The sequence below is a fragment of the Bradyrhizobium sp. 159 genome (genome assembly GCF_023073795.1).
GTDB lineage: Bacteria > Pseudomonadota > Alphaproteobacteria > Rhizobiales > Xanthobacteraceae > Bradyrhizobium.
This window is the reverse complement of the sequence record NZ_JADPKE010000039.1, coordinates 56963-97403: the sequence shown is the minus strand read 5'-3', so window position 1 is coordinate 97403 and position 40441 is coordinate 56963. Positions and strand designations below refer to the sequence as shown.

Here is a 40441-nt window from a genome sequence, read left to right as displayed (position 1 = left end):
CGACCAGATCGGCGAGGTGCTGCGCCTGCCCGAGGACGGCAAGGAAGACAACCCCGTCAACCTCGACCCCCGCATGGCCAAGCTCGCCGGCGGCGTCCACCGCCTCGACGGCCAGCTCATGGTCGTCCTCGACGTCGATCGCGTCCTCGAGCTCGAAACCAAAGTGCAAATGGCTGCGTGAGCCAACCGAAACATCGAAGCCGGAGAACCGAAATGAAGACGTGTTTGGTGGTCGATGATTCCAGTGTCGTGCGCAAGATCGCGCGCCGGATCCTGGAAGGTCTCGAGTTCGAGGTCACCGAGGCCGAGGACGGGTCGAAGGCGCTCGAAATCTGCCAGCGCAAGCTGCCCGATGCGGTGCTGCTCGACTGGAACATGCCTGTGATGGACGGCTTCGAGTTCATGGGCCACATGCGTCGCCTGCCCGGCGGCGACCAGCCCAAGGTGGTGTTCTGCACCACCGAGAACAACGTGGCTCATATCGCCCAGGCGCTCAGCGGCGGCGCCAACGAGTACATCATGAAGCCCTTCGACAAGGACATTATCGCCGATAAATTCGCTGAAGTTGGTTTGATCCCGGTCGGGCAAGCCATGGTCTGAGTATGTCTGGCCCGCGTGTTTTGGCCAGAGTGTCCCGTGTACAGTTTCGAAGAGGCCATCAGTGACGCCGACCGAGTATGAGTATCTGCGCAAGTTCCTAAAGGATAATTCCGGTCTCGACCTATCCGCAGACAAGCAATATCTGATCGAAAGCCGCCTGCTGCCGCTCGCCCGCAAGGCCGGGTTCTCCGGCATCGCCGAGCTTGTGCAGAAGCTGCAAGCCGGCTCGCGCCCGCTGATCACCGACGTGGTCCAAGCCATGACCACCAACGAGACCTTCTTCTTTCGCGACAAGGTGCCGTTCGATCATTTCCGCGACACGATCATGCCCGAGGTCATCAAGGCGCGCGCCGGCCGCCGCAGCGTGCGCATCTGGTGCGCCGCCGGCTCGACCGGGCAGGAGCCCTATTCGCTGGCGATGTGCCTCAAGGAGATGGGCGCGGCCCTCGCCGGCTGGCGCATCGAGATCATCGCGACGGATCTGTCGCAGGAGGTGCTGGAAAAGGCCAAGGCCGGGGTCTACAGCCAGTTCGAGGTGCAGCGTGGCCTGCCGATCCAGATGCTGGTCAAATATTTCAAGCAGACCGGCGAGACCTGGCAGATCAATCCCGAATTGCGGGCGATGATCCAGCATCGGCAGCTCAACTTGCTGCACGATTTTGCCCAGCTCGGCACCTTCGACGTAATCTTCTGCCGCAACGTGCTGATCTATTTCGACCAGGACACCAAGATCAACATCTTCAACCGTCTGGCGCGCCAGATCGAGCCCGATGGCTTCCTGGTGCTGGGTGCAGCCGAGACCGTGGTCGGACTGACCGACACGTTCAGGCCGATTGCGGAACGGCGCGGCCTCTACAAGCCGAACGATCCGCGCACGGCGGCAGCCAAGCCGGCTCTGGCCGGCGCGGCCCCCCGCCTCGCGGTGATGGCAGGACGCTAAGCATGGCCGAGGATGGAAAAGGTGCGGAGCGCGTGACGTTCAGCCGTGGCTATGACGTCTGCATCATGGCGATCGACGGTACCTGGCGGCGCGACTGCAAGCTCAACGCGATCTCCGATACCGACGCCATCCTCACGGTGGAAGGCTCGATCCAGGGGCTGAACTTGAAAGAGTTCTTCCTGCTGCTGTCGTCAACTGGCCTCGCCTACCGCCGCTGCGAGCTGGTGCGCGTCAACGGCGCCGAGATGGACATCCAGTTCCTGCGTGGCAAGAACCGGAAGAAGCGCGGCGCGGCCGGCGGCCATGACGCCGCGGCCTGATCAGGGCGTGGCTGCCGCCGCGCTTTCCGCCACGTTGCTTTACATTTGCTGAAACATCCGAACCAATTTGCCGAAGCAGCTTTACGTCGTCTAAGCGCGAGCCGTGTAGCCATTGCTGGTCTCAATCTCAGGATACGGCAATGCCCAGAAGCTCTCTCTCTCCGATCCCGTCAAACCTGCCCGACGTCGCCGAGCGGCGTGCGCTTCAGCTCCTGGTGGTCGATGACGACGCCACGCAGCGCAGCCTGATCACGGTCGCCGCCAAGCAGGCCGGCCACGAAGTCACCGTGGCGCCGTCGGTGGCGGAAGCGATCAAGAAGCTCCGCGCCGCGCGCTTCGACTGCGTGACGCTCGATCTCGTGCTGGAAGATGGCGACGGAATCGACGTGCTGCGCGAGATGAAAGAGGCGAAATTCGCCGGCGCTGTGATCGTGATCAGCGGTATGGACGGCAAGCGCCGCAGTGCCGCCCGCAGCTTCGCCCGTTCCGTCGGGATCGAGCTCCAGAGCCTGCCGAAGCCGCTGGATCTCGCGGCCCTGCGCATCAGCCTGGCTAATCTCAGCAAGACCGCGATGGGCTTGCCCGCAATCCACACTTGGGGTGGTGTCGCCACCGAGGCGATCGTGGAACGGCACCGCGCCTGAAGCATGATCCGGACCCGAAGGGCCGCGTTAGCGCAAAGTGCGAAGCGGTTTTCCGAAAAGATCATGCTCAAACAACAGCCTAAAGCGCGATGACGATTGATCCTGATCTCGTCGCGCTTTAGCTGCGGAGCTGCCATGCGATCGGATGCGGCTGCTGCGCCGCCGCGCTGATCGCGATGCTACGCGTCGCTGGATTCCGATAGGCATTGCAGGGCGTGGCGAAGCCCCGCCCGGCAGGCGCCGAGGGCGGCGCTCGCGGTGGCGTATGGGGGCGTGACGTCGTCGAGGATGAAGACGTCCGCGGAACTTTCCGGATCATCGCCGTGTTCTTGATCCATGGCTGCGGCGATCCGGCGCATGCTGGTCTCGATCTGCGCGATCAGCAAGCGAAGGTCAGCCGCAATCAGCTCACGGCTCTCGACTTCGGGCGTTGCGACCAACGGCGGCGTATCGGCCAAATTTAGCATGGATATTCTCCGTCCCCTGCAATTAGGCGCCATGCCGCTACTTGTGCGTTAAGTCCGTGTCCCGTACAAATACGGGTGGGCCGAATCCGCGCCGAACGCCATAACGGTTGGCGCGGACGCGAGTCCTTCATGCCAACCGGATGTGGCACATGGCCGAACAAAGCTCTCGCGGTGAAATCTTCGTGGTCGACGACGACCCTGCCGTTCGCGACACCTTGTCGATGGTGTTGAAGGCGGCGGGCTATGAGGTGATCTGTTTTGCGGACGGCGCAGCGCTGCTCTCCGTCGCGCGAAACCGCACACCGGCTGCGATCCTGCTCGACGTGCATATTCCCGGAAAGTCGGGCCTCGACATTCTCAAGGAATTGCACGGCGAGGACTATCCGGCGCCGATCTTCATGATCTCCGGGCAGGGCGACATCGCGATGGCGGTGGGCGCGATCAAGAGCGGTGCGCTCGACTTCATCGAGAAGCCATTCCGCGGCAGCGAGATTGTCGGCCGACTCGACGAGGCGATCGGCGCCTATGCACGACGGCAGGCGGAGAACGCGTCGCCGAAATTCGGTTCGCTGCATTTCCCCGGACGCGAGCCGTTGACGCGCAGGGAGCGCGAGGTGCTCGAGCAGTTCGCCTCCGGTGCATCCAACAAGGAAGCCGGCCGTACGCTCGGCATCAGCCCGCGTACCATCGAGGACCACCGCGCCAACATCATGAAGAAACTCGGCGCGCGCAATGCCGCCGACCTGATCCGCATCGTGATGACCGCAGCCCAGCGCGCGTCGTAGGACGAGATCTCTCTTTCGTGCCCCGGACCCAGCGCGTCACGCAGTGATGCGCTGCCGAGCCGGTGTCCATCTTTTCAACTGATCGCAAGAAGTTCTGGGTTCCGACTGTGCGGCGCAGCGTTCTACGTTGCGCACTTGTCCGGGACACGCGAACATGCCTCACTCGCTCAATGCCTTTCGGATGATCCGCGCCAGATCGGACTTGCGATAAGGCTTGGCCAGCAGCAGCACGCCCGCATCCAGCCGGCCATGATGGATGATCGCATTCTCGGTATAGCCGGACGTGTAGACTACCCTGAGATCGGGGCGGGTCTTCTGGAGCTCGTCGGCGAGCTGACGTCCGTTCATCTTGCCGGGCATGATGACGTCGGTGAACAGGAGGTCGAACGGCTTGCCTGCGGCGACGATCGCGAGCGCCTCGGCCGCGTTCGCGGCCTGCAAGGTGACGTATCCCAGCGAATGCAGCTGAGCCAATACGTAGTCACGGACCAGCCGGTCGTCCTCGACCACAAGGATGGTCTCGTGCCCGCCCTCGATTGGCGCCGCCGTCACACCCTCGCCGACCGCCGTCGGTGTCTTGCCCGGCGGCAGGTACATCTTGATCGTGGTGCCGTGGCCTTCCTCGCTGTAGATCTTGATGTGCCCAGCGGACTGCTTGATGAAGCCGTAAACCATTGAGAGTCCGAGTCCGGTGCCCTTGCCCGGGCCCTTCGAGGTGAAGAAGGGATCGAACACCCTGGGCAGCAAGTTCGCAGGGATTCCGGTGCCGGTGTCGCTCACGGCAATCAGCGCGTAGTGCCCCGGCGGTACGTCGTTGGCGCTGGCATAGACCTCGTCGAGATAGGCGGCGCCCGTCTCCAGGATCAGCTTGCCGCCGCCTGGCATGGCATCGCGGGCATTGAGCGCGAGGTTGAGGATGGCAGTGGTGAGTTGGTTGGGATCGACGATCGCGACGCAGCTCTCGTCCTCGAATGCCGATTCGATCTGGATCTGCTCGCCCAGCGTCGGGCGCAGCAGTTTCGCGGTGTCCACGATCAGCGAGTTGATGTCGACCTCGCGCGGCTGGAGCGGCTGCTTGCGCGCGAAGGCGAGCAGGTGCTGGGTCAGATCGGCGCCGCGCGCGGCCGCCTCGTCGATCATCTTGGTGATGGCCGCGAGTTGCGGCTCCTTCTCGACCGCCTCCGCCAGGATCTCGATGGTTCCGGTGATGACGGTGAGGATGTTGTTGAAGTCGTGCGCCACGCCGCCGGTAAGCTGGCCTACGGCCTCCATCTTCTCGGCATGACGGATGCGCTCCTCGGCGGCGATCTTGTCGGTGAGGTCGCGGTAGAAGACGTTGAACAGCAGGCCCTCGCGGCGCTTCAGCGCGGTGACGCTGAGCTCGGCCCTGAACTCCTTGCCGTCGCGGCGGCGGCACATTAGCTCGCGGCGCCGATTCAACGTCCTGTCGCCCTCGTTTTCCAGGAAGTGCTTCAGGCCGGTCCAGACCCTTTCGCGTTCGCTTTCGGCGACGATCAGATCGATCGTGTTCTTGCCGAGCACCTCGTCGCGGCGCCAGCCGAACAGCCGTTCGGCTTGCGAATTCCAGTTCAGGATGCTGCCGGTCTCGTCGGTCTGCACGAACGCATCGAGCGAGGTCTCGACGATGTTGCGGGCGAGACGTTCGCTCTCGCGCAGCGATTCCTGCGCGAGCCGCGCCTCCGTCATGTCGCGTCCGACGAAGAAGAAGCGCTGCGCCTGCTCGGACCAGTTGCCGAGCCAGGACAGCCAGACCTCGTGTCCGTTCTTGTGGAAGCAGCGCGTATCAGCGAGCTTCGGCCGCTCACCGCGCCGCATCACGCGCATGTTCTGGCGAGACTGCTCCAGATGGTCGGGATGAACGAAGTCGGCGCCGTTGCGGCCGATCATCTCCTCCGGCGGGTAGCCGAGAATGGCCTCGCTGCTCGGGCTGATCTGCGCGATGTGGCCGTGCGCGTCCATCACCATGATCAGGTCCTGCGACGTCTCGAAGATCTGCCGCCGCTCCTCGAGCTGCTGCTGCAGCGCCCGTTCGGCCCGCCGCGCCTCGGTGAGGCTGCGCGCAGATCCGGAGGCACCGACGATCTCGCCCGACGGTCCCCTGATCGGCGAGAGGCTGAGCGAGATCTCGACCGGAGTGCCGTCCTTGCGCAAGCGCACCGTCTCGAACCGTTCTATTGGTTCGCCTCGGGCGATCCGCTGCAAATAGAGCTTGCCCTGCTCGCGGCGATCGGCAGGTACGATGATCGCGGTGGATTTCCCGATCGCCTCGTCCGCCGAATAGCCGTAGAGGCGTTCGGCAGCCGGATTCCAGCCCGTGATGATCGCATCGAGCGTCTGCATCACGATCGCATCGTCGGATGATTCCACTGCGGCGCTGAACAAGCGCTCGCGCGCCGCATGATGGCTTCGGGCTGCCTCGGTGCGGCGATGCTCCTCGATCTCGCGTTGGAGCGCGGCCGTTTTCGCCCGGGTCTCCTCAACCATCTGGGCAAAGGCCCGTGCCAGCACGCCGGTCTCGCCGCTGGCATCGACCGGTATGTCCGCGGGACGCCCGTCGCCGATGGCTTCCACGGCCGCGGTCAGGCGCCCGATCGGGCGCGTCAGCGAGCGCGCCAGGAGCACCGCGAGTAAAGCTGCAGCGAGCACGGCAAGCCCGCCGACGAGCAAGGACGTTCTTTGAATGGCTGCCGGCACGAGGCCGAACACCGGCGGGGGAATCGTCTCGATGATCGCAACCCATTCCTTGCCCACGAGCAGCGCCGGCGCGATGGCAGCCCCGCTCGGGCGGCCCGATCCGTCGGTCATGAGCCGCGTGGATCCTTCCAGCGTCCCGGCCAAGGCTGCAAAATATGGAAAATCCTTGCGCCAGTCGTTGGGACGATCATGCAATGCGCCGAATTCCCGCGTGCGATCGGGATGGACGAGATAGTCGCCGCGCGAATTCACGACGTAGATCTCTCCTCCTGAGGCAGCCGTCGCTCGGACGCGCTCGAGGGCCGGACGCATGTCGATATTGGCAATGATGATGCCGAACGGCCTGCCGTCCGACGTGAACAGGGGTGTGGCGACGCGCAACGTCGGAACGTGGGAGGCGGTGGTTCCCCCCTGGCGCGTGGCGAGATTGATCGGGGAAACATAGATTTCACCCGCCGCCAGTCGAATCGTCTCCTGGAAGTAGGTTCGTTCGCCCTTGCGCTCCAATTCGTCGGTGGGGACGATCCGCGCCTTTCCATTCGGGCCGGAGCGATCGACGCGGACCAGCTCGCGCTGGTCGTCGTCCAGACCGATGATGCGAAACTGGCCGTAGCTGGGCTTGGCGTCGATCTCGGCGGCGAGCCGCGCGGCGATGCGCTCGCGCCAGGTTTGTTCCGAAACTCCGTCGGATGGGTCGATGCCTCCACCAATGCGAGCGCGGATCAGGCCGTTGATGGCTGCGGCCGAGCGGTAGCCGAGCAGGTCGCCGCGCGCGCCGGCAACGTAGGATTCGAGATTGGTTGCCAGCAGCCGTGACTGGGCTTCGACGCGTTCCAGCACCCGCGGAATGACGGCTTGGGTGGTGTTGCGATAGCCCAACCATCCGACTGCGGCCACGGTCACCGCCACCAGCAGGATCATCGCGATGGCAAGCCGCGTTGCGAGCGTCATGGGGATATTCACACCGCTTCCCGAATGGCCGCGCCTGTTCCGGCCTGTAACGGAATGAAGCTCCTTGTCATCGCTGGCCGGTGCTGACATCCGGATTCCCCAGCGATGCCGCCTGTGCCGTGCCTAGGCAACCATCGACCGCCGCGAGCAGCGCGCCTGGTCGGAACGGCTTTTGCAGGCTTGCCTCTGCGCCGAGCTTGGTTGCCATCTTCAGGAAATCCGGCTCCGCATAGGCGTCCGGCGCGGCCGAACGGCCCGAAATGACGATGATCGGGATGGCCGGTGCCAGCACCCGGATGTGGCGCATCGTTTCCAGCCCGTCCATGCCGGGCATGAAAATGTCGAGAAACAACAGGTCGAACCGGCTAGCCTCGAACAGCGCTAGTCCCTTGCGGCCATCGCCGGCGACGGTGACGTGATGACCGGCCCTCTCCAGGAGCAGCCGGATCGTGATCTGCACGGCCGCGTCGTCATCCACGATCAGGATGTTGGCCACGTCTGAAATCCTCCGGACCGGATGGAACATTCCCAGCGGCCCAAATCAAATCATCAAACACGAAATTGTTGCGCGGATTCTGCCCAGCCTGCAAGCGCTTCGCGAGCGACACCATTCCGTTCGAGGCCAACCGATCCCGCCAACTATATGCATGCTCTCGTGCATAAGGGGCCCGGGACTCCTAGTCGGTCAGATACTCGGGATAGCGGCTTCGAATCTTGTCCAGCTCGCTCAGCGTGCCCGACAGATGCATGCGCAAATGCTGTTGCGCGGCCTCGGCGTCTCCAGCCTCGATCGCGCGCGTGATCAGTCTGTGGTGACGGACGATGTTCTGGGCCTTGCCAGGCGAGGGCAAATGCAGCCGTCGCAGTCGATCGATATGTCCGCTGCGGCTGCGCACCAGCGTCCAGAGCTCCTGCTTGCCGGCGGCCGCATAGAGCTGCGCGTGAAAATCATTGTCGCCGGCAATGAAGCTCTCGAAGTCGCCGGCCTTGGCGAATTGCTGCTGCAGCGCGATCGCGTGGTCGAGGCGGATGACGAGAGCCGCGTCATGCCTTTCCGCGAGCAGACGGACGATTTCGAGCTCCAGCGCCTGGCGCAGGAAATGCGCCTGCTCGGCGCGACCGACATCGACCCGGCTGACCACGGTCGCGTGCTGCGGAAACACGTCGACGAGCCCTTCTTCCTCCAGCCGCATTAGGGCGTCGCGGATCGGCGTCGAGCTGACGCCGAATTGCGCTGCGAGATCGGTGCGCGACAGCGGCGCGCCTGGCGGCAGCTCGAGCGCGAGAATCGCGTTGCGCAGCCGCTCGAACACCTGCGGCGCGGCCTGCCGGGCCCGGTCGAGCCGCGCGCCGGAGCGGGCGGCGGCACGGGGTGCGGGATGGGTTGATTCCATGGCGACGGCTCCGGCGGGCTTGCCATTGATGCACTAATGCATTAGTGCATCAATGGCATCGCACGTCAATGGCGGCCGGAAGAAACGAACAACAATGATGAAGCAATTGCAGAGTGGGTTTGCAGCCATCGCCCTGATCGCCGCGATCACCCTGGCGGGCTCGCCGGCCAAGGCTCAGCAGAAGTCCGAAATCGCGCTGTCGCGTCAGCCCGGCATCTTCTACATGCCGAGCCACATCATGGAGAAGCTGAAGCTGATCGAGAAGCACGCGGCTTCCCTCGGCGTATCCGGTGTCACCACCAAATGGATCACCTTCTCCGGCGGCGGGGCGCAGACCGACGCGCTGCTCGCCGGCGGCGTCGACATCCTCAACACCGGCACCGGCAATCTGCTGCTGCTGTGGGATCGCACCCGCAGCGGCGTGAAGGGCATCGTCGCCACCTCCGCGCAGCCGATGACGCTGATCAGCCGCGACGCCAACATTAAGTCGATCAAGGATTTCGGCCCGGGCGACAAGATCGCGGTGCCGACCGTGAAGGTTTCGACCCAGGCGATCGTGCTTCAGATCGCGGCCGCCGAGGCTTTTGGTGCCGACCAATGGTCGAAGTTGGATGCCAGCACCGTGCAGCTCGGTCACCCCGACGCCTATGCGGCGCTGTCCAACCCCAAGCATGAGGTGCACAACCACTTCTCGATCCCGCCCTTCACCTTCCTGGAGCTGAAGAACGTGCCGGGTACGCATGTGGTGCTGTCGTCGCCCGACGTGATGGGCGGCCCGCTCAGCCAGGCCCAATTCTTCACCACGACGAAGTTTGCCGACGCCAATCCAAAAATCATCCAGGCCGTGCGCGACGCCACCAAGGAAGCGCAGGATCTGATCCGCAGCGATACCAAGCAGGCGGTCGAGATCTACAAGGAGATCACCGGCGACAAGACATCGGTGGAAGAGCTGCTCGATCTCCTGAAGGAGCCCGGCATGATGGAGTGGAATCTCGAGCCGCAGGGCACGATGAAATTCGCCGCCCATCTCTACAAGACCGGAACGCTGAAGAATCAGCCCAAGGCCTGGACGGATTACTATCTTCCCGTCGCCCACGATCTGAAGGGCAACTGATGGCACTGCTCGACGTCAGCGGCGTGACGCTGCGCTACAAGACCTCCAGTGCCGTCGTCACCGCCACGGAAAAAGTGAGCTTCACCGTCGATCGGTCCGATCGCTTCGTGTTGCTCGGTCCCTCCGGCTGCGGCAAGTCGACCCTGCTCAAGGCCGTCGGCGGCTACATGATTCCGGGCGAAGGCCGCATGACCATCAACGGCCGCGAGATCGTTGGTCCCGGCGCCGACCGCATGATGATCTTCCAGGAGTTCGACCAGCTCCTGCCCTGGAAGACCGTGCTCGCCAATGTGATGTTCCCGCTGCTCACTGCGAGAAAGCTGTCGCGCAAGGACGCCGAGGCGAAAGCGCGAGCCTATATCGAAAAGGTCGGCCTCACCCGCGTTGTCGATGCCTATCCGCACACGCTCTCCGGCGGCATGAAACAGCGCGTCGCGATCGCGCGCGGCATGGCGATGGAGCCGGACATCCTGCTGATGGACGAGCCGTTCGCCGCGCTCGACGCGCTGACGCGCCGGACCTGCCAAGACGAGCTGCTCCAGCTCTGGAGCGAAACCAAGTTCACCGTGCTGTTCGTGACCCACTCGATCGCGGAGGCGATCCGCATCGGTAACCGCATCCTCTTGCTGTCGCCGCATCCCGGCCGCGTCAAGGCCGAGGTGGTCGATGTCGACAAGGTCTCCAATGGCGACGGCAGCGCCGGCCGGCTCGAGAAGGAGATCCACGATCTCCTGTTCGCCTCCGAAGCCGTGGCGCATTGAGGGAGTCTCTGATGGGTGAAGCGAGAATCCTGCTGCGCGACGCTTCGGCTGCCGCATCTACCGGCGCCGGCGACGTCGAGCGCAAGCTCAGCGTGCCTGAGCTGCTGTGGAACGACGGTTTCGTCCGCAAGACCGTTATTATCCTGTTCCTCGCGGCGGTCTGGGAGGCCTACGGCGTCACCCTCGACAATCCCCTGCTGTTTCCGACGTTGCACGACGCCTTCGTCACGCTGTTCGAGCGCGTCAAGGACGGCACCATTCCGATGCGGGCCTGGACCTCGCTGAAGGTGCTGTTCATGGGCTACTCGGCCGGCATCGTGCTGGCGGCGATCTTCACCGTGCTCGCCATCTCCACCCGCATCGGCACCGACTTCCTCGAGACCGTGACGGCGATGTTCAACCCGTTGCCGGCAATCGCGCTGCTGCCACTGGCGCTGATCTGGTTCGGCCTCGGCAACGGCAGTCTCGTCTTCGTGCTGATCCATTCGGTGCTGTGGCCGGTCGCGCTCAACACCCATTCCGGCTTCAAGAGCGTGTCCAACACGCTGCGCATGGTCGGCCGCAATTACGGCCTGCGCGGTCTGCCTTACGTCGCCAAGATCCTCATACCCGCGGCCTTCGGCTCGATCCTCACCGGCCTCAAGATCGGCTGGGCGTTTGCCTGGCGCACGCTGATCGCGGCCGAGCTGGTGTTCGGCGTGTCCTCGGGCCAGGGCGGCCTCGGCTGGTTCATCTTCGAGAACCGCAATCTGCTCGACATTCCTGCCGTCTTCGCAGGCCCCTTGACCGTGATCATCATCGGGCTCTTTGTCGAGAACCTGATCTTCCGCGCCATCGAGCGGAACACCGTCCAGAAATGGGGCACCCAATCATGACCAAGAACAACAAGAAAACGCCCGACCAGCTCCGCAGCGCGCGCTGGTTCGCGCCCGACGATCTCCGCTCGTTCGGCCACCGCTCTCGCACCATGCAGATGGGCTACGCGCCGGAAGAGTGGAAGGACCGGCCGATCATCGCGATCCTCAATACCTGGTCGGATGCGCAGCCCTGCCACATGCACTTCAAGTCGCGCGTCGACGACGTCAAGCGCGGCATCCTGATGGCCGGCGGCCTGCCGCTGGAGCTGCCGGCACTGTCGCTGTCGGAATCGCTGCTCAAGCCCACCACCATGCTCTACCGCAATCTGCTGGCGATGGACGCCGAGGAATTGCTGCGCAGCCATCCCGTCGACGGCGTGGTGCTGATGGGCGGCTGCGACAAGACGACGCCGGCGCTGCTGCTAGGGGCAACCTCGATGAACATCCCGGCGATCTATCTGCCGGCCGGTCCCATGCTGCGCGGAAATTGGAAGGGCAAGACGCTCGGCTCGGGCTCAGACGGCTGGAAATATTGGGACGAGCGCCGCGCCGGAAAAATCTCCGACAAGGACTGGCTCGACATCGAGGCCGGCATTGCCCGCAGCTACGGCACATGCATGACCATGGGCACGGCCTCGACCATGACGGCGATCGCGGAAGCGATCGGCATGACGCTGCCCGGCGCGTCCTCGATTCCGGCCGCCGATGCCAACCACATCCGCATGGCCTCCGAATGCGGCCGCCGCATCGTCGAGATGGTGTGGGAGGATCTGACGCCGAAGACGATCCAGACACGCCAGGCGTTCGAGAACGCGCTTGCGGTCGCGATGGCGATGGGGTGCTCGACCAATGCCATCATCCATCTGATCGCTCAGGCCCGCCGCGCCGGCCAAGACATCAGCCTTGACGATTTCGAGATCGCGAGCCGCAAGGTACCTGTGATCGCTAACGTGCGGCCGAGCGGCGATACGTACCTGATGGAGGATTTCTTCTATGCCGGCGGCCTGCCGGCGCTGATGGGCCAGATCAAGCCGCATCTGCATCTCGACTGCGTTACGGTCACCGGCAAGACGCTGGGCGAGAACATCGAGGGCGCCGAGGTCCACAATGCCGATGTGATCCGCTCGGTCGACAATCCCATCTACAAGGAAGGCGCGCTCGCCGTGCTCAAGGGCAATCTCGCGCCCGACGGCTGCGTCATCAAGCCCTCCGCCTGCGCGCCGCGCTTCCTCAAGCACACCGGACCTGCGCTGGTGTTTGACGATTATCCCGCGATGAAGAAGGCGGTCGACGATCCCAATCTCGACGTCACCGAGGATCACATCCTGATCTTGCGCAATGCCGGGCCGCAGGGCGGACCGGGCATGCCGGAATGGGGCATGCTGCCGATCCCGACAAAACTCGTGAAGCAGGGCGTGCGCGACATGGTGCGCATCTCGGATGCACGCATGAGCGGCACCAGCTATGGCGCCTGCATCCTGCACGTTTCGCCTGAGTCCTATATCGGCGGCCCGCTGGCGCTGGTCCGGAACGGCGATCGCATCACGCTCGACGTTGCCGCGCGCACCATCAATCTCGATGTCTCCGAAGCCGAGCTGGAAAAGCGCCGCGCCGCCTGGAAACAGCCCGAGCCCCGCTTCGAGCGCGGCTATGGCTGGATGTTCACAAAACACATCAAGCAGGCCAATGACGGCTGCGACTTCGACTTCCTCGAGACAGATTTCGGCGCGCCGGTCGGCGAGCCTTCGATTTTCTAGTTTCACCGTCGTTCCAGGGCGATGCGAAGCATCGAACCCGGAACCTCGAGATTCCGGGCTCGCTTCGCGCCCCGGAATGACGAACGAGAGAAAGCACGCCATGACCAAACTTTCCGAAGCCACCCGCAATAAGCTCAAATCCGTCTCCACCGCCACGGTCGCCACCGCGCTGTTCAAACGCGGCCTGCGCATCCAGATGATCCAGGATGTGCATCCCCTCAGTCCCGACCAGCCGACCATGGTTGGCGAGGCCTTCACGCTGCGCTACATGCCGGCGCGCGAGGATCTCAACACCATCGACGTCTTCAAGGACCGCTCCCATCCGCAACGCAAGGCGGTCGAGGATTGTCCGCCCGGGGCGGTGCTGGTGATGGACAGCCGCAAGGACGCGCGCGCGGCTTCGGCAGGAGCGATCCTGGTGACTCGCTTGATGAAGCGCGGCGTCGCCGGTGTCGTCACCGATGGCGGCTTTCGCGATTCCGCCGAGATCGCGAAACTCGGCTTCCCCGCGTTTCATCACCGCCCCTCGGCGCCGACCAATCTGACACTGCATCAGGCAATCGAGATCAACGTGCCGATCGGCTGCGGCGATGCGCCGGTGTTCCCCGGCGACGTCATTCTCGGCGATTCCGACGGTGTCATCGTCATCCCCGCGCATCTCGCCGACGAGATCGCCAACGAGACGTTTGAGATGACGGCATTCGAGGACTTCGTCACTGAGGAAGTCGGCAAAGGCCGCAGTATTTTTGGTCTTTACCCCGCGACCGACCCGCAGACGCTGACTGATTTCGCGGAGTGGCGGACGAAGAACGGGCGCTAATTTCTTCGCTTGTTCCCGTTGCGCTGGCAATGGCACATAGGAGCGATTTCGTCTGTGGCCATCCTTCGAGACGCCCGCCGTTGGCGGGCCCTCAGGATGAGGAAGCGAGTGTGCGGCGGCAGTTCAACGAGTACCAACGCTGCCTAGCCTCATCCTGAGGAGACCGCGAAGCGGGCGCCTCGAAGGACGAGGCGCGCGCTCAGGTCGCGCTAAACGCCATATGGTTGCCGGAAAGGGGGAGAGGCAGAAGATCACGCTTCCGCCATCCCCGCCGCCCACAGTGCGAATGCGTAGACGATCGCGACTTCATCGAGCCGGTCGAAGCGGCCCGAGGCGCCGCCATGGCCGGCCCCCATGTTGGTACGCAGCAACACCGGGCCGCCGCCGGTCATGGTCGCGCGCAGGCGCGCGATCCATTTCGCAGGCTCCCAATAAGTGACGCGCGGATCGGTCAATCCGCCCATCGCCAGGATCGCCGGATAGTCCTTCGCCGCGATATTGTCATAAGGCGAGTAGGACAGGATGGTGCGAAAATCCTTCTCGCTTTCGATCGGGTTGCCCCATTCCGGCCATTCCGGCGGCGTCAGCGGCAGCGTGTCGTCGAGCATGGTGTTGAGCACGTCGACGAACGGCACTTCGGCAACGATGCCGGCGAACAGTTCGCCGGCGCGATTGGCAACCGCGCCCATCAGCATGCCGCCAGCCGAGCCACCATGGCCGATAATGCGTTTGGCGCTGGTGTATTTCGCATCAATCAGCGCCCGGGCGCTGGCGGCAAAATCGTCGAACGAATTCGTCTTCTTCTCGCGCTTGCCGTCGAGATACCAGCCCCAGCCCTTGTCGGCGCCGCCGCGGATATGGGCGATGGCATAGACGAAGCCGCGGTCGACCAGCGACAGCCGGTTGGCGCTGAAAGAGGCCGGCATCGCCATGCCGTAGGAGCCGTAACCATAGAGCAGCAGCGGCGCCGAGCCGTCCAGCGTGAACCCACGACGATGCAGGATCGACACCGGCACCTCGGCGCCGTCATGCGCCTTCGCCATGATGCGCGTAGTGACGTAGTCGGCGGCATCATGGCCGGACGGAATCTCCTGACGCTTGCGCAAGGTGCGGGTGCGCTTGACCATGTCGTAATCATAGACCTCCGACGGCGTCGTCATCGACGAATAGGCGAAACGCAGATTTGTCGTCTCGAATTCGTAGGAGCCCATCGTGTCCAGCGAATAGGCGGCTTCGTCGAAGGCGATGGCGTGCTCCTCGTTCGAGGCGAGATCGCGGATCACGATCGCCGGCAGCGCATTGGCGCGCTCGAGCCGTACCAGATGTCCGGCATAGAGATCGAGGTCGATGATGTAGATGCCGGGACGATACGGGATCAGGTCGCGCCAGGTCTTGCGCTCGGGCGCGCCGAGCGGCGCCGTGACGATCTTGAAGTCGATGGCGTCGTCGGCATTGGTGAGAATGAAGAGCTCGTCGCCGCGATCGGCCAGCGAATATTGCACGCTCTCTTCGCGCGCTGCGACCAGGCGCGGCGGCGCCTCGGGATTTGCGAGGTCGATCAGCCGTTGCTCGGAGGTCTCGTGGTCGCCGCCGGCGATCACGCAGAAGCGGCCGCTGGTGCTCTCGTGCAGGTGGGTGAACCAGCCGGCATCCTGCTCCTCATAGACGAGTGTGTCGTCGGCCTGCTTGGTGCCGAGCCTGTGCCGCCACACCTGCATCGGCCGATGATTGTCGTCGAGCTTCACATAGAAGAAGCTCTTGCAATCTTTGCTCCAGACGATGCCGCCGTCGGTCTCCTCGACGATATCGTCAAGGTCCTTAGCCGTAGCCCAATCACGCACGCGGATCGAAAAATATTCGGAGCCCTTGGTGTCGGCGCTCCAGGCCTGGAGCTTGTGGTCGTGCGAGTGCCGGCTGCCGCCGAATTTGAAGTATTTGTGGTCCTTGGCGAGTGCGTCGCCGTCGAGCACGATCTGACCTTCGCCGCCGTCGCGCGGCATGCGGCCGAACAGCTCGTGCTGCCCGCCCTCGCGAAACCGGCGGAAATAGGCGAAGGGACCGTCGGGCGAGGGCACGCTGGAATCGTCCTCCTTGATCCGCCCCCGCATCTCGCGCACCAGCGTCTTCTGGAGAGTGGCGGTGTGGCCAAGCAGGCTCTCGGTGTAGACGTTCTCCTCATCCAGATATTTGCGGATGTCGGGATCGAGCACGCTGGGATCGCGCAAAACCTCCTGCCACTTCTCGTCCTTCAGCCAGGCATAGTCGTCGGTCACGGTGATGCCGTGCCGCGTGAAGGAATGCGGCCGGCGCGGGGCGACGGGCGGCTGGGAAGGTGTTTTGGCCTGTGTCACTCGATCCTCGTTCATGTCTCGTCGGAACCCAGATCGTCATGCGCGGGCTTGACCCACGCATCCATCAAGAACGAAGTTCGGAGTGATGGATTGCCGGGTCAAGCCCGGCAATGACGGCCATGGGCGGCGGCAGGTCGCGCATCATATGGCGACGGGACCGCGAATTGCTAGCGCAGCTAGCGGCAAGGACCGTGCCAGCTCACCGGGTTGTTGACCTCGCCCTGGTATGCTTTACGGCCCATATCCCCGCCGCCGGTGCAGCCTGATGCTGTTCAATTCCTATCCGTTCATCCTGCTGTTCCTGCCGCCCGTGTTGGCTGGCTACTTCTGGCTCGGGCGGCGCAGCAATCTGGCGCCGGTGATCTGGCTGGCGGCGGCCTCGCTCGCTTTTTACGCCATCGGCAGCTGGCAATTCCTGGCCCTGTTGCTGATCTCGATCGCCTTCAACTATGGCGTCGGCCATCTCCTCATCGTGGCGAAGCTCACGTCGCCGCACCGAAAGGCGGCGCTCGCTCTTGGTGTCATCGGCGATCTCCTCGTGCTCGGCATCTTCAAATATGCCGGCTTCGTCACCGAGAACATCAATGCTCTGGTCGGCACGCATTCGCGGTCCACATCCTGCTGCCGGTCGGCATCTCCTTCTACACGTTCACCCAGATTGCGTTCCTGGTGGACGCTTATCGCGGGCAGGTCGCGGCCTATGCGCTGCCGCACTACGCGCTGTTCGTGACCTATTTCCCGCATCTGATCGCAGGACCGATTCTCCATCACAAGGACATGATCCCGCAATTCGAACGGAAGGAGAGCAAGCTTCCGGATGCGCATCTGATCCTGTGCGGGGTCATCATCTTCGCCATCGGCCTGTTCAAGAAGACGTGTCTTGCCGACGGCATCCAGCCACTGGTTGCGCTCGCCTTCGAGACGCGCTCGCCGAGCTTTGACCAGGCCTGGTGTGGTGCGCTCGCCTACACGCTCCAGCTTTATTTCGACTTCTCCGGCTATTCCGACATGGCGATCGGGATTTCGCTGATGTTCGGCATCTTCCTGCCGGTGAACTTCAACTCGCCCTACAAGGCCGTCAGCATCGTCGAGTTCTGGCGGCGCTGGCACATGACGCTGTCGCAGTTCTTGCGCGACTATCTCTACATCCCGCTTGGCGGCAATCGCAGGGGCCGTATGCTGCGCTACGTCAATCTGATGCTCACGATGCTGCTCGGTGGGCTCTGGCACGGCGCGGCCTGGACGTTCGTGGTGTGGGGTGCGCTGCACGGCGCCTATCTCTGCATCAATCATGCCTTCAACGCGCTGGTGCCGGACGTTCCATCGCTTCTTGCGAGGCCGGTCCGCATCGCTGGCGCAGTGCTGACCTTCCTCGCCGTCGTCGTCGCCTGGGTGTTCTTCCGCGCCGAGAGCGTTGCCTGGGCGTTGCGGGTGCTCCACGCGATGGCTGATCTCTCGAACATCGTCTTCGGCCGCGAGGAGATCGCAGCGCTGGTGCAGGTCACGATTTACGCCGCACTGGTGTGGCTGGCGCCGAACACGCAAGGCATCATGGGATACGATCACGCCAGCCGCAGGGTCGGCGAGCACTTGCGGGCAGGGCGGATGCGGCCGCTGGTGCTCTATGGGGCATCGCTGGTGCTCGCGTTCGGCATTCTGGGTATCCAGAGCCACAGCGAATTCATCTATTTCCGGTTCTGATGCGCACGCCGTTCACACACCTAAGGCGTCTTCTGCTCGCGAGCATTGCGTGCGTTCTGGGCGCGGCGGCACTCAACTACGTCGTCGATCCCCTGCAACTGTTCCGCCCTTCGTACCTCGTCGCAGCCTTCTATTCCGAGGACACGCGCGTGCAGAATGCCGGGCTGATCCGCAGCCAGTCGTTCGACACCGCCTTCATGGGCACCTCACTCGCGATCCATTTCCGCCAGAGCGAGATCGATCGTGCGCTCGGCGTCCGTTCGCTCAAGCTGGCGATGACCGGCTCCAATTCGCGCCAGCAGGCTTTTGTGCTGGAACAGGCCATCGAGCGCGGCGCAAAGCGGGTGATCTGGGCGATGGACGACTTCATCTTTATCGATGCCGCCGACATCGAGGCCGATCCCTATCTGTCCGTCGATCTCTATCGCAGGACGGCCAGGGGGATCGGGTCTTATCTTTTCAGCGCTGCGATGGTGAAGGAATCCGGGTTCGCATTGCTGCGATCGGTCCCGCCATTGCGAGAGCCGCTGACCCGGGCGGCGCCCTATCTCCCCCTTAGGTTTGCGCTGTCCGACGTCGATGACATCTACGCGCTGCCGCGGGATTTTGACGTCGCGAGCGGCTACAATGCGCAGCGGACGCTTGCCGCCTTCGCCTACATCACCGCTCCCGCGCGCAGCCGTTTCCTCGGTGAAGGCTATGGTTACGATGCCATGGTGCGGCATTTCGAGTGCGATGCGGTCGGCCTGATCACGCGCCATCCGGACGTGACCTTCGACATCTACTTCCCGCCCTATTCGATCCTGCAATTCGTCGCGATGCGCGATGCATCCCCCGAGACGCTGAAGATCGTCACCGATCTCACCGCACGCAATGCGCAAGTCCTGACGCAGCTTCCCAACGTGCGCCTGCACGATTTCCGCGCGATCAAGGAGGTGACGCACGATCTCCGCAATTACAGCGACGTCATCCACCATTCGCCGGTGATTGATGCGAAGGTGCTGAAGTGGCTGGCGAGTGGGGAGTACGTGGTTGATCCCAGCAAGCCGACTGCATCGCTGGATGAGCTGAAAGCGCAGGTCGAGGCGTATCGCGTCGAGCGCTGATCTTCCCCTCTCCCCTTGTGGGCGAGGATGGCTCACGCCGCGTCGCGGCGAGACGGGTAAGGGGTTTTTACCCTCGAGTCCGTCTGCCGGTACTGCTCGCGGAGACAACCCCTCATCCGGCGCTACGCGCGGCACCTTCTCCCACAAGGGGAGAAGGACAAAGCGCGCCTACACCGCCACTTCCTCGCCGAGATACGCGACGGCCGCTTCCAGCCCGCCCTTGCCGTGCGGGATCTTCAGCGCATTGAGCCCGATCTCGATCACACCCAACGTGCCGAGCAGCATCGGCGCATTCACATGGCCCATATGGGCGATGCGGAAGGCTTGCCCCGAGAGATCGCCGATGCCGGTGCCGAGCACGACGCCGCACTTCTCCTTGCAATAGCGTTGCAGCACGGCCGGATCATGGCCGTTGCTCATGGTCACCGTGGTCACGGTGTTGGAGCGCTCGCTGGCTTCCGCCACGTTGAAGCCGAGCACCTGGCCTTCCGACCATACGTTGACCGCGCGGCGCGCGGCTTCGCCGAGCAGGCTGTGGCGGCGGAACGCGTTCTCCAGTCCTTCCTCGTGCAGGAGATCGATCGCCTGGCGCAGCGCGAACAGCAGATGCACCGGCGCGGTGCCGGCATATTTGCGATAGTGCTCGGTGCCCTCGCGCTCGCTCCAGCTCCAATAGGGCGTCGCCATGTTGGCTGTTTTGTGCACCTCGCGCGCACGCGAATTAGCGGCGACGAAGCCAAGGCCCGGCGGCGTCATCAGACCCTTCTGCGAGCCGGACATGGCGACGTCGATGCCCCATTTGTCCATCTCGAACGGCATGCAGCCGAGCGAGGCGACAGTGTCGACCATGTACAGCGCGGGATGCCCGCTGGCCTTGATCGCCTTGCCGATCGCCTCGATGTCGTTCTGCACGCCAGAGGCCGTGTCGACCTGGACGACGACGACCGCCTTGATGGTGTGCTCCTTGTCGCGGCGCAGGCGCTCCTCGACCTCGTGCGGCCGCACCGCGCGGCGCCAGTCGCCCTTGAGCACCTCGACCTCGGCGCCCATCAGCGCCGCCGCATTGCCCCAGCCGATCGCAAAACGCCCGCTCTCCAGCACCAGCACCTTGTCGCCGCGCGACAGCACGTTGCTGAGCGCCGCTTCCCAGGCGCCGTGGCCGTTGGCGATGTAGATGTAGGACTTGCCCTCGGTCGAAAACAGCTTCGAGATGTCACTGAGCAGGCCCTCGGTCAGGTCGGTCATCTGTTTGGAGTAGATGTCGATCGCCGGACGGTGCATCGCCTGCAGCACCTCGTCGGGCATCGTGGTGGGCCCGGGGATGGCCAGAAATTCCCGGCCCGCGCGAACGGTCATTGCTGTTGGTCCTTGTTTTTGGAGGACAAGCTGGTGGGTCGCTGAATCACACTTTTACGCGGCGGCGCGCCCATAGAAAAGCACGTTAAACGCAGGGCTGTAGCGCTTATCTCCTGGTCTCGCGGCAGCCCGCGGCTTCCGCCTCTTCCACCGAGCAGAACCAGCGGGTGCCCTTGCTGATCTTCATCCTGATCTGGGTGTACCAGCGGCTGCTCGGCTGGTGGTAGATGCATTCGCCGGCGCTGTTGACGTTGCCCTTGATGGTGCAATCAGGCGAAGGCGCGACCGGTCCCGAGGCCGAGGCGAGCAGCACCGCATGGGCGCCGTCGGGCGGCTTGGTGGCGCCCAGGATGGCCGTCTTCTTGTTGCGGACGCGCCAGTCCCAGGGCGCGATGAAGGCGCCCTGCCACATCCCGGCCTTGGCCTCCCGTGCAGCGGCTTCGTCCGCGTCGTAATCATGGGACATGCGGGTGTAGGCCAGCGCCCAGCCGCTGCGCACCAGCCATTTCTGGATGTCCTCGCCGCCGACCTCGCAGCGCGCCACGGTGCGGCCGCGCCGGTCGATGGCGCGGGTGTGGCACACCCAGCTCTTGCCCTCGGTATGTTTGGCGAGCTCGTCACGTGCGGCGACGCCGCAGGTCCAGCGCTCGGTCTTGGTGTTGAGGCAGAGCTGGTCGAGCGCGGGGGCGTCGATGCCGCCGAGCCGCACCCGCGTGTTGCCGATCACCACCGTATCGCCGGCGCGCACTTTTGCCATGCCGGTGATGTCGGCGGCCTGCGCCAGCGAGGGCAAGGATAAGCCGAGCAAGAACAGCGCAATCAGGACTTTTCGCAACATGCCGGTCCGCGTGTGATGAAAATCTCGATAGACCCCGCGATTGTGGTCAGCTTTGGGCCACTCGGCCAGCGCCTGCCTAACAGATGGGCTTTCAACTTCCCGTCATTGTGGCGGCTCACCACTCTCGTGTCCCGGACGCGCTGCAGCGTGAAACGCTGCTGCGCAGAGCCGGGACCCAGAAAATCACGGACATAATTCTTGGTGACATGGGCCCCGGCTCTGCAGCGCACCGCTGAAGAAGCGCTGCGCTGCGTCCGGGGCACGAGACCAGCTCACCCCCGCCCCACCATCGCTCGCCGGGCCACCGCCAGCCCCATCAGCACGAAGGCCGACGTCACCTCCGGCCCGCCGACCAGAATTCGCGTCGGTGTCTTCATCTTGTTCCATTCATAGGCACGGAACGGGCCACGGCGTCCGCCTTCGCCGAGGCTCGCGACGATCACGTTCAGCGCCGGCGCGAAGGCGCGCGGGTCGGCGCCGAGATGGCCGAGCGCGATCAGCGCCAGTGCGGCGTCGAACGCGTTCATCTCGGCGGCCATCAACTCGCCTTTGACGTAGGACAGCACGCGGTGGCGGATGAAATCGAAATCGCCGTGAGGATCGATCGCGGCCTGCGCCGCCAGTGGCAGCGCCAGGAACGCTGCGTAACAACGGCCGAAATAGGCACTGTAGAGCTCCGGCAGATAATAAACGTGCGAGCGCGGATTGGCGAAAGCGCCGCTGGCCGCCAATCGCTTCTGAAAACCGATGATGCGATGCACGGTGGCGAGCCGCGATGGCGTCTCAAGAATCTTCCAGCGCGCCAGGTTGCGGAAGCTGACCTCGAGAACGTCGAGATTGAGCGTCGGATCGAGATCGTTGCCGTAAGGACGCTCGCCCGCGAGATTGTCGATCCAGGTCGCAACGCCACCCTCGTAGTCGATATGGTCGTTCAGCGGCACCGTCACGCGCGGCGCGTTGACGCCGGCGCGGACCTGGTAGCCGGCGTAGAAATCCAAGAGCGGCTGGTCGATGATCGGATCGGTGCAGCCGGCCTGCGTCGCTGCCGAGATCGAGCAGGCCGTGGTGTCGCAATCCGGCACGTAGATTCCGAAGCCGAGATCCTGCTTGATCTGGGCGAAGAAGCGGGAGAAGCGCGGATGCGGTGCCGGCGCGAGCGCCGTGATGACATTGAACCGCGCGCCGTCGATGCCCTCGACCTCCTCGCGGCTGATATTGATGCAGAAATCCACCATATTGGCGATCGCGCGCTCTGCCGCGACCTTGTCGGCGGGTGAGGCCAGTCCGGTCTCGACATAGCTCAGCAGCGCCTCGATGAAGAACGCATCGTAATAGGCCGAGCGGTGGCGGATCTGCACCGGCTCCCACATCGGCTCGGCAACCCCTCGCCAGGGCGGATGGACCACGGCGCGCGCCGGCGAACGCGCGATGAAGACGCGGGCGAGGTTGAACAGCAGCGAGGAGTTCTTGTAGCCGCGCGCGTTGAGGCCCGTGAGCGCCATGATCAGCTCGCGTCCGCGACAATCGGGATCACCGATCAGGTTGAAGGCGGCGTAGGTCGGCAGGAAACCGTTCTTGCGGTACGAGCCGAGCAGGTGCTGTGCGCAGTCGCGGATCACGCCGTCGATCTGCGATTGTTGCGGCGCCTTGCCGACGAACATGGCCGGCGGCGGCCTGGGATGGTCGAGCGCGATGCTGTCGACGAGATCGGCCACGGGCTGGCCGACGGCCGCCCAGTCGGGCTCGGCCTCGTCGCGGGCATGGGCGAGCGCTTGGCGCAGCGCCGTCAGCCTCGCTTCGTCGCGCAGCTCGGGCAGTCCGGCCCGTCGCAGCAGCATCCGTAGCGCGGGATTGCCGAGCGCAGTCTTGTAGAATTTGGCCAGATGCGGATCGCCGCTGGCCTGAGCCGCCAGCACGGGATCGCACACCTCGTAAAGCGAGGGGCCGTCCTTCCGCGCCGTCAGCGCCCGGCAGGCGGCGCCGGCAAAATATTGAAAGCTCATGAAATACCTGGTCGCGGGGCATGGGCCGGGGGCCGGCCGGCACGCTCCCAGCCGCGCGCCACCCCCTGCAAGTCGTTGAAAAAGCTACCCGGATTCGCAGGAAATACAAATGTGATGGGAGTCACAGAAAAAGCCGGGACGAAGGCTGCCTGATGCCGCCCCGGAAGGCTACGGGGAGCAAAAAATGGATAAATCCAGGTCGGAGGATTACTAACATCTTCAGCGACTTAGCTCGAATTTTGAGCAATCTATTGCCCGGGAGCCTATATGCGGTTAAAGGTTTGTTTGGTGCGGCGCCGCAAATTGCGCGCAATTCGGGGGCACATCCCCGGCCGATCCCTCAAACCTAAAGACGCTATCGCGCTACTCAAACAGTGTGCGCGCGCTTGGCTGGTCTTTGGCACAGGAACGAACCGAGATGAATGTAAGGCAGCTCGACCTCTCCAGACGCACGATTGCCGTCGCCGCCGCCCTCATCGGCACGGTGTCGCTCGTGATCGGCGCCCATGCTGCTCTCAACATGCGGGCGATCGATGCCGCCAAAGCCGTCTCGACCGACCAGATCACGGGCTCGATCGGCCAGGCCACGCATCTGGCGCTGGTCATCGGCAATGGACATTATCCTGACGCCAACGCGCCGCTGACGCAGTCGATCAACGACGCCCGCGCGCTCTCGTCGTCCCTGCGCAAGAACGGCTTTGACGTCGACATGGTGGAAGACGCAACCAAGGACGACATGGTCCGCGCCGTCAACCGCCTGAAGTCCCGGATCAATCGCGACAGCGTCGTCATGCTGTTCTTCGGCGGCTACGGCGTGCAGGCCGGCCGCGAGAGCTACATGCTGCCGATCGATGCCGTGATCTGGAAGGAAAGCGACGTCCGTCGCCATGGCGTCTCCATCGACGGCGTGCTCGAGATGATGAAGGAGCAGGGCGCCAAGGCCAAGCTCGTCGTCGTCGACGCCTCTCGCCGTAACCCTTACGAGCGCCGCTTCCGTTCCTACAGCCACGGCCTCGCGCCGATCAGCGCGGCCGACAACGCCTTGATCCTCTCCTCGGCCTCGCCCGGCAAGGTCGTCGACGACGGCAAGGGCGAGCACAGCGTGCTCGTCAGCGAGCTTCTCAACAACCTCAATGCGCAAGGTAGCAGCGCCGAAAGCGTCTTCAACAAGACCCGCGTCGCCATCTCCCGCGCCAGCGAAGGCGACCAGGTCCCGAGCATCTCGTCGTCATTGCTCGAGGACGTTCGTTTCGGCGAAGCCGGCGGCTAGTTTTTCTTACCCTCCCCTGGAGGGGGAGGGTCGACCGCGCGCAGCGCGAGCGGGTGGGGTGATCTCTCCCCACGAACAGTGCCCGTGCCGAGAGATCACCCCACCCCGCTTCGCATTTCGCTACGCTGCATGCGAAGCGACCTCCCCCTCTAGGGGAGGGTGAAGCATCGCGCTTCTTCAATCTCTACTTCGCCGCTTCGGCGCTCGCCATCACCGGGCGCACCGGATCGCCCTCGCGCAGCAGCGCGCCGGCGCGGGCGACGACGACGTCGCCATCGTTGAGTCCGTCGCGGACCTCGATATTGCCGCCCGCCATCAATCCGATCTCGACGCGCTTGGTCTCGACGCGATTGCGGCGGATCACCTGCACCACGGTGCCGGCCGAGGAATATTGCACGGCCGTCAGCGGCACCGCGACGTTGCAGCTCTGCCCGGTCTTGATCAGCGCGCGGCCGCTCGCATTCAGCAACAGGCGCTTCTGCGAGGAGATGCCGATATAGACCATGCCCTGCTGGATGTTCGGCTCAACGGTCGGTCCGATGCGGCGAATCTTGCCATCGATGTCGCCGGCGCCGGCAATGCGCACGGTGGCCTGCTGGTTGACGGCGAGCTTGCGCATGTCGGTGGTCGCGACCATGCCGACCAGATCGTATTCGCTGCGCGCCACGATCGTGAACAGGGCCTCGCCTTTGGCCGAGGCGAAATTGCCGATCTGCGCGGTCGACGTGGCGATCACGCCCGCCACCGGCGCGGTGACCTGAAGCGTGCCGCCTTCCGGCAGCGCCAGCCGCGCCAGCACCTGGCCGGCGGTGGTGGTCTGGCCGGCTTCCGCCAGCACCTCGGTCACTTTCAGGCCCGGACGTTCGGGCCGCACCGACGTTTCCTCGCGCGCAATGATCGTGCCGGTGGCTTCGACGATGTCGGAGAAGCAGGATTTCGCGACCTTCAGCACCGTGACTGCTGGCCCCTTGGGGGCATCGTCCTCGGCGGCTCCGGCCGGATATTGGCCGAGAGCGAACACTCCGGCGATGGCTGCGGGAAACAGGCTTCGGGCAACGGCACGGGGCAAATGACGCATCGAAAATTCCATGGGGTTCAAGCCCTTCAATCGATAGCAGATGGCAACGGGCCGGACTACGGCAGCGTTGTCCCACGGCGGGACGCCACGCCTGCGCGGGCCGCCGCGGCAAGTCCTTGATTAGTCGCGGGATTGGCGATCAGGTTCGCTCCCGCCGGATGGGGCAGGTCGCAGTGCAGGACCGGCCGTCAGCTCCGGCGATCGCCGACCGTCATGCCGGTGGAGCGGTCGAGCAGATGATCGTCGCCAAGCCGATACTGCACGTTCAAGCCGGTCCGGGGGCACTTGAAGACGATCTGACGGTCCATGCCCGGTGATATGAGGCAGGCTGCGCGAAACTACCGATGTTAGCGCAGGCCGGCCGCGCCTCCCTCACGGCAGGCTCAGAAACTCCACCCAGTTCGGCTTCTTGCCGGTGGGATAGGATTTCAGCTTGGCGAGCGCGCCGCTGCTCTGGTCGATCGCATAGACCGTCATGCCGTCGGAGAGTTCGCCGACCGCGGCGAGATAGCGCCCCGAGGGATCGACGTTGAAGCCGCGCGGCTGCTTCTCGGTCGGCACGCTGCCGATCGTGGTCAGCTTGCCGCTTGTTGCATCGACCTTGTAGGCGGTGAGCGTGTTCGTGGTGCGCTCTGAGGCGTAGAGGAAGCGCCCGTCCGGCGTGATGTGGATGTCGGCAGCCCAAGGCTTTCCGTTGAAGCCCTCGGGCAGCGCGGTGGTGCGCTGGGTCTCGGTCCAGGCGCCGTTCTTGGCCTCATAACTGAACGCCGCGACGTCGCCGTTCAGCTCGTGAATGAGATAGACGAACTTGCCGTTGGGGTGGAACACGAAGTGCCGCGGTCCCGATTTTTCCGGCACCTTGTGGGCAGGTGGATCGCTCGGCGTCAGCGTGCCGGTCGTGGCGTCGAACGCAAAGCTCAGCACCTGATCGGAGCCGAGATTGGTCGCGAACACGAAGCGATTGTCGGGCGAGGGCAGGAAGGCATGCGCGTTCAGCCCGGTCGGGATTATCTGCTTCGGCTCGCCGGCGACGCCGTTTGCGCCAAGCGGATTGAGCGCGACCTTGTTGCCGCCATAGGAGGCGCTGAACAGGAATTTGCCGCTGCGATCGACGGCGATATGGGCCATGCTGTCGGCGAGCGGCCCGTTGCCCACATGACTGAGGCGGCCCGTCTTGGGATCGATCGCGAAGCTCACCGCAAGGTATGGCTGCGAGCGGATTCCGGCGATCAGCACGCGCTTGTCAGGCGTGATCGCCAGCGGCGTCGAGGAGCCCGGCTTTTCGATGCCGGTAAAAGCGGCCGTCTGCACCGGCGTCATCTCGCCGCTCTCGGCCATCTTGAACACGCTGACGTCGTTGCTGTCGGCGTCGCCGACATAGGCGAAGGTCTCGGCCATGCCGGCACGGACTCCAGGAATGAGGGCGAGAAAGGCGAGGGTGGTGGCGATCGCAGCGCGCGGCAGGCGCCGCGCGATACGTCGGGTCGGTCTCAACATGGTCTCCTCCTCAAAGCCGGTGCGGCATTGTCGTTTTGCCGTTGAGGATAGCGGGAGGCGCGCCGTCACACCAAATTCCAGTTGGGATTGATCGATGCCGAAATTGTATCGGTGGCTCAGGATGGCTACCGCACCGCCGCCGTCACGCTGCGGGAGGGCAAATGCGGGCCGGGCGGGCGATTCGGCGGCCCGAGCACGGTCCATACGGTGACCGCAAGCAGCCCGCAGGTCAGGATGGTCCAGGCGATCAGTCGTCTCCGCATCAGCCCTAATCCATCGGTCGAAATCGCGATGCCCCCGGGGCAACGATCGTGCACCGCAAACCGCGGCGATCCTATGACCTCGTTCACAGGCGAACCAATGCCGCCCCAGCGCATTGAAGCATTATGCCCCGTGAAAACGATCTCGAAGGCGAGCCCGACATGGGCGGCAAGCATGGCGGCCAGAAAGGCCAGCCCAAGCTGCCGCCGCGTCCGCTTGAGGGCGAGCGCGACGAGGACGTCGTGGCAAAGCGCCACACCGGTCAAACCGGTCGCAGCTCCCCGCCGACCAAACAAAAATAGCGCCGCATGCGCACCGGGAACGGCAGCCTCGCCTTGCCGTTATCCTGATCCCCGGGCGGAGGAGATCGAAACGGAGGCTGGCACGTGTTTTGGATCTATTGGGACACCGCCTGGTCGCTGATCATCAGCGGCATCATGTTCGCCACCATCGTCGCCCATCCCGACGCCGAGATCGCCGAAGTCCGTGCCGCAAAAGGCCTGATGTGAGCTTTCGTCCCTCCGCGACGTCATCCTGCATGCTGCGCGAAAAAGCCCGATGAGATCGGGATGTGATCGTCACTGCGCGTCCATTCATCTTCGAGCATGATGCTGACACCGGCGCACACTCGCTTTCGGAACACGCTTCGTCATTCTCGCTCCCTGATCGAGTCCAGCTTCAAATCAATCGTCGGCACTTGTACGGACCGGTGCGTTCTATGGCTGCGCGGACATCGCGGATGGAGCGGCCGTAATGAGCGCGCCGCTAAGCCGCCGCGGCCTGTGCCGACAAGAGCTGCTTCAGTTTCGCCGCCGGCACGGCCGGGCTGAACAGCCAGCCCTGCATCTGGCTGCATCCGAGCTGACGCAGCACCTCGCGCTGGGCCTCGGTCTCGACGCCTTCGGCCGTCGTCGCCATGTGCCGCGCGGCGGCCATGTGCACCACCGCCTGCACGATCGGGGAGGAATCATCAGGCTCGCCGATGTCGCTGATGAAGCTGCGGTCGATCTTGATCTTGTCGAACGGGAAGCGGTGCAGATAGCTCAGTGACGAATAGCCGGTGCCGAAATCGTCGAGCGCGATGCGCACGCCGAGCTCGCGCAGCTGCTGGAGGATCGTCAGCGCCTCCTCGTCGTCGCGGATCAGCACGGTCTCGGTGATCTCAAGCTCGAGCCGTCCCGGTGCCAGCCCCGATTCCGCGAGCGCCGCGGCGATCTTGAGCGCCAGCGTCCGCGATCGGAACTGCACCGGCGAGACATTCACCGCGATGTGGATCTGGCCGGGCCAGCTCGCGGCCTCGGTACAGGCCTGCTTCAGCACCCATTCGCCGATCTCGCTGATCAGGCCGGTGTCTTCGGCGACCGGGATGAAGTCCGCCGGCGAAACCATGCCGCGCTCGGGATGGCGCCAGCGCAGCAGCGCCTCGCAGCCGGTGACGACATTGGCCGCGAGGTCGACCAGCGGCTGGTAGTGCACCTCGAACTCGCCGCGCGCAAGCGCCTGGCGCAGATCGAGCTCGAGCTGCCGGCGCTGCCGCGCCTTGGCGTCGTATTCGGGCGAGAAGATGCGAAAGGTGCGGCGCCCTTCCGACTTCGCCGCATACATCGCAAGATCGGCGCGCTTGAGCAGGTCGTCGATATTGTCGCCGTGATCGGGCGCGATCGCGATGCCGATGCTGGCGTCGGTCGGGATTTCCTGGCCCTTGCAATTGACGGGCGCTCGCAGCGCATTCAAGATCGTTTCCGCCAACGCGGCCAGCTGAGCCTGATCGTTGGTGCCGGCCTTGATGATCGCGAATTCGTCGCCGCCGAGCCGTGCGACCATGTCGTTGCCGCTGACGCAGGCGCGCAGGCGGCTTGCGACCTGGCGCAGCAGCTCGTCGCCGACCTCATGTCCCAGCGAATCGTTGACGCCCTTGAACTCGTCGACATCGATATAGAGGATCGCGAACGGCTTGCCCTGGCCGAGCTCGGCGACGCGGCGCTCCAGATGGCCGCGCATCAGCACGCGGTTGGGCAGGTCGGTCAGCGCGTCGTAATGCGCCATATGCGCAATGCGCTCGTCGGCGCGGATGCGCTCGGTGACGTCGTCATGGGTCGCGAGCCAGCCGCCGGCCGCGCCCGGCTGGTTCTTGATCTCGATCAGGCGGCCGTCGGCGGTCTCGACGATGGCGCTCTGGGTGCGCCCGATATGGCTCAGGATATCGTCGCAATAGGACTCAACGTCGCCGTGGAACGAGCCGGTGTGGTGGCGATGCCGGATCACGTCGCGGAAATGGACGCCTGGCTTCACCACGTCGGCGGATAGCGCGTACATTTCGATATAGCGCCGGTTGCAGACGATCAGCCGCTCGTCCTGATCGAACATCAACAGGCCCTGCGTCATGGTGTTCATCGCGGTGTCGAGTCGTTGCTTCTCCAGCGAGAGCCGGTGCGTCACCTGGCGGAAGATCAGATAGAGCGTCAGCACGAGCAGGCCGATCGACAGCACGGCCACCATGACGAAGAATTTCGTCTGCGTGCGCCAGGTGGCCAGCGTTGCATCCAGCGACTTGGTCGCGACCACGACCAGCGGCTCACCGGTGAGGAGGCGCGCGGCGACGATGCGGTCCTTGCCGTCGATCGGGCTTGCGAGCTGGGTGGTGACGAAGGTGCGCTCGAACACCGCCATCTGCTCGGGCGTGCCCTTGCGGAAGTTCTGCCCGATCATGTCATCGACATGCGGGATGCGTGCGAGCAGCTGGCCGTTCTGGTGGTGCATCGCAATCGAGGATTCCTCGCCGAGCCCGGTCGAGGCGAAGAAGGATTCGAGCTGCTCCGGCGCGATCGCGCGCGAGACCAGCCCAAGGAATTCGCCGTGCGGGCCGGAGACGCGCCGCGCGAACACGATCGCCGGCCCGTTGCCGAGCCGGCCCCGTACGATCTCGATCTCTTCCTGCGCGGCCGGATCGTTCTTGAGGCGATTGAAATAGCCGCGGTCGGCCACCGAAATCGCGGCAACCGGCCAGCGCCGCGATGAATTGATCAGCACACCCTCGGAATCGAACACATTGGCGCCGGCGACGTCAGACCAGCCGCTGGCCTTTGCGCGCAGCACCTCGTGCACGGCGAGCGTGCCCATCTCGCTGCGAAAGACCTCAGCGGATTCGATGCCATGACTTTCGAGCTCGGCGATGATGCTCTTCTGGAGCACCGCAAAGTCCTCGAACTCACGGTCGAAATGCCGGGCGAGCATGCGGACGGAGTTTTGCAGGCTCTCGCGGCCGCTCTCGATTGCATTCTGCCGAAAGCGGTCGACGGTGAGCGCGGTGCCGACGGCGGTCGCGGCCATCAGCACGAAGCCGCCGACGATCAGCCATGTCAGCGGTGCCCCGCGCCAACGGCGCAGCAACGCGCGCATCCGCGCGGTCGATCCAATCGATGTGCCCATCCAGCCCTCCCGTGGAACGCAAGATGCAGCAAAACCGCCAAGACCCCGTTACCAGCGAGGGTTAGGGAAGGATGAATTGGAACGCGCGGGCTGGCGCGGTTCATCCGGGGCGCGCCTGAACGGAGGCTTGTCATCCCAAGCTTGCTGCCGCAGCCAAATCGGCGCAATTTGCCGCGTCCGCTGATTTGCGACCCAGGTTCTGACTAAGGTTCATTTTCGATGATCACCGCATCCAAGGCCTTCATTGCATTCTGTCTGCTCGCGGTGGGCGGTACCGCGGTGGTGATCGGCCCCACCGACCTGCGTCGCCTGCTGCTGACGGGCGAGGCGAAGACCGAAGTCGCCGCCAAGCCGGAGGCAAAGGTCGAACCCAGACCGGAACTCAAACAGGATCCCAAGTCGGAAGAGCCGAAGCTTGCCGCCAGCGCGCCGGCCGCAACCGTCTCGCCGGTGCCCGAGCCGAAGGTGGGTGCGTTGGCCGAGACGCAGAAACAGGTCGCGGCGCTGGCCGATCTCGCGCCGGTCAAGCCGCCGGCGGCTGCGACCGATGCGGGCCCCCGTTTCGACGTTGCGCGGATCGACGATCATGGCGAAGCCGCGGTGATCGCCGGCCGGGCCACACCGGGTGCGAAGGTCGAGCTCTTGCGCGACGGCAAGCCGCTCGATTCGGTCGTGGCCGATGCGTCGGGGCAGTTCGTGATGACCCCGCCGCAGCTTCCTGCCGGTTCCTATGAGCTGACCCTGCGGGCGAAATCGACCGACGGGACCGTCACGCAATCCGCCCGCTCCATGCCGGTGACGATCGCCGAAGCCGCGCCGCCGCCCGCGCGCCCGGTACCGGCCGCGCGGCAGGAAGCGAAGCAAGAAGCGAAACAAGCGCCGAACCAGGCCGAGAAACCCGACGACAGGCCTGAAGTCGTGGCCTCCTTGCCCTCGGCGGCGCCACGCCTGGCCTCGGCACCCGACGGGCCCGCGGCTCGGCCCAGATTGACTGGCGCGCCGAAGCCGAAGGTCATGGCCCGCGCACCGGCGGCGACCGCAGTGGCATCGGCTTCGCCGGCGGACGCACTCAATGGTGCACCGGCGGAAGCGGGTGGCAGCCGCGTGATCTCCCGCGGCGATAGCCTGTGGGCGCTCAGCCGGCTTGCCTATGGTGACGGCGCCCGCTACGCCGTGATCTTCAACGCCAACCGCAGCAAGATCCATAATCCCAATTTGATCTATCCCGGCCAGACCGTCGTGATGCCGCCAAAGGCGCAGTGAGGCGGTTTTTCTTCTTTCTCTCTTCTCTGCGGCCATCTTTCGAGACGCCCCCTCAGGCGGGCCCTCAGGATGAGGACGATGAGCGCGGCAGCAGTTTCAACAGGCACCGATGCTGCCTAGCCTCATCCTGAGGAGACCGCGGAGCGGTCGTCTCGAAGGACGAGGCGTGCCCTCAGGCCCGGCCAAGCGCCATATGCGCGATAGTCCTGACGCAAGCGGGGAGCTGCCGCGACGCTTTGCCCGGTGCCGCTCCGGAACAATCGGTTCCCCCAGGCGTCATTGTGATGCGACGCAGTGCGCGCTTGGCGCTGGGAGGAGGCCGAGGTGGTCGGGTCAGCTTTCGTGTCCGGACGCATGGGACTGGCGTTGGCGGGCGCTGCCCTCATGTGTGTGGCAGTGCTGCTGCCTGACAAGGCCGAGGCCCAGTTCGGATTGCGCGGCGGTCCGCTCGGCGTTGCACGTTTTGCCGTCGGCCACATGATCGGCATGTCGCGCTTGCGCCATGCCCGCATGGCGGTGCGCGGTGGCCGATACCGTTCGGCCGCGCTGAGGTCGCAGGATCCCCGCGGCGCCGAGCGCGGCCAGCCTGCCAACCCTTACGTCCTGCGTGCGGCGCTCACGGCGCAGGCTGCGCTGTCGGGCTGGCAGGGCGGTCGCCGTCCGCAGGGATGGTGGCGCCATCCCGACGGCAGCTATGGCTGGGTCGGCCCGGTGTTCTGGCCGTTCGCGCATGATGATCTCACCACCGCGATCATCTTCGGCGACACCACCAGCCTCTCGCTCTATGGCTATGGCGACATCTATGCGGCGATCTTCGCGCCCTACGTCGCCACCGAACTTGCTGCCTACATCGCGCCGCAAGGCCGGCGCGCTCGGCGAATTCCGTCCGCGGAGACTCTTTGCGAAGCCAGCGACGCCGGCGGTCTCCCCGTCGAGCGGGTCACCGCCGCCGTGGCGCCGAACGAATCGCAGCGCACCGCGCTCGACGAGCTCGCATCCGCCTGGGCCGCTGCGCGCGACACCATCCGTGCCGCCTGCCCGACGCAGGCCCCGGCCACGGCCGCCGAGCGCCTCGGCCTGATGAGTGAGCGGCTCCAGGCCATGATCAAGGCCATTGACGCGGTCGCGCCGCCGCTTTCGAAATTCGTCGGTCTCCTCAATGACGACCAGAAGGCAAGACTCAATGCGCTCGCCAATGAGCGTCGCGCCGCGCTTGCCGCGGCTCTGCCCAAGGACGCGCAGGCGGCCGCCGCCTGCAAGCCGGACTATGATCCTCGCTATGACGAAAAGGCGCAGCGCCAATACGAGCAGCTCGTGCAGCAGCAATGGCCCGTTGCCGAGATTGCTTCCACGCTCAAGCTCGACGAGATCGCCCGCGCCCGCCTTGACGTGCTCCAGGACACCACTCTGCGCACCGTGGAGACACTGAGCGCCTGCCCGGCGGAGGCCGCCGCGACACCGCAGGCCCGCCTCGCCGCCGTGAAGGCGCGGCTGGAGACAATGCTGCAAGCGGTCGGCGGCGTCAGCGATGCACTCGACGATTTCGAGGCGGATCTGAGCGACGAGCAGAAGGCCGGCTTCGAGGCGATCGGGCCGAAGCGGGGGGCGTGAGCGCAGAAGGGATGTGGTTCGCGGGAGGGTCGGAGAGATGATGTCTTTCTCCCAGTGTTTTGCCCGACGTGTCAAACCACGCCACCACCCGCGCGAGGCCCTCGTAAGTCATTGATCTTGCAGCCCCCGCCTACTGTGCATGGGGTTGTTTTCGCACTTTTGTCTTGGCTACCCTCGCCGCCGCACCGCGGCCGCATCCACCACGTTCTCCACCTCCTCGCGCCAGGACAAGATTTCCATCGCGAGCACGGGGTGATTGAAGCCCTTGAGATGGAGATCGTCGAGGGCGCGGGCTTCGACCCACGGTTCGACCATGCCGTAGACGCGGCGGCTCACCACGATCTGGTTGGGCTTAGCCTCGCCGCAGAGGCGGGAGGCGAGGTTGGTGACGCTGCCGATCGCGGCATATTCCAGCCGCTGCTCAAAGCCGACTTGGCCGAGCGTCGCATAGCCGAGCGCAATGCCGATGCCGAAGCCGAGGCTATGGCCGCGGTTGCGCCAGCGCTCGGTCAGCGGGCCGATCGTGTCGCGCATCTCCACCGCCATCTTCACGGCGCGCTTCGTGTGGTCCTCGAATTGAATCGGCGCATTGAACAGGATCATGACACCGTCGCCGGCATATTTGTCGAGCGTGCCCTCATACTTGAAGATCAGCTTGCCGAGCGCGGCGTGATATTCGCGCAGCACGTTCATCGCCTCTTCCGGCTCGGTTGCTTCCGTGAACGCGGTGAAGCCGCGCAGGTCGCAGAACACCACGGTCACCTCGCGGCGCTGGCTGGTGAGCAGCCCCTCAGGGCTGTCCGAGGAGGCGATCAGCTGGGCGACCTGCGGCGCCAGGAAACGCTCGAGCTTGCGGATGCGCTCGATCTCGCCGAGCTGGGTCTTGACCCGAGCCTCCAGCGACTTGTTCCAGTCCTTGAGCTGCTCGGTCTGCTCGCGCAGCTTGTCGGCCTGGGCGCGCACGGTCTCGTTCGCCGCCTCCAGCGCGCGGCTCTTGTGATCGACCTCGGTGAACAGCCGCGCATTGCGCATCGCCAGCACCGCCTGGTTGGCAAAGGTGCGCATCAGGCCGATGATGCTGGGGGCGAATTCGCCGCTGGCACGGCGCAGCACGACCAGCGAACCGAGCGTGCCCTGCTGGTCGACCAGCGGCACCACCAGCACCGAATGGAAGCCGGCATTGACGGCGACGTCGCGCAACGGCTGCTCGAAAGCATGGTCGAGATCGGCCAGCGCAATCGGCTCGCCGGTCATCGCCGCATCGCTCAGGATGTTCTCGCCCTCGTCGATGGTGAGGTGGGCACCGTCGGCCGATTTGCCGATGCCATTGGCCTCGACCAGGCTGAAGCGGCGCTCATCCGCGTCATAGCCGTAGATCAGCACGGCATCGGCACGGGTGATCTCGATCGCGCGGGCGGCGATCGTCGGCAGCACGGCATCGAGATCGAGCGAGGAGGCGACCGCGCGGCCGACCTCTTCCAGCACCTTGAGCTCGTGGATCGACTGCGCGAGATCACGGGTGCGCTCCTCGACCTTGGTCTCCAGGTTCGAATAGGTCTCCTGGATCTGATCGGCCATGCGGTTGAACTGGCTTGCGAGGTCTTCCAGCTCGTCCGAGGTGCGCACATCGATGCGATGACTGAAATCCCCCTCGCCGAGCTTGTGGGCGCCGTCGCGCAGCGCCGTGATCGGGATGATCATGCGGCGGGCGAGCAGCGTGCCGGCGAGGATCGCGACCATCAGGCCCATGCCGATCAGGAGCGCGATGCGCACGAGCTGGTCGCGGATCGGCATCAAGGCCTGCGTGGCCGGCTGCTCGAACAATACGCTCCAGCCGAGCTTCGGCACCGTGCTCGCGGCGCTCATCACCGCATGGCCGTTGAAGTCGGTGCCCGACGTGTCCGGCTCGCCGCCGGGCGCGATCGCGGCCGCGACCTGCGGCAGCTTCGACAGATCCTTGCCGACATCGGGCCCTCTAGAGGACGTCGCCAGCACGCGGCCACGCGGGTCGACCACATAGGCAAAGGCGGCCTTGCCGACCTGGGCGTCGGACAGGAGCTCGGAGAGGAAGCTGAGATCGATCTCGGCGACAGTGACGCCGGCGTTGAAGCCGGAATGCGCCACCGAGATCGACATGTAAGGGGTTCGGTCGGCGAACCAGGCCGGCGCGTAGCTGACGCCGCGGGCGACGGTGTCGGTGAAGCGCATGTCGCGGGAGAGGTCGGCATTGCTCCCCGTCGTGGTCGACTGGCGCGAGACGCGCAGCACCTCGCGGCCCTCGCCGTTGAGCTGGAACAGTTGGCTGACGACCGAGACCTGGTGCAGGAGCGACGCGTAGTCGGCACGGCGCTTCTCGAGCGTATCCTGGCTCGCCCGCGTCACCCAGCTGATCTGGCGCTCGAGCTCCGAGATCGACTGCTCGACCCGCCGGGCAGCGCCTTGCGCCTTGTCCTCCAACCCGTCGATCAGCGACGTCCTGGTGGCGCGGTAGGAGATCCAGGTCTCCATCGCGCCGTTGACGGCGAGCACGAACACGACGAGGCCGACGAGGGAGACAACGTATTTGGCGAACAGGCCCTCGCGTAAAAACCGTGTCTTGTCGTTCGCTCCTGCCATCCCGATCCTCTCGCGCCGCCATTGACGCTGCGCGCTACGGGCCGCACCGGCCCTGGCAGCCTTCTACCACAATTCGGGCCAAGGATTGCCAAGGGGCCCGACCGAGCCGCCGTTGTGGTTACCCGCTGTGGGCGCCGGGACAGGTGGAAAGGCAGCGCGTGGAAAGGGGTGAATTGCAGCGGCTTCCTCGCTGTGGAGCCCAGTGCGCGGGTCCGCCAATCATCGATTGAAGAGCTGCCGCAGCACGTCGTTCATTGGCTGACTGTCCTGCTGTACCACCGGCGGGTCCTCCAGGGCGGGGGCGGCAGGCGAGGCCTGTGGCGCAGGCGTGGGTGGCGGCGCCGGCAGGCTGCGGCTGCGGCCGGTGCCAGCGCCGGCCCCGGCGCCGCTGGAAAGCCCCTGCTGGATCAGATTGCCGATGGCTTCGCCCAGGGGACCGCCGAGCAGATTGTTCTGTCCCGGCTGCGAACCTTGTGGATTGGCATTGCTGGTCGCGTTGCCACCGCCCGGTGCAGTGCCGCCCAACCCCAGGCCGCCCAGGATATTGCCAAGCCCAGCGCCATCGGGGCCGAACAGGCCCTTGCCCATCTCGCGCAGCTTGGCATAGGCGGCATCCGGATTGTCGAGCACGCCGGCCATGTCGGGATAGATCCGCGGCTGCGACCAGGTGCCCTGGATCATCACGGGGATGCCGAAGCCGACCGGATCGGAGGTACGGCCCTGACCCTCGGTCGTCATCATGAGCTTGGGCTCGACGCGGAAGCCCATCATCTTGGTGTCAAGGGCGATGGTGCCGGCGCCGGTGACGCGCACCAGCGGCCCGATCAGATTGAGATCGGTCGTCACCGCCTGGCCCTTGTCGATGCGGAAGGAGGCCGAGAGCTGCGACAGGTCCGTGCTCTGGTCCCGGCTGGGGTCCTGGTCTTGTTGCCAGCCGGACAGCGTGCCCGTGGTCAGCGAGCGGATCATCTGCGCAACGTTGATGCCGCGGATCGCGCCGTCCTGGAAATTGACGAAGGCCGTGCCCTGCATGTTCGCCATCAGCGCGCGCTGGCTGGTGCCGGCGCTGCGCAAAGCGAGCTTGGCCTGCAGCTTGCCGTCGATGCGGTCGAATTCGGCAAGCCCCTGGAGCAGCGGCAGCGCGCGCACGCCGACGAGGTCGGAATGCATGGCGAAGCTCGGCGCGCCGGTGGTCGCGTCCAGGATCATCTCGCCCGAGACCTGGCCGCCATAGGCGCCGAGATTGGCGGTGCCGGCCTTCAGCACACCGCCGGCGAGTTTTGCATCGAGCGCGAGCGGCGAAAGCCGCGCATCACCGATCACGGCTTCGTTCGCCGAGATCCTGACTTGCGCGTCGACATAATTAAGCCCGGAGACGTCGATCGGCGCACTGCTCCAGGGCTGCCCGGCCGCGCCCTCCGGCGATTTCGCCAGCGGAATCGCGAGCCGCTGGAAGTCGAGATCGACCTTGACCAGCGGCTTGCTCGCGATGTCGACCGAAGCCCAGCCGTTGAAGGGGCTGTCGCCGAGCCTGCCGTTCAGGCCGTTGATCATCACGATGTCGCCGCTCAGCCGGATCTCGGCGTGACCTGCGAGCTGGGACTTCAGCACGTCAGGCATGTCGATGGCGAAGTCGACCGGGATCGTCGGCCGGTCGCCCGCCGCCGTCGGCGTGGTCCCCTTGATGTCGAACTTGGTCGGATGTTCGCCGACGCGCGCGGTGCCGGTGATGTTGACTTTGCGATCGCCACCAACGATCGCCTCGGCGTTGATGGCGCTGATGCGGCCCTCGACGCGATCGCGCACGCGCGCGAATGCAATCTCGCCATCGGTGATCTTGACGCGATCGATGGTCGCGCCATTCGTGTCGAGCGCGAGCGGCTTCGACGCGGTGCCGGCATTCGGCAGGCGCTCACGCAGCAGCGGCTGGTAAAGCACGGGATGGGTGACGACGAGCTCGCTGATCTCAGGCTGGCCCGACCACACGCTGGAGAGCGACATGTCGGCCTGCACGCTGTCGACCGTCAGGCGCGTGATGCCGCTGCGGTCCTTCGGGACTTGCAGCGTGAGGTCGCCCAGGGTGACGTTCAGCGTCGGCCACAGGCTGATCTTCGTGGTGCCGTCGATCGACAGGCGATAGCCGGTCGCGCTCTCGACCCGCGCGGCAATCGTCGAGGTCAGGAAGCCGGAGGGGATTCCGACCACCAGAAGGATTGCGATCACGATGATGACGGCGGCTATTGTCGCGCCGACGAACTTCATAGCTCTCATGTCGACTTCCCAGCGACGGACAATCGGCGGCGAACCCGGCAGATTACCGTCATTTGCACGTGAGTTTATCCCGGGACGGGAAGCGGCTCCAAGCGCGCAAAAATAGTCGGGAGGTGCTGCAAAGTTATGTGACTTATGCCACACTTCTCCGGCGCGGTTTTACGCCATCCTACGCTGATGGTTCCAAGCGATTTGCCAAAGTCATTCACGAGTAAATTGACAAGGACATTGAAATGAGCAAGCAGGCCGAATTTGCGGTCATCCTGAAGATGAACGCGATGTTCGCTGACCTCGGCGCGGACGAACTCCAGCGGCTGTCCGGTCTCTGCCACACCCAGCATCTGGCGAGCGGCGAGGTGCTGTTTCAGAAGGGCGATCCAGGAGACGCGCTGTTCGGCGTGCGCCGCGGCCAGGTCCGCATCGAGACCGGCGCCTCCGACGGCAGCCGGCTGACGCTGAACTTCATGGGGCCGGGCGACCTGTTCGGTGAGGTCGCGGTGCTGGACGGCCAGAGCCGCACGGCCGATGCGACCGCGGGCGAGGCGAGCGAATTGTTCGTGCTGCGGCGCGAGGATTTCCTCGGTTTCCTCGAGCGCGAGCCGAAGGTCGCGATCAAGATCATCGCGCTGCTCTGCCAGCGCATCCGCTGGCAGAGCGAGCGCATGGAGGAATCCATGCTGCAACCGCTGCCGGTCCGGCTGGCGCGGCGGCTCTGCGCGCTCGCCGCCGATTTCGGCTCGGAGGTGCACATCTCGCAGGAGCAGCTCGGCGTCTTCGTCGGCGCCGCCCGTGAAAGTGTCAACCGCCAGCTTCAGGCCTGGCGCAAGGAGGCAATCCTCGATCTCCAGCGCGGCCGGATATTGCTGAGGAACATGACAAAGCTGACCGCGATCGCACGGAACGAGTAGAATCAAGCGATCGGGAGTCTGCGCCGACGCACACGTTCCGGTTGATCGTGATGATGCTATCCTGGATTTCGTTCTCAGGCAGGGCAGATAAAACCTCCGCCAATCGGGCCCGGACGGCCGCTTCCGTCCAGTCGCCCCCTCGGAATAGAATGAGACTTGGGCTGTCACTTCCCGCAGTCGCGATCAGGCGAGGGCAGTCGAGATCCGCCGTGATGATCGTGCGATCCTCCTGTCTGGCACGATCGATGATCTCCACATCGCTTGCAGAATGAAAGCCTATCGCGGAAGCATGCACCGCATCATGCCCCATCTCTGTCAGCCAGTGCGACAAGTAAGGGCGAGAGGGGCATGTCGATGATGAATTTCACTTCGCCGTAACAGCGGGGTGCAGCTCGACGGATTCATCCTCGGCAAGGAAGGCCGCGTAGCGCAACGCTTCGTCGATGTCTCCACGTTCGAGATACGGGTAGTCGTTCAACACGGATTCACGTGTTTCGCCGGCAGCCAACAAGCCGAGCAGCCGTGCGACCGGAAATCGCATCCCGCGAATACAGGGCTTGCCGGTGCAGACCGCAGGATCGATCGTGATACGCGAGAAAGTCATGGGGCTAACATAGCGCCTGGAGGCGCCGTTCGCCAGTGTGCCGCCCTGGTTTGCTCGCCGGGATTTCACTCCGCCGCTGGGCGCGCGATGTTCTTCGGCGTCGGCGCCGCTTCCGCCGGCGCTGCTCCGTGATGACCGGGAGCCATCGCGTCC

The 40441-nt window shown here is 64.8% G+C and carries 34 protein-coding genes and 1 pseudogene (1 of these 35 only partly in view); 19 read left to right on the top strand and 16 right to left on the bottom strand.

The genetic code is table 11. The annotated features are described in order from the left end of the window. The 5 genes and pseudogenes from IVA96_RS08475 to IVA96_RS08455 form a co-directional block, all read left to right on the top strand. Nucleotides 1–181 (top strand): annotated as a pseudogene (locus IVA96_RS08475) (chemotaxis protein CheW); the annotation flags it as partial. A 32-nt stretch (nt 182–213) separates the two neighbouring features. Further along, nucleotides 214–600 carry a response regulator gene (locus IVA96_RS08470; RefSeq protein WP_027577509.1) on the top strand — a complete coding sequence of 129 codons (387 nt, stop codon included), beginning with the start codon at nt 214–216 and terminating at the stop codon, nt 598–600. Between the two features lie 61 nt (nt 601–661). Further along, nucleotides 662–1540 (top strand): protein-glutamate O-methyltransferase CheR, encoded by an 879-nt coding sequence (locus IVA96_RS08465; RefSeq protein WP_247279755.1) that lies wholly within the window; start codon nt 662–664, stop codon nt 1538–1540. Between the two features lie 2 nt (nt 1541–1542). Continuing rightward, nucleotides 1543–1860 carry a hypothetical protein gene (locus IVA96_RS08460; RefSeq protein ID WP_011083221.1) on the top strand — a complete coding sequence of 106 codons (318 nt, stop codon included), beginning with the start codon at nt 1543–1545 and terminating at the stop codon, nt 1858–1860. Between the two features lie 140 nt (nt 1861–2000). Continuing rightward, the gene (locus tag IVA96_RS08455) at nt 2001–2504 is read left to right on the top strand and encodes a response regulator (RefSeq protein WP_247279754.1); all 504 of its coding nucleotides are present in this window, start codon (nt 2001–2003) and stop codon (nt 2502–2504) included. Between the two features lie 179 nt (nt 2505–2683). On the opposite strand, the gene IVA96_RS08450 is transcribed toward IVA96_RS08455, so the two are convergent. Next, complete coding sequence (locus IVA96_RS08450) at nt 2684–2971, bottom strand: hypothetical protein (RefSeq protein WP_247279753.1); 288 nt, start codon at nt 2969–2971, stop codon at nt 2684–2686. Nucleotides 2972–3120: 149 nt separating this feature from the next. Between IVA96_RS08450 and IVA96_RS08445 the strand changes: the two genes are divergently transcribed. Further along, nucleotides 3121–3756 carry a response regulator gene (locus tag IVA96_RS08445; RefSeq protein WP_091897867.1) on the top strand — a complete coding sequence of 212 codons (636 nt, stop codon included), beginning with the start codon at nt 3121–3123 and terminating at the stop codon, nt 3754–3756. 159 nt (nt 3757–3915) lie between these two features. Here the strand turns inward: IVA96_RS08445 and IVA96_RS08440 are convergent, their stop codons facing one another. From IVA96_RS08440 to IVA96_RS08430, 3 genes are all read right to left on the bottom strand, one after another. Next, nucleotides 3916–7512 (bottom strand): PAS domain S-box protein, encoded by a 3597-nt coding sequence (locus IVA96_RS08440; protein ID WP_247416812.1) that lies wholly within the window; start codon nt 7510–7512, stop codon nt 3916–3918. Continuing rightward, nucleotides 7490–7918, bottom strand: coding sequence for a response regulator (locus tag IVA96_RS08435; protein WP_247279751.1), 429 nt, complete (start codon nt 7916–7918; stop codon nt 7490–7492). The genes IVA96_RS08440 and IVA96_RS08435 overlap by 23 nt, the downstream gene beginning before the upstream one ends. Nucleotides 7919–8099: 181 nt before the next feature. Further along, complete coding sequence (locus IVA96_RS08430) at nt 8100–8816, bottom strand: GntR family transcriptional regulator (RefSeq protein WP_247279750.1); 717 nt, start codon at nt 8814–8816, stop codon at nt 8100–8102. A gap of 94 nt (nt 8817–8910) precedes the next feature. Between IVA96_RS08430 and IVA96_RS08425 the strand changes: the two genes are divergently transcribed. The 5 genes from IVA96_RS08425 (at nt 8911) to IVA96_RS08405 (ending at nt 14125) form a co-directional block, all read left to right on the top strand. Next, the gene (locus IVA96_RS08425; RefSeq protein ID WP_247279749.1) at nt 8911–9930 is read left to right on the top strand and encodes an ABC transporter substrate-binding protein; all 1020 of its coding nucleotides are present in this window, start codon (nt 8911–8913) and stop codon (nt 9928–9930) included. After that, the gene (locus tag IVA96_RS08420) at nt 9930–10691 is read left to right on the top strand and encodes an ABC transporter ATP-binding protein (RefSeq protein WP_247303978.1); all 762 of its coding nucleotides are present in this window, start codon (nt 9930–9932) and stop codon (nt 10689–10691) included. Before IVA96_RS08425 ends, IVA96_RS08420 begins: the two co-directional genes overlap by 1 nt. Before the next feature lie 11 nt (nt 10692–10702). After that, nucleotides 10703–11566, top strand: a complete 864-nt coding sequence (locus IVA96_RS08415) for an ABC transporter permease (RefSeq protein ID WP_247416810.1) — start codon at nt 10703–10705, stop codon at nt 11564–11566. Continuing rightward, nucleotides 11563–13305: an L-arabinonate dehydratase gene (gene araD / locus IVA96_RS08410; protein WP_247279746.1), complete on the top strand. Its 1743-nt coding sequence runs from the start codon at nt 11563–11565 to the stop codon at nt 13303–13305. The genes IVA96_RS08415 and araD overlap by 4 nt, the downstream gene beginning before the upstream one ends. 100 nt (nt 13306–13405) lie before the next feature. Beyond that, complete coding sequence (locus tag IVA96_RS08405; RefSeq protein ID WP_247279745.1) at nt 13406–14125, top strand: ribonuclease activity regulator RraA; 720 nt, start codon at nt 13406–13408, stop codon at nt 14123–14125. Nucleotides 14126–14376: 251 nt separating this feature from the next. Here the strand turns inward: IVA96_RS08405 and IVA96_RS08400 are convergent, their stop codons facing one another. After that, nucleotides 14377–16476, bottom strand: coding sequence for a S9 family peptidase (locus tag IVA96_RS08400; RefSeq protein WP_247279744.1), 2100 nt, complete (start codon nt 16474–16476; stop codon nt 14377–14379). A 265-nt stretch (nt 16477–16741) separates the two neighbouring features. Here IVA96_RS08400 and IVA96_RS08395 point away from each other — a divergent pair, with 265 nt between their 5' ends. The 3 genes from IVA96_RS08395 to IVA96_RS08385 are packed head-to-tail and all read left to right on the top strand — an operon-like array spanning nt 16742 to nt 19283. Further along, the gene (locus tag IVA96_RS08395) at nt 16742–17206 is read left to right on the top strand and encodes a hypothetical protein (protein WP_247416805.1); all 465 of its coding nucleotides are present in this window, start codon (nt 16742–16744) and stop codon (nt 17204–17206) included. Continuing rightward, a complete protein-coding gene (locus tag IVA96_RS08390) occupies nt 17146–18177 on the top strand; it encodes an MBOAT family O-acyltransferase (RefSeq protein ID WP_247416801.1) in 1032 nt (343 codons plus the stop codon). Before IVA96_RS08395 ends, IVA96_RS08390 begins: the two co-directional genes overlap by 61 nt. Next, nucleotides 18177–19283 carry a hypothetical protein gene (locus IVA96_RS08385; RefSeq protein WP_247416799.1) on the top strand — a complete coding sequence of 369 codons (1107 nt, stop codon included), beginning with the start codon at nt 18177–18179 and terminating at the stop codon, nt 19281–19283. The genes IVA96_RS08390 and IVA96_RS08385 overlap by 1 nt, the downstream gene beginning before the upstream one ends. Nucleotides 19284–19451: 168 nt before the next feature. Here the strand turns inward: IVA96_RS08385 and IVA96_RS08380 are convergent, their stop codons facing one another. The 3 genes from IVA96_RS08380 to IVA96_RS08370 form a co-directional block, all read right to left on the bottom strand. Further along, nucleotides 19452–20639 (bottom strand): aminotransferase class V-fold PLP-dependent enzyme, encoded by a 1188-nt coding sequence (locus tag IVA96_RS08380; RefSeq protein ID WP_247279741.1) that lies wholly within the window; start codon nt 20637–20639, stop codon nt 19452–19454. A 106-nt stretch (nt 20640–20745) separates the two neighbouring features. Then, complete coding sequence (locus IVA96_RS08375; RefSeq protein WP_247279740.1) at nt 20746–21477, bottom strand: thermonuclease family protein; 732 nt, start codon at nt 21475–21477, stop codon at nt 20746–20748. Between the two features lie 272 nt (nt 21478–21749). Beyond that, on the bottom strand, nt 21750–23480 hold the full coding sequence (locus IVA96_RS08370; protein ID WP_247416795.1) for a hypothetical protein: 1731 nt from the start codon (nt 23478–23480) through the stop codon (nt 21750–21752). A gap of 418 nt (nt 23481–23898) precedes the next feature. On the opposite strand from IVA96_RS08370, the gene IVA96_RS08365 reads away from it, so the two are divergent. Beyond that, nucleotides 23899–24750 (top strand): caspase family protein, encoded by an 852-nt coding sequence (locus IVA96_RS08365; protein WP_247279738.1) that lies wholly within the window; start codon nt 23899–23901, stop codon nt 24748–24750. 184 nt (nt 24751–24934) lie between these two features. Here IVA96_RS08365 and IVA96_RS08360 read toward each other — a convergent pair whose 3' ends face one another. From IVA96_RS08360 to IVA96_RS08350, 3 genes are all read right to left on the bottom strand, one after another. Further along, on the bottom strand, nt 24935–25828 hold the full coding sequence (locus IVA96_RS08360; protein WP_247278646.1) for an HlyD family efflux transporter periplasmic adaptor subunit: 894 nt from the start codon (nt 25826–25828) through the stop codon (nt 24935–24937). Between the two features lie 372 nt (nt 25829–26200). After that, nucleotides 26201–27325: a lactonase family protein gene (locus tag IVA96_RS08355; RefSeq protein ID WP_247278647.1), complete on the bottom strand. Its 1125-nt coding sequence runs from the start codon at nt 27323–27325 to the stop codon at nt 26201–26203. A 125-nt stretch (nt 27326–27450) separates the two neighbouring features. Then, nucleotides 27451–27852, bottom strand: a complete 402-nt coding sequence (locus IVA96_RS08350; protein ID WP_247416793.1) for a hypothetical protein — start codon at nt 27850–27852, stop codon at nt 27451–27453. Between the two features lie 120 nt (nt 27853–27972). Between IVA96_RS08350 and IVA96_RS35575 the strand changes: the two genes are divergently transcribed. Further along, entirely contained in the window at nt 27973–28095 is a 123-nt protein-coding gene (locus IVA96_RS35575; protein ID WP_346015472.1) for a hypothetical protein, read from the top strand. 256 nt (nt 28096–28351) lie between these two features. On the opposite strand, the gene IVA96_RS08345 is transcribed toward IVA96_RS35575, so the two are convergent. Then, nucleotides 28352–31015, bottom strand: a complete 2664-nt coding sequence (locus IVA96_RS08345; protein WP_247278650.1) for an EAL domain-containing protein — start codon at nt 31013–31015, stop codon at nt 28352–28354. Between the two features lie 219 nt (nt 31016–31234). Between IVA96_RS08345 and IVA96_RS08340 the strand changes: the two genes are divergently transcribed. Continuing rightward, nucleotides 31235–32278 carry a LysM peptidoglycan-binding domain-containing protein gene (locus IVA96_RS08340; RefSeq protein WP_247278651.1) on the top strand — a complete coding sequence of 348 codons (1044 nt, stop codon included), beginning with the start codon at nt 31235–31237 and terminating at the stop codon, nt 32276–32278. Between the two features lie 354 nt (nt 32279–32632). Further along, a complete protein-coding gene (locus IVA96_RS08335; protein ID WP_247416817.1) occupies nt 32633–33889 on the top strand; it encodes a Spy/CpxP family protein refolding chaperone in 1257 nt (418 codons plus the stop codon). Between the two features lie 168 nt (nt 33890–34057). Here IVA96_RS08335 and IVA96_RS08330 read toward each other — a convergent pair whose 3' ends face one another. Together IVA96_RS08330 and IVA96_RS08325 are read right to left on the bottom strand one after the other, a co-directional pair. After that, entirely contained in the window at nt 34058–36505 is a 2448-nt protein-coding gene (locus IVA96_RS08330; RefSeq protein ID WP_247416790.1) for an adenylate/guanylate cyclase domain-containing protein, read from the bottom strand. A 219-nt stretch (nt 36506–36724) separates the two neighbouring features. Then, nucleotides 36725–38776 carry an AsmA family protein gene (locus tag IVA96_RS08325; RefSeq protein ID WP_247416788.1) on the bottom strand — a complete coding sequence of 684 codons (2052 nt, stop codon included), beginning with the start codon at nt 38774–38776 and terminating at the stop codon, nt 36725–36727. A 233-nt stretch (nt 38777–39009) separates the two neighbouring features. On the opposite strand from IVA96_RS08325, the gene IVA96_RS08320 reads away from it, so the two are divergent. Continuing rightward, entirely contained in the window at nt 39010–39684 is a 675-nt protein-coding gene (locus tag IVA96_RS08320) for a Crp/Fnr family transcriptional regulator (RefSeq protein WP_247278655.1), read from the top strand. 364 nt (nt 39685–40048) lie between these two features. Here IVA96_RS08320 and IVA96_RS08315 read toward each other — a convergent pair whose 3' ends face one another. Together IVA96_RS08315 and IVA96_RS08310 are read right to left on the bottom strand one after the other, a co-directional pair. After that, entirely contained in the window at nt 40049–40288 is a 240-nt protein-coding gene (locus IVA96_RS08315; RefSeq protein WP_247278656.1) for a DUF433 domain-containing protein, read from the bottom strand. A gap of 65 nt (nt 40289–40353) precedes the next feature. Next, nucleotides 40354–40441: the 3' end of an efflux RND transporter permease subunit gene (locus IVA96_RS08310; RefSeq protein WP_247278657.1), read on the bottom strand. Its footprint extends 3062 nt past the window's final position; 88 of the gene's 3150 nt are visible here — the last part of the coding sequence; its start codon lies beyond the right edge, outside the window — the gene reads right to left on this strand; its stop codon occupies nt 40354–40356.

Coding starts and splice junctions, on each gene's coding strand:
- IVA96_RS08470 (WP_027577509.1), top strand. CDS start 214: ATGAAGACGTGTTTGGTGGTCGATGATTCCAGTGTCGTGCGCAAGATC.
- IVA96_RS08460 (WP_011083221.1), top strand. CDS start 1,543: ATGGCCGAGGATGGAAAAGGTGCGGAGCGCGTGACGTTCAGCCGTGGC.
- IVA96_RS08455 (WP_247279754.1), top strand. CDS start 2,001: ATGCCCAGAAGCTCTCTCTCTCCGATCCCGTCAAACCTGCCCGACGTC.
- IVA96_RS08450 (WP_247279753.1), bottom strand. CDS start 2,971: ATGCTAAATTTGGCCGATACGCCGCCGTTGGTCGCAACGCCCGAAGTC.
- IVA96_RS08445 (WP_091897867.1), top strand. CDS start 3,121: ATGGCCGAACAAAGCTCTCGCGGTGAAATCTTCGTGGTCGACGACGAC.
- IVA96_RS08440 (WP_247416812.1), bottom strand. CDS start 7,512: ATGTCAGCACCGGCCAGCGATGACAAGGAGCTTCATTCCGTTACAGGC.
- IVA96_RS08430 (WP_247279750.1), bottom strand. CDS start 8,816: ATGGAATCAACCCATCCCGCACCCCGTGCCGCCGCCCGCTCCGGCGCG.
- IVA96_RS08425 (WP_247279749.1), top strand. CDS start 8,911: ATGATGAAGCAATTGCAGAGTGGGTTTGCAGCCATCGCCCTGATCGCC.
- IVA96_RS08420 (WP_247303978.1), top strand. CDS start 9,930: ATGGCACTGCTCGACGTCAGCGGCGTGACGCTGCGCTACAAGACCTCC.
- IVA96_RS08415 (WP_247416810.1), top strand. CDS start 10,703: ATGGGTGAAGCGAGAATCCTGCTGCGCGACGCTTCGGCTGCCGCATCT.
- araD (WP_247279746.1), top strand. CDS start 11,563: ATGACCAAGAACAACAAGAAAACGCCCGACCAGCTCCGCAGCGCGCGC.
- IVA96_RS08405 (WP_247279745.1), top strand. CDS start 13,406: ATGACCAAACTTTCCGAAGCCACCCGCAATAAGCTCAAATCCGTCTCC.
- IVA96_RS08395 (WP_247416805.1), top strand. CDS start 16,742: ATGCTGTTCAATTCCTATCCGTTCATCCTGCTGTTCCTGCCGCCCGTG.
- IVA96_RS08385 (WP_247416799.1), top strand. CDS start 18,177: ATGCGCACGCCGTTCACACACCTAAGGCGTCTTCTGCTCGCGAGCATT.
- IVA96_RS08380 (WP_247279741.1), bottom strand. CDS start 20,639: ATGACCGTTCGCGCGGGCCGGGAATTTCTGGCCATCCCCGGGCCCACC.
- IVA96_RS08375 (WP_247279740.1), bottom strand. CDS start 21,477: ATGTTGCGAAAAGTCCTGATTGCGCTGTTCTTGCTCGGCTTATCCTTG.
- IVA96_RS08370 (WP_247416795.1), bottom strand. CDS start 23,480: ATGAGCTTTCAATATTTTGCCGGCGCCGCCTGCCGGGCGCTGACGGCG.
- IVA96_RS08365 (WP_247279738.1), top strand. CDS start 23,899: ATGAATGTAAGGCAGCTCGACCTCTCCAGACGCACGATTGCCGTCGCC.
- IVA96_RS08360 (WP_247278646.1), bottom strand. CDS start 25,828: ATGCGTCATTTGCCCCGTGCCGTTGCCCGAAGCCTGTTTCCCGCAGCC.
- IVA96_RS08355 (WP_247278647.1), bottom strand. CDS start 27,325: ATGTTGAGACCGACCCGACGTATCGCGCGGCGCCTGCCGCGCGCTGCG.
- IVA96_RS08345 (WP_247278650.1), bottom strand. CDS start 31,015: ATGGGCACATCGATTGGATCGACCGCGCGGATGCGCGCGTTGCTGCGC.
- IVA96_RS08340 (WP_247278651.1), top strand. CDS start 31,235: ATGATCACCGCATCCAAGGCCTTCATTGCATTCTGTCTGCTCGCGGTG.
- IVA96_RS08335 (WP_247416817.1), top strand. CDS start 32,633: ATGGGACTGGCGTTGGCGGGCGCTGCCCTCATGTGTGTGGCAGTGCTG.
- IVA96_RS08330 (WP_247416790.1), bottom strand. CDS start 36,505: ATGGCAGGAGCGAACGACAAGACACGGTTTTTACGCGAGGGCCTGTTC.
- IVA96_RS08325 (WP_247416788.1), bottom strand. CDS start 38,776: ATGAGAGCTATGAAGTTCGTCGGCGCGACAATAGCCGCCGTCATCATC.
- IVA96_RS08320 (WP_247278655.1), top strand. CDS start 39,010: ATGAGCAAGCAGGCCGAATTTGCGGTCATCCTGAAGATGAACGCGATG.
- IVA96_RS08315 (WP_247278656.1), bottom strand. CDS start 40,288: ATGACTTTCTCGCGTATCACGATCGATCCTGCGGTCTGCACCGGCAAG.